The following is a 55,441-nucleotide window of genomic DNA, read 5'->3' as shown; positions in this document are numbered from 1 at the left end:
AGCACCTGCGGCCCCAAGTACACCGAAAGAAAAGACAGAAATAGCAACGCTAAAGGCAATGTTTTTTAAAAAAGGATTCATTCTTGTCATATCTCAATCCCCTTACCTTCGTCCTTGGTAATGGTCTTATCGCTGAACTTTGGCGCTGCGATTGCGGCCCGAGCTTGGAAAATAGGGTCTTTGAAATAAAGCGGCTGTTTGCCATAGATAGCAGGATAGCCAGACACATAGATAACCATGTCGCCGGGCTGCTCTATTTCGCCTTCTGCGTTTTTCCTCGGCCCCGGCATTCGCAAACATTCATCTGGCGTAAGCAAAGGTCTTTGGACTTCTTGGATCGTTCGTGACACCTGCCCCATCATGGCCGCCGTGCGTCTGCCGCTGGTTGTGATCTGTTCTTTGATCACAGTGGTTTGCCCTGTCAACCTTGAAAGATGTTCGGCCGTCTCAACGCGGTTGGGTGGATAGGCGTTTTGAACATGGCAGTTCGAGGTAATTGCCTCGTCATGCCCATACCCAGTTTCTCGGCTCTTGAGTTGGTTAATGTCCTGGCAGATCAGGTAGCACTTAATGCCGTAACCGGCAACGAAAGCCAGCGACTCTTGCAGGATCTCAAGACGGCCAAGGCTGGGGAACTCGTCCAGCATCATCAAAAGCCGATGCTTGTAGTGGGCAACCGGACGGCCTTTTTCGAAATCCATTTTATCGGCCAGTAGTCGCACGATCATGTTCACCATGATGCGCACCAATGGGCGCAAGCGCGCCTTGTCGTTCGGTTGGGTGACTATGTATAGGCTTACCGGATCGTCGTGGTTCATCAGATCTCTGATGCGGAACTCGGATTTGTTGACGTTCCTGGCAACAACAGGGTCGCGGTACAGAGATAAGTAAGACTTAGCCGTGGACAGGACGGATCCGGCCTCTTCTTCAGGCCGGTCCATCATGTCGCGAGCCGCTGATCCTATGGCCAGGTGATTCTGACCGTCTTGATGCCCGTAGGTCGCCATTTCCATCCAGAGCTCGGCAATGTCGCGATTCGGATCGGCCAACATGGCATCGACTGATGGTAAGGTGGCCGGTGTACCTTCATGTTTAGCCTTGAAGAGCGCATGCAGAATTACACCAACCAGCAGGGCGAAAGCAGTTTTCTGCCAATGAGAATCAAGGCCCTTGCCATCCGGATCAACAATCAACGTAACCAGGTTCTGAACATCGCCAACCTCATATTCAGTGCCCATCCGTATTTCATCCAGAGGATTCCAGCATAGGCCACCATTTATTGACGCCGGCTCGAAGCGCATCACCTTGTTCCGGGCGTGCTTCTTTCTCCAGCCGGCTGTCAACGCCCACAACTCGCCTTTCAGATCAGTGACAACCGCGCTGGCTGGCCATGATAACAAGGTCGGAACAACCAAGCCGACACCTTTGCCGGAACGGGTCGGCGCATAGGTCAAGACATGTTCTGGCCCGTTATGGCGCAGATAATAAAATTTACCATCTTTGTCCTCCCAGCCGCCGACATAAACGCCGGCCGAGGTTGGCGAGTCTTTACCCGTCACCATTTCAAGAAAAGTTCGTGGACGTGGCAGAAGGCCAGCCGCCTGAACATCTTCTTCCTCGGCCCATCGAGCCGAACCGTGCAAGAACGCATTAGCCGTAGACGAGTTCGAGGAAATAACTTTCGCTATCGCTACCCCCATGAGCCCTACAGTTGAAACCATCATACCGATACTTCCAGCCCGCATAACTTCATCTGGATACTTGCTGTACCACGCTGATCCCCACTGCAAAATCGACCAAGGCGCATAAATATGGTTTATGTGATGACCAAGCACTTCCTGATATTTAAATTGGTGTGCGAAAAATTGCGTGGCCGATTGCAGTCCCGCACTAAGAGAAAGCACACCCAACGCGGGTAGCAGTTTTTTACCTTTCTTTTTGCCCCGTACTTGAGGGCCGACAGCATTATTGTGTTTAGGACTCATTGACTCCTTCCTTTTGATGTTTTAATCGAACCTGCCGCGGTGATCGTAACAGGATCGCCTACCGCAACGCGCTTTAACCGTCTAGCCGTTGCCTGATCGATAGGTAGCACCACAACTTCATCACCATATTTAAGCAACGCCAAAACATGCCCATCGACATTCCGGGTGCCTCCATAATAAACATCTCCATTTTGTCCATTATATAGTGAATGTTTCTGTATATCGAATTTTTTAAGCCTCATTTTTTCTCTTTCGCCAATATATTTATTAGCGGCAGTGATTTGATCTGGCTTTACTCTTGATCCAAAAACACTCCGTCGCAGTGTGTTATCTGGTTGGGTTCCTTGCTGCTCCATGTGACCAGGAACATCACTCGGCAATAGCACTTCACTTCCACTGGCGATGCGAACCACACCGAGGCTGGACAGTGTTCGCAAGCGGTTCTGGCTTTGGGGCGGCGGCTTTCGTCCAGGGCGTCCAATGTCGGGCTTCTTGTTGAATTCGGCGGAACCGTTATATGCCCTGGCTGTTCGACTGTAGTCTGACTCAGGTCGGGCACCGCTAGATCGGGTAACGTGCTGGTCGGCAACGGCTCTTGATCCAGCGCCGCCAATGCCGCGTCTATCAGTTCGTCCTCGGTCGAACTGTAATTCTGTTCGTTCATACGCATTCTCCTTGGTCAAAAGTTCCTGCCGCCGACGCTCTAGACCCGGATCGGCAAATGTGATCGGTAAATTAATATCCACAGCGGCACGCACGATCTGCGCCTTGAACTCGGCGGTGCCGTTGACGGTGATCCTCTCGCCGTACTTCTCCATTGCAAACCGGAGGGCGGCTTGCAGGCCTTCGCGGGAAGCCTCGCGCGAGACTTGCAGCTTGTCGCCATCATCACGGACAGCCGATAGGCCAACCCGGAAGATGATCGTGCCTTTCTTGGTAATATTGTCCAGTACAGGCGCATGACCTGGCTTGGCCTGACCATCGGCCCGGAACGTGTTGCCCTTGAGGCCCTGTGAGGACTCGCGGGCTCGCAGGGCGGCCAGCGCCTCGCTGTCGCCCTTGACCGCCTCTATCCTGAGCCAGTCGGCCCACGTTTTGCGCTGGAAGCCCTTGTAAAGCTGTTCGCGTTCTTTTGAGTAGTCCTGATGGATCGAGTCCATAGTTGCCCGTAACGCGGTGCTGGCTTGAGAATACAGCACCCGCTTGTCGATGCCCTTGCCGTCAACGATCTTGATGGCCGCCCGGCGCAAGCGATTTGAACGCTTAGCGCCCTCAATGGCCCGATCCTTTCGGCGCTTCGCCCTCGCCAGAGCCTCGGCCCGTGCAGCGGTGAGGCTCTTCAGTTCTTCCGTGTACCTGGCGTAAAGCTCAACGGTGTTGATACGCATGCGTACCGGGTCTTTCTGATATGTGCGCCGAGTCATGGTTTGCGTTTGTCGTTCAGGCGAAGCCTCGAACGAGCCAAGCCGGGCTTCCAGCTTAGGCTTGGAAAGTTCTCTGGATATGGTGCTTGCCTTAACCACTGTGCCGTCGCCGGCCGCGATGACAAAGCCGTTAGCGCGCTCGCGCAGCTCAAGGCCATTCTCGCGGACGATCTGATGAAACTCCGTCCAGGTTTGCGCATCTTTGAGATCGTCCAGGCATTCCCGCTTGATCCAACTGACAAGGCTTTCAATGCCGGAGTGCTGTTCCATGTCGCCGGCACGACTCTCGGATAACCGACGCCTGGGTTCGTGGTTAACCTGCTGTAGTCCGTACTCCTGTTCCAACTTCATGCAAAGTTCTCCAAGCGTTCGATAGGCCTGAAAAGGCTCATGTATGGTGTGCCGCGTTGGATGAATTTTATTAATCGCAATATGGATGTGCAGATGGTCGGTGTCGTGATGCACTGCACTAACCCGCTGATGATCGGCGTACCCAAGGCCGGCGCAAACACGATCTTCGATAGACTCCAATACTTCGACCTTCGGGATCTCGCCCAACGGGAAACCAATCAGCAAGTGATAGGTCTTGTCGCTCTGGGCACGAGTATTGATGTGCTGCGTTGCCAGCACTTCATCTATCGCGGCTTGCACCGTTCCAGCCTCGCAGTTAGTAACCCTAACCTGCCCTAGACGTTCGGTTTTTTCCTGCTCATCGGTGATGTAATCCACCAAGCTCGCGAAGTCGCTCTTTCCAAGTGACCGCATAGGGACGTGCTTTGCAATCAAGCCGCCAACCTAGGCATTTTAGCCGCTAAAAAAATCATGGGTCAGCCCTTGGGCGAACAACGGACTTCATGATCTGACTCAGTTCATTTTGCGAAGACTCAATTCTGTGCAGCAATGCCCGAATAGTAGACTGGCCAAACTTAGCAGTGCGTACATCATTTGTCAGCCATAGTTTCAGAAGACCACCAAGACGGCCAAGGTCGCCATTAATGCGTGCCATTTCACGCACCTGTTCGAAGTCCACAATGCCTGTGATTCTGTAGCCTTGTCCAACCGCCAATAGAAAAGCTGACAAACTCATGCCAGCCGCCCTGGCGTTTGCTTCGATCAGATCGCGTTCATCAGGAAGACAGTACACCTTGATTGGTGGGCTGCCTTTCCGGGTTTTCTTCTTATCTCCCATCGTCTCCTCTCTTCTAAAGCCGGCGGAGCCGGTCAGCCTCGCAGAGCAAGATGCCCGTTGAGTGCCTTAGCGCGAATAAGGGACAGTGAAGTAGGACCATACAGCTTGCTGGTGGGCCTACTTCACCCATCTTGCCCGCCTGACGGCGGTGTTAACTCCAAGGAAATTATACACCACAATTTCTGTATATCGTAAATAAAACATCGTATATATCGAATTTGTGCTTATAATAGCCACAATACACGCAATCACAGGAATATCCTTTTATATTCCTTGCGGTTTACACAGACTTTCCAAGAGTGATGCAACAAAAAACGAAACCACAGGAAAGCAATGAAAAGTTACACCGATGAACTAGCTGAATGGGTCGATAAGCGAGCAAAAAAGAAACGCAGACAGGATACAGCCGCGGTCGCGTTCTTGGCTGTACGTCCAAACGTGAAGGAGGCGATCGATGCAGGATACGCCCTGTCAACGATCTGGGAGCACATGCACGAAACAGGGAAGCTCAAGTGCAGCTACGAGACGTTCCGTAAGCACGTTCGTCGACACATGAAACCAACAACGCAGGCCGATCCGAAAACAACGCCAAAAGCAGGCGCACAGACCTCTACAGGGAAAGAAAGCAAGGATGATCAAAAGACCAAAACTACAAAAGTGGGACAGAAAAAGGACTATCCATTAAACGGATTCACATTTAACGCAACACCCAAGAAAGAGGAGTTATTCTAATGTCAAAAATTCATATGGTTTTACAAGGCAAGGGCGGCGTTGGCAAGTCGATGATTGCGGCCGCCATTGCGCAACATAAAATGAGCAAAGGCCAATCGCCTTTGTGCATCGATACCGATCCGGTAAACGCGACATTTGAAGGGTATAAAGCACTGAAAGTGCGCCGCCTGAACATCATGGACGGCGACGAAATCAACACTCGGAACTTCGATGTTCTGGTCGAGTTGATTGCAACAGCAGAAAACGATGTCATTATCGACAACGGAGCAAGCTCATTCGTGCCGTTATCGCATTACCTGATCAGCAACCAAGTACCTGCATTACTCCAGGACATGGGTCATACTCTGGTCGTTCATACAGTCATCACTGGCGGGCAGGCCTTACTGGACACAGTGAGCGGTTTTGCGCAGCTCGCTAGCCAGTTTCCGACCGAATGCTTGTTTGTGGTTTGGCTGAATCCCTATTGGGGAGCCATCGAGCACGATGGCAAAGGGTTTGAGCAAATGAAAGCCTATACAGCAAACAAAGGGCGTGTCTCGGCTATCATCAAGATTCCCACACTCAAAGAAGAGACTTACGGCCGGGACTTTGCGGAAATGCTTCAAGAGCGCATGACATTCGACGAAGCTTTGGCAATGGAATCGCTCACGATCATGACTAGGCAGCGGCTCAAGATCGTTCGAACCCAATTGTACGGCCAAATGGAAAATACGGCGGTGCTGTAATGGCTAACGATAAGATCGAGGCAATTATCAAGGAAATAGCAGCAAAGCATGGCATCGCAGTGGGCCGCGACGATCCGATCTTGATCCTGCAAACAATTAATGAAAAATTGATGCGGGACAGTGCAGTTGCCCAGCAAGCAATTCTAAATACGTTCAAGGAAGAACTGGAAGACATCGCACACCGCTGGGGGGATGATGCCAAAAACAAGGCTGAAAGGACGCTCAATGCGGCTCTGTTGGCGAGTCGTGAAGAAATGATGAAGGTGATGCAGGAAGGAGCAAAAGTAGCGGCTGAAACCGTGCGGCGCGAAGTGGAAGCGGGAATATCAATGATCGCCGCACCGATCCGCGAGTCGAAGCGTGTAGCCTTTATGAACCTGGCGGCCTCCATCATGACCGTCTTCGCCGCAGGCCTGGCTCTGTGGGCCTCGTTATGAAAAGCGGCTGCATCTGATCAAAAAAGCCCGGCGCGACCGGGCTTTTTAATTTGAAACATTAGTTTAGATTGAGCCTGGCATTGATAGTCTCTGTTCGGCCAATTTCTGCCACAGAGCGCTTATTTACCAATGGCAGTAAACTGGCTCATTGCGGCCAATGATTTGATTTGGTTAAAAAATCCTGATAATACCGATGTCACTTTTTGAAAAATCGCGGCGCTGCTGAGCCGGAATATTGCGCTGAAAAAGCTGCGACTCGAACGCCTGACTCAGAGACGCGGGAACGGGCAAGATGGCAACCTCCAAAAGCGTTTTTTAGCGCAATGTTGATGATATACGGAAGAAAAAATTCTTTGCAGTTCACAAATTTATTGTAGCCACACAAGTTTCGTGGTAGATAGACGGTTAACAGCCTAATAACTTGTTGGGCAGTGGTAACGAGGATTAGTAAGAGGCAGACCGAGTTTTTGTACGAGCCCCTCCAAATTCTCAATAAAAACAAAACTTGGGATCGCTGTTCAAGTGCCAAGTCTTTTGGATCAAGAGGTATAACATGACTGTTCGACAGGCAGTGGTCGTTATTCACGGGATCGGTGAGCAACGGCCACTCGATACACTTCGGGGTTTCGTCAAGGCGCTGGCGGGGGAGAAGCAGTTCCGCAACAAGCCGGATGCTATGAGCCGACTGTTTGAGTTGCGCAGATTGCAGGTGCCTGGGGACCGCCACACTCCGCTGACCGATTTTTATGAATACTATTGGGCCTATCGCATGCGGGATACCCGCGTCAATATGGTGTGGCGCTGGCTTCGTTCCCTTTTGCTTCGAAAGCCTAGACGCATCCCAAGACCGTTGCTGCCTATTTATGTCCTGAGTTGGTTGTTGGTGATCATCGCTGGTCTTACCGTTGCAATGGGCGGACTCCAAGCGCCGACGCCGGGACCCTTGGCCGCCTTGGTCGGCTCACTGTTCGTCGGCTACGCAACCGCGTTTCTGTACACTTATGTAGGGGATGCAGCACGCTACCTGGACCCCCATCCCGATAATATCGAGCAGCGCAACAAGATAAGGGAAGAGGGCATTGCGCTGCTGCATTCCTTACACGAATCGAAAAAATACAGTCGCATCATTGTCGTCGGTCACAGTCTCGGTTCCGTCATTGGCTACGACCTGATACGCCTTTACTGGTCCTCGGTGAAGCCGCCGGCACCGGAAACGCCCAGTCAGATAGATACCCTACGGGGCTTTTCGGAGGCCTGCGACGGGATATTCCACGACGAGACCATCTCAGAAGGAGAAAAAGTCGAGCGTTACCATCAGCTCCAGTTCAGGCTGTGGCAAGAGCTGCGTGAAAAGGACATGTGGCCCTGGTTGATCACCGACTTTATAACTATGGGCTCACCGTTGACCCACGCGCGGCTGTTACTGGCACGCAGCGATGAGGATTTCGACGCCCGGAAGGCCGACGGCGAACTGGTCACTTGCCCGCCCGATCTCAGGCCGGCCAGCACCTGGTATAGCCGCCAATACAAGACGGCCCTGGGACTGCGGAACGCGGATACACCAACCCACATGGTACCGTTTGCCTGTACTCGCTGGACGAATCTGTTTTTCCCCTACCGCTGGGTAATACTCGGTGACATGATCGGTGGACCGTTGGGCGGCAATTTCGGCTCCGGAATTCGCGATATACCCGTGGCACTGAAAGGTCTTGCCGGCACACTGGCATCCCATGTTTGCTATTGGATCGATCCCAACCGCAAGGGTCCGCCATCTGGAGGCAAACACCCCACCCAGGCGTTAAAGACGGCGCTGAGGCTAGATTGTCTACACAGAGGAGTTAGGCTCCCACCGCCGTAAAGTTCAGTGATGTGAGGGTTCAGGTCTGCGTCTGACCCTTTCAAGAAAATCCCAACAACGAACATGCACCGGATTACACCGGTGATGTTCATCGTTGAACGGCAGTTCATTGAACCCCAGCCGACATTGACTGCGAAGTTTTGAATGTCGCTTGTGGGTCGAACTCGAACATTCGAGGTAAGATTCCGTCGATACTTCTTTTGGAAGCTGTCAGATCAAGTTCAGATTTTTACAATTTAATAAAAAAAAGCCCGATGCGACCGGGCTTTTTTTCAAAGATGACACAACATGTCGGAATCAACAAAATCAATTTTGTGACGCATCAATTTTAGCGGCTAAAAATTATCGAGAGCGCCCTCTACTCAGTTTTACCGCCTCAGCCGAAACGACTGCTTTACCTTGCTCGTTGTAACTAATGCTTTTCGCGCTTCCGATAATAGGCACTGTATCGAAATCTTGGCGCGAATGCATGACAAATTTTTTATCTATTTGTTGGTACACATTGTTGTTGTCCGTATGGACGACAACACCGTCATACCGCTTTGACTTATCCGCTTTATCAGCCGTATAAATGTTGTATATCCCAGGCTTCAGAGCACCGGCTTTGTCTACCTTTTGGTTCGCCCACGCTCCTTCTATCTCCTCCTGAACAATGCGCTGCCCGTTCATAACCAATAGGCGCTGTTTCATAAGCACTTCCAGTAGGTTAATTGTAAAATCATTGCTCCTCCAGCATAGCAATAAAAAAGCCAGCCCTGACTTAAAGACTGGCTTTGTGCACACTCTATTTTAGAGGAATACTTATAAAATATCAGGTATGTTTACGAGCGTCCTTTGACTTGCCTCATCATCTCCTCCAGAGCTTGAATCCGCCCTCGAAGAGTAGCCGCTTCCTCGCGAGCTTCCCTAGCCTCCTTGTTGGCTTCTTCCATATTGTTATTAGCCTTGGTCATACGCTCGGCCATCCGATGAGCCTCTGTTGCTGCTTGTTTGCGCTGCTCTTGATGCACCTGTTCGGCGGCATCCGCTTTGGCCTTCACGGCAGCAAGTTCGGTGCGTATTTGGTCGCGTTCGGTAGCGGCCTCTTGAGCGGCATTCTTTTGCTCTTTCAACTCTGCGCGCATGCCCTCGACCTGCCGAGCAGCCTCACTACTTGCCGCCTCGGCTTTGGCCTTCGCAGTCGCCAGCTCGGCCTTGATTTGGTCCCGCTCAGCAGCTACAGCCTGGCTGATTTTTTTTTGTTCAGCTAGCTCAGCGCGGATCTGATCGACTTCTTGCCGTTGCCGGGTGCGCTCGGCGTCTATCCCAGCATTCAGTCGATTTAACTCGGCAATGTGTTCGTCTGCGGCTGTCTTCGAGGATTGCACGATGACCGCTAGGCGCTCGCGTGCTTGAGCCAGCTCGATAGACAAATCTTGATTTGTATTTCGTTGCTTTGACAGCAGATTTTCTAACTCATCAACCCTACTCTTTGCTTCATCCAGCGAGTTTTCGAGATCGTCAACAGTTTGTGAGGCATCAGCCAACTCGCGTTCGGCCTGTTCGCGCTGCTCGCCGGCCGTTCGAATGACCTCGGCAACCCGGCGTTCCGCCGCCTTTACCGCCTTATCGTTCAGCTCCACTGCCAAGTTAGCCAGGCGATCCGTAAGCGCCTTTGTTACGGCAGCCATCTCATCAGCCACCTCAACTGGCAATTCTGCGACCGGCTCGGCCTTAGTCACAGCCTGGCTGCTAATATACTCGTCCCACACCTGCTTAAGCCGTGACGGATTACCCCCTCCCACTTTCTGCCGCAAGGCAAAGCCGGTGATATTGCGACCTGTCGCTTGTAGCTCTTGACCGGCCTGGATGATTGTTTCGGGAGTAAACTCGGCGGGACGCATAACATATCTCCTGATATATTTAATTGACGCCTTTATTATATCAAATAACAAACAAATTAACAAACAAACTAACAAATAAATGGCAAAAAAAACCCCGCTCAAGGCGGGGTCAGAATAAGCTAATTTGGTAGTTGTTAAATCGAGGCAATCATCCTTCCAGCAACGCGACAAGCTGCACGGTTGTTAGCTCGGCCTCGAACTCATGTCCGTCATCCTCATACTTCAACCAAGCCCATCCATCGGCTGGTGGGCGTCGAGTTAGGATCAGACGAGCCAGACGGCCATCATGATTGACGTGAATAATGGCTTTCTTGAGTTTTTCAGGATCATCTAACTTCACTATTTTCTTGGCGTCCGAACTTTTCTGGCCTTGCTCGCTCTCGCCTGTCTCGGCATCGGTCTTTCTAGGCAGTGTATCCACCGTATTAGAATCATTAACTTCGCCGGCATCATGCATGCGCTTGTCTTCTAAGAATTCGTGCAGCATCTTAACTGATCCCCGCGTCAGCTCTTGGCTATCGTCGGCTAACCATAAGCGCACTTCCTCCGGGTTTTTCTTGTAATCCTTCACCAGTTCATTGATGACTGTTACATCATTAGCCCGTCCGGTGTTGAATGCTATGGCAATTGGGTCCGGCAGGTCGAGTAACACCACATGCTGAGTCACAAATGCCGGGGATTTTCCGATCTCCCGGGCGATCTCGCTTTTCTTCTTTCCCTTAGCCAATTCTCGGCCAATAAAGTCTGCAATTTCGCGTGCAGTCAGCTCGTTGCGTTGCAGATTCTCGATGACCTGGTCGGCTTCGGAATAGTCGTTATCGATGAATGCAGGGATGCTGTCCTTCCCAGCGATCCGCGATGCACGATATCGCCGCGCTCCGTGATTGATGATGTAGCGGCCTTCTATCTTAGGGTGCTCGCGAACAGAAATTGGAGATTTGACCCCGCGATCCTCGATGGTTTCGGCTAGTTCCGCCAGGCTTTCCTTGGAAAACCCTGGATTATCAGCGTGACGCGGTTGATTTGGATCTTCGTCAATCAGGTCCAGGGACAATTGCAATGGACCGTTCGTTTTACCGTCCATTACCGGCTGGTTCAGAAGGTCTGATAAGTCGCCAAGGCTGTCTAGGCCAAGTCCTGACATTATTGGTCTAATCATTGGTAAATCTCCATTTTCATAATTATGTGGGCAGCCAGAGCGCGGACTTCCTGTGTGGCTTTCCTTGCGGCTGTTTTTTTAATCCTCCAAACTGGCATACCTGATGCCAGCGCATCAGCAATACTGCTGCGCAACCCAACTCCTGTCGGTATCATCAGTTGAGGGTAAGCACGTTCCAATTCCTCAAGGTGCCGGCCATGCCTAGGATTTCGGGAGTCCACCTTACTCGGGATCATGCCAAGGAATTGTAATTTGGGATTCACTTTTCGAATGTTCGCTATGGTTGTTACCATTTTCTTGATGCCTTGAATACTGTAGGCCTCCAGTTCAATGGGTGATATCACATAGTCAGCCGCCAATAGCGCTGCGGCCATGCTGACGCCAAGAGACGGTGCCGTATCAATTAAGCACACATCAAAACCTTGTGAACTGAGGTTAGCGATAGCGGCCCGAAAGTTAGTTCCCGCTTCGTTTAGTGCCATTTTTTCCATATTTGCCAATCCTGCATCGGATTCAATAAGAGCAATTACGGGCATGTTGTCTTTGGTTTTATTTTCCAGTTCGAGTGATTCGACGCCGAACATGGAGCTGGCCTGGAGACCTGATTGGAAGGCTTGTAGAGTGTATGAGGCATTAGCCTGTGTATCCAGATCAATCACGGCTACCTTCAGCCCTCGCTCGAAAAAATCGAATGCTAGATGTACCAGCGTCGAGGTTTTACCAACCCCACCTTTTTGGTTGGCCGTGACGAGCGTTTTCATGATGCTTGTTCCTTTGTCTTTTTGGCGGCGTCTGCTGCCCACTTCTTGACTATGAATGCTTGATGTTCCGGTAGAACTGCTGTCACTCGTTCGAAACCGACTGGCAAGTTTGCTTCGTGCGCTGCCCATACTCTGTTGACCGCCTGCGATACCGCTCCTCTGCTTAATCCCAGCGCTACTGCATATTCGGCTTGTGGCCTTCCCTCTACCAGCACGCCCCACGCTATGTCTACAGTCTGTTGCCCAATATCCAGATCTTTGATTGCCTTCTGGAACTGGGCCTCGTTCATTCTTTTTTTCATAGAAAACACCCATATTTTCTCCACTCACCCTGATGTTGAAAAAAGGCGGTTACAGCCGCCTATGGAAAAGTTTAGCTATACAATATATAATTGTCAATCTCTTTAGCCGCTAAAATTTTTAAATTTCCTTTGGTTTGTAAATCGATACATAATATGTGATAGCTGCTAGCGTAGAAAAATGCAGTAGAAAGTTCCAGCCTACATAAACACCTGGGGTGTTCCAATGGTAAATCATTCGCAACATTTGAAGTAAAATGTCGAGAGACAGCACCCATTTAAAGATGGGCCAGGTAAGCACAGTTGTTATCCATATGAAATGAATAACACCATTGAAAACGGATTTTGCTATGACATTAAAGCGGTTGGTCGATCTGTCTTGAACAGAGCCTACAGATTGGGTTTTCCTATTTGGAAACTTGATAATGTTTGTCATAACTTGACTCTTTTCGTGGTAACGTATTCAATATTAGATACTTCTCCCACCCTGGGAAAGTACGGCTTCGGTGTTACAGCGCCAAGCTAAAAGCGCCCCGGAGTGATCCGGGGCAATCTCAACTCAATTGCCGTGGCCTTCTCGCCGTAATGATTGTTTTTAGCCGCTAAAATCCTTTCTTTGGCGTTAATTCCTCTTTCTAGATGTAATCAAGCTATTTGGATTGCACGGTTGACTTCTTGGCTGTAAACTTAGCTGTTAAATTTTCGATATATACTATACATATTTTTTCTCTAGTGTGTCTCTGAGCTTTTTACGTACATCTTTTTACAAAGATAGTGATTGTTTTATTGGCAATTTTTGCGGCATTTCTGCAGAGTTATACACAGATGGAAAGGTTTTAGAGTTTTAAATAAGTTTTATTATGTTTTAGACAAAAAAAACACTATATTCATCTTATAAAACAGCTACATATCGGAGTTGTCGGTTCCTAAAGTACGGCTTTCGGTTCTTAATGTACGATTTTTAGTTCTTAATGTACGGCTTCCAGTTCTTAATGTACGTCCAACCCACAAGCCAACGGTCTGTCCTTGCCTAAATAGCGGTTTAGCAAAACTTTTTATTCATTAGATGATTTAGCTTCACTAATTTGCTTGGGTGTCCCGTACATTAGGAACCTATTATTTCTTCTTCGGCAGTACCGATGGATGCACTTCGGTATTGCATTACCAGGACAGGACCGATTTGCCCTTTTTCTTCTGAAAGGGTGTATTCTGGCATGTCATTGGCCTCGATCAGCTTGCGTAGAGTAAAACTGAATTTCTTAAGAGTGCCGGAGCTGCCACTGCGCTCGTAGATTGTCTGGAAAGCCCATTTGGCGTGCGTTTTTCCGGCTGCACGTCGAGCCAGTCGATAAACAAAGCGACCAATGCCTGGATCGATCAGGAAGTAGTCGGGGTGGACTGTTAGCACTTCCGGGTTTTTTCCTTCCACGATCTCGCGGAACATCCATTCTGCAAGTTCGATTTCGATGTATTCAGGCTTCCCATTTTCGTTCGTGATGATTTTGTATCGGCTAATAAGAGCTTCACCTTCTGATATTGTCACGGTACGCCCGTTTTTAGCTTTCTTGGTGCGCTGCATGGCAACGTGAGTTGTGTTCAAACGGATGCACGTCGCAACTAGGTCGTCTTTTTGCTTCCCTCCATCTGCGCGTCGGCAGAATTTGAGTACGTCCCCGACATGTGGTCTGAACACTCGACCGGGTTTTTCGCCCTTGCCGTCCCGGTAGCGGTTCATTGCTTCTGTGAGGTGAGACACTGCCATCAGTACTAGGTCATAATCCCATACCGATGCCATGCCGGCAGGTCCGGACGAGACCTCGACATGACCATCTGGTAGATCGTATCGAATAACTTCTCCAGCTCTTTTTTCTTTCTTTGACAGGCGGAAAACTGCTACGTCCATGATGCTGCGACTATCCTTGGTTCCCACGTCATAGAGAGCAGGCATGAAAAGGTCTATCTGCTGGTCACTCTTTGGCGGTCGACGAATAGTCGAAGGCGCGGCGCCGGCTTTTTCCTGACGAAGACGTGCTGACGCTTCGTTGTAGCTTTCCCCTGGTCTGGCTTCAGCTTCGATGCGACGGCGTTGGTCTCGCACCCGGTCCATTCGACCGATTAGGTCGTTGGTTGTAATGCTGTCATTCTGATCTCGGCCGCTGGTACGTTTTGTCATGTTTTGGTTCCCTGCCGCGTGATTATTATAGTTTTTTGGTGTTTAATGGTACTTGTTGGTTTGGCTATCCGGGAAAGCTCAGTTGCTGGATTGTACAAATCTCTTTTAATAAGTTTAGCTAAACTAACATTCAGAGTCAATAACATTTTAGCGGCTAAAAAGCTGTTTCATCAAACAAGGTAAGACGTCAGTGTACAACTATATATTCTTTACAAATATTCTGCGCATCTTGGATGAGCGTGGAATGACGAAAAAAGAATTGCATGAAATATCGGGAGTGTCGAACTCGTTTCTTTCCGATTTAACAACAGGGAACGGGAATCCCTCGTTAAAGGTGATGGAGTCTATTGCGGAGGCATTAGATGTACCTCTTCCATTATTACTTGAGTCAACAGACTTAAGTAAAGAAGACTTAGACGAACTTGCTGGAGGAAAAGCGAGGAGTAGTCTGCCGCCCGGATATGAAAGGGTATCGGTTATTCTTCCAGAACACAAAGCATTTATTGTCAGGAAGTGGGGGGAGGAAACAAGGGAAAAACTAAGACAATCTTAGTCAGAACTAAGGAACTCTTAACCATAAGAAGAGAAAATAGCAGGATCTTGGTCAATCTACAAAATATAACTGAAACTACTTTTTAGCCGCTAAAAGCCCTCCAGGTCGATCGGGGTTAGTTACCTCTGAGCCCTCCAGTATATTCCACGTTGCCATTCTGATTAGCACCAAAAGATGATGCAATATAAACTATTGCATTGTTTTTCGTTTCGTTATATCGTATTATTCCGGGAACAGGGACAATATAAGAATCCGAAATGACCAATAATAACGAAAAGTTCGATAGCGCAAGTGTCAAAGAACGGGCCAAACGCAAGCTAGAACGCGATATGGGAGCAGATCTATTGGCGGCTTTGCATGATCCGAAGACCGTCGAAGTCATGCTTAATGCCGATGGCAGGCTGTGGCAAGAGCGTCTTGGTGAGCCGATGAAGTGTATAGGCTCGATGCGCATAGCTCAGGCGCAAGCAATCATCGAAACCATTGCCGGTTATCACGGCAAAGAAGTTACCCGCCAAAAACCCATTCTGGAAGGGGAATTGCCACTAGACGGTTCGCGCTTCGCCGGACAGCTTCCGCCGATTGTACCGGCACCGACCTTTGCTATCCGCAAGAAGGCGGTAGCCATCTTCACCCTGGATCAATACGTCGAGCGCGGAATCATGACGGATCACCAGAGGCAGGTGTTAATTGAATCTGTTGCTGCGCATCGAAACATCCTTGTAATCGGCGGGACCGGATCGGGCAAGACAACACTGGTAAATGCAATCATCAATCAGATGGTTATTAATAACCCAACCGAGCGAGTTTTTATTATCGAAGACACCGGTGAAATCCAATGCGCCGCTGAAAACTACGTGCAGTACCACACGTCGCTCGAAGTCACGATGACCATGCTTCTGAAGACCACATTGCGCATGCGCCCAGACAGAATCTTGGTCGGGGAAGTACGCGGCCCGGAAGCTCTCGATTTATTAATGGCCTGGAACACCGGGCACGAAGGAGGTGCGGCAACCCTGCATGCAAATAACGCCAAAGCAGGGCTTGATCGTCTTGCCATGCTTATCAGCATGCACCCGGATTCCCCCAAACCCATTGAGCCGCTTATTGGCGAGGCGGTTCATGTTGTTGTTCATATCGCCAGATTCCAGGAGGGCCGGCGTATTCAGGAAATCCTTGAGGTTACCGGATTTCATGCTGGCCAATACATTACAAAAACCCTATAGGAGAAAAATCTATGCAAAAACCATCATTCGATAACAATCGTAGCACCTACCTTTACATGGGGATAATCGCTCTATTAGCGATCGCCATATTGGCTCCGACATCGGCCTTCGCTTCCGAAGGAACCGGCGGCTCGCTTCCCTATGAAAGTTGGTTGACCAACCTGCGCAACTCTGTCAGCGGTCCGGTGGCGTTTACGTTATCCATTATCGGCATCGTGGTTGCCGGCGGGGTTTTGATATTTGGCGGCGAACTCAACGGCTTTTTTAGAACATTGATATTTATCGTATTGGTCATGGCGTTGCTGGTCGGAGCACAAAACATGATGGGTACATTCTTTGGCCGTGGTGCAGAAATCGCCTATCTGACTGATCAGATCCAGGTGGCCAGCACTTCAGTCTCCAACGGAAAGGCTGCATAACATGGCTCTACGCACCATTTCCATACGAAGGGCTGGCAATAGAGACAACCTGTTCATGGGCGGTGATCGTGAAATGGTGATGTTCTCGGGTTTAGTTGCGGGAGCGCTCATATTTAGTGCTCAGGAGCTGAGGGCTACTATATTCGGCATTATTCTTTGGATCAGCGCGCTGTTCTTGTTTCGTCTAATGGCAAAGAGCGATCCAAAGATGCGTTACGTTTACCTGCGGAGCCGACGTTATAAAAAGTATTACGCCCCACGCAGCACGCCATTTCGCGACAACACTGAAAATCAATGGAGACAATACAAATGATCCAGGCATTAACAATTGTGATTGCTGGACTTGGCGCCGTCCTATTGCTCATTTTGTTTTCTCGTATCCGGGCTGTCGATGCAGAGCTGAAACTCAAAAAGCATCGTTCAAAAGATGCTGGACTGGCCGACTTGCTCATCTATGCCGCTGTTGTTGATAACGGCGTTATCGTGGGTAAAAACGGCTCTTTCATGGCTGCCTGGCTCTACAAAGGGGATGACAACGCAAGTAGCACCGATGAACAACGTGAAATGGTCTCATATCGCATCAACCAGGCCCTAGTTGGCCTGGGTAATGGCTGGATGGTGCATGTAGATGCTATACGCCGGCCAGCGCCTTCCTACTCGGAGCAGGGCTGGTCGCATTTCCATGATCCAGTCTCTGCCGCTATAGACGAAGAGCGCCGCCGACTTTTTCAGCGCATGGGGGCGATGTACGAAGGTTATTTCGTTTTAACTCTGACATGGTTTCCGCCTGTCTTGGCACAGCGTAAATTCGTTGAACTCATGTTTGATGACAATACAGAAACGCCGGATCATAAAGCTCGCACGATGAGCCTTATTGGCCAATTCAAGCGCGAAATATCAAATATTGAAAGTCGTCTTTCATCGGCGGTAAAGTTGACTCGCTTGCTTGGCCAGAAGGTTACAACAGAAGGCGGAGCGGAAATCACTCACGACGAATTTCTAAGTTGGCTTCAGTTTTGCATAACGGGGCAACACCATCCCGTACAACTGCCCAGCAATCCGATGTACCTGGATGCTGTAATCGGCGGACAAGAACTGCGCACAGGAGTCGTACCTAAGATCGGCCGCAACCTCATTCAAGTTGTCGCCATCGAGGGATTTCCCTTGGAGTCAACACCTGGAATCCTGACCGCTCTTGGTGAACTGCCGTGCGAATACCGTTGGTCGTCGCGCTTTATCTTCATGGATCAGCACGAGGCTGTGAAACACCTGGACAAGTTCCGCAAAAAATGGCGACAGAAGGTCCGCGGTTTCTTTGATCAAGTATTCAATACGAACACCGGACCGGTCGATCAGGACGCGGTTTCAATGGTGGCAGACGCAGAATCGGCCATCGCCGAAGTGAATAGCGGTATCGTAGCCCAAGGCTATTACACAAGCGTTGTAGTCCTTATGGACGAAGACAGATCTCGCATTGAGACGTCCGCACGCCAGGTAGAAAGAGCTATCAACCGGCTCGGTTTTGCGGCTCGTATCGAAACTATCAACACGATGGATGCCTATCTGGGTAGCCTTCCAGGTCACGGTGTCGAAAATGTCCGAAGGCCGCTTATCAATACGATGAACCTTGCCGATCTGCTACCGACCTCCACGATATGGACGGGCAGCGCAAGCGCTCCGTGCCCAATGTACCCGCCGCTGTCGCCTGCGCTCATGCACTGCGTAACCCACGGCGCAACACCGTTCAGACTGAATCTGCATGTGCGCGACCTCGGACATACATTCATGTTTGGGCCGACTGGGGCAGGCAAATCGACCCACTTGGGCATTATCGCGGCCCAACTCAGACGCTATGCTGGCATGTCGATCTATGTTTTTGACAAGGGTATGTCTATTTATCCACTTACCAAGGGCTTAGGTGGGTTGCATTTTTCGGTTGCATCGGATGATGACAGCTTGGCTTTCTGCCCGTTGCAGTTCCTCGAAACTAAAGGGGACCGCGCTTGGGCAATGGAATGGATCGACACTATCCTGGCGTTGAACGGTTTGATCACTACGCCGTCGCAGCGCAATGAAATTGGCAATGCGATTATGAGTATGCATGCCTCCGGTGCCAGTACGTTCTCTGAGTTCTCTGTGACAATCCAAGACTCGGCGATCCGAGAAACGCTCAGACAATATACGGTAGACGGCCCGATGGGCCATTTATTAGACGCGGAAAAAGACGGCTTATTACTCTCAGACTTCACAGCGTTCGAGATCGAGGAGCTGATGAACCTCGGCGAGAAGTACGCTCTCCCGGTTCTACTGTACCTGTTCCGTCGCATTGAGCGGTCACTGCATGGTCAGCCGGCTGTCATTATTCTCGATGAGGCCTGGTTGATGCTCGGACATCCCGCATTTCGCGCCAAAATAAGAGAATGGCTCAAAGTGATGCGGAAGGCGAACTGCCTAGTTCTCATGGCGACGCAGAGTCTATCGGATGCAGTCAATTCAGGCATCCTTGACGTTATCGTCGAATCGACCGCGACCAAGATATTTTTGCCGAATGTATATGCTCGTGACGAGGACACGGCGGTGCTCTATCGCCGAATGGGACTCAACGCACGGCAGATTGAAATCCTGGCAACAGCTATTCCAAAGCAACAGTATTACTACGTTTCCGAGAACGGGCGCCGACTCTATGATCTCGCCCTAGGCCCTCTTGCCTTGTCCTTTGTCGGCGCGTCAGACAAAGAATCCGTTGCGGCGATCAAGAACCTGGAGGCCAAACATGGAAATGAGTGGGTCCATGTTTGGCTTGCCGGGCGTGGCCTGAAACTTAATGACTACCTGGAGCCAAGATGAACATGTTCAAAAAACAATCAGTGGGCCATCAGAATATTGATAAGCCTGTGATTGCCAAGATCGGAATCGAAATCGAAAACCCGTACTTAACTGCCAGACGCACATGGAATGAGCATGTCGGTTCTGTCGTCTCGTCGCGGCAGACTTGGCAGGTGGTAGGCATCCTGTCGCTGTTGATCGCCCTCGCCAGCGTAGGCGGTGTAATCCATATCGGCAGTCAATCAAAGTACATTCCCTACGTGATCGAAGTGGATAAGCTAGGCCAAACCATCGCCGTCGGACCGGTACAAGCCGCCGGCCGAGCAGATCAGCGCGTCGTTCACGCTTCGGTATCGGAATTTGTCAGCGATGCCCGGTACGTAACGCCTGACGTAGCTTTGCAGCGCAAAGCCGTCTTCCGGGTGTATGCACATCTGTCTCCAAATGATCCGGCCACGGCCAAGATGAACGAGTGGTTAAACGGCGCCGCAGATTCTAGCCCATTCAAGCGGGCGACGAAGGAAATGGTAAGTGTCGAGATCAAATCTGTGCTCCCTCAGACACCGGATACTTGGCAAGTCGAATGGACTGAAACCACGCGTGACCGTCAAGGCGTCATGAAAGGCCAACCGGTTAACATGCGGGCATTAGTCAACGTATATACCATCGAAACAACATCTCAGACCACTGACGAGCAATTACGCAATAACCCGCTAGGGATCTATGTGCGTGATTTTTCCTGGTCAATCATCCCATGAATTAATGAGACTTTCCCATGCGCAACAAAACTATCATTCAAATCTTGGCTCTCGTTATGGCGGTATCGGAATCTATCCAAGCAGCTCCTGGCGATGACATAGCCGACAAGTACTTTTCGAAAAATAATCCGCGGTTAACCGCGCAAGAAAAAGCCGCAATTGCCATCGCTAAGCGATGGGAAGCGGGGACCGCTAATGCTATAAAGCCAGTGGCCGGCTCCAATGGAGCAATCAATTTCCTTTTTGGGGCACAGCAGCCCAGTATCGTTTGTGCAGTCCTGCAAGTTTGCGATGTAAGCCTTCAGGCAGGGGAGCAGGTCAACTCGATCAATCTGGGTGACACGGCCCGCTGGACAGTGGAGCCTGCCATCACGGGGAGTGGATCAACGGAAACTCAGCATCTCATCATCAAACCTATGGATGTTGGACTGGAAACCAGTCTAGTCGTAACTACAAACCGTCGTACCTATCATTTCAAGTTGCGTTCGCACCGTACCGAGTACATGCCCCAGGTGGCATTCACCTATCCCGAAGATGCCCTTGCGAAGTGGGATGATATTCGCACTCGCGAATCACAAGAGCACGAGCAAAAAACCATCCCTCAGACCGGCGAGTACCTCGGGGATCTGTTTTTTGATTACGACATTGAGGGCATTGCATCCTGGAAGCCGGTCAGAGTCTTTAATGATGGGCGTAAGACGATACTGCAAATGCCGAGGGAGATGGAGCAAACCGAAGCGCCGACATTGCTGGTGATTCGCAATGAGGGCGGCTTATTTTCAGATGATGAAACCGTTATGGTCAATTACCGCGTCCAGAACGATCGCTATATCGTCGATACCGTTTTTGACAAAGCCATTCTGATCGCGGGTGTCGGCGGCAATCAAGATCGTGTGGCCATTACTCGGAGGAAATAACATGATCAAGCTTACTCTCGCGGCAGTAGCCTCTCTTGCCTTGGTGGGGTGCGCCATGACCTCACAGTATGGAAACTATTTGCCATCCGCAACCATAGAGCAGCAAAGCTGGTTCGCTAGCGAAGCGGTGAAGCAGCTTGCCAGGCGATGGCCGCCGGCAAAAACTCGGCTCGAACTGAAGCAAGCCACGCCAGATGCCTTCGGTATTGCGCTGGTTAAGGGATTGCGCGAAAGCGGATATGCCATTGTAGAGTTCAGCCCTAACCAAATCGAAGGTCCCTCTACAACAGAGGCCAACACACTACCGTTGGGTTATGCGCTCGATCAAATAGGGAGCGACGACGCCAATATATACCGCCTCACTCTGTTAGTTGGAACTGAATCTCTAACCCGCCCGTACATTGAACAAAATGGTTCTGTAATTCCGGGCTACTGGACGCACAAGGAGTAAGGCCATGATAGAGATTGATCACATGGACCCTGATTCATCGCCAGGCGCGGGAGTACGGCGAGTCAACAATTTACCCATGTATATCATGGGTGGGGTGTTGATGTCATTTCTTGTCATTATGGGCTTGGTAGCGGCGGACCGCGCTGCCAAGCAAAATGAAAAGGAAGAACAACACCTGAACAATGGCAGCACATCGATGTTCGCTAAAGAAATTGCTGGCGACCAGACGAGCGGACTGATCGCGCCATTGATACCTCCAGCCGAACCCGAACCGTCTCCCATACTCATTGCACGACCGGAAAACTTGGACGCGCCGCCGAGGCCACCATCTGATCCCGTGCCACATGACGATGAAGCAGATCGCATACGCATGGCAAAACTGCAAATGTTTCAAGAAGCAGTGAAAGCAAAGACCGGCGTACAAATCACAGCCCCGCGTAGCGCCGGGTCGTCGCCAAGCACTACCGCACCCAAAAATCGTGAGGAAATGTTAGCCAGATTGGCGGCGGCACGGCAGGAAATCGAAGCAAATAGGCACCAGGACCCGACAGCCTCTTATCAAGCACGTCTGTCCCAAATTCGCTATATGGGTCTTGAAGGTGGGACGTCCGCGGACTCGTCTGCCCCGTCACTATTACAGCCATCGACAGCTGACGGTAGCGGTAAAGATTACACAAAATTCTCGGGAGGCGATGGGGATCGTTGGAAACTCGAATCAAAGCCCGAAGCGCCGCGCACGCCGTATGAGCTGCGGGCTGGTTTTGTTGTTCCTGCAACCCTAATCTCCGGTATTAATTCCGACCTTCCTGGCCAAATCATGGCGCAAGTTGCTCAGAGTGTGTATGACACCCCGACAGGAAAACATCTATTGATTCCTCAAGGGTCCCGCCTAGTAGGCGCATATTCTAGCGACGTCTCCTATGGCCAAGCTCGCGTCCTGGTAGCGTGGCAACGCATTGTTTTTCCGGACGGTAAGGCGATGGATATTGGTGCAATGCCGGGGGCTGATAGTGCAGGGTACGCTGGTTTCAATGACCAAGAAAACCATCATTATGTTCGGCTTTTTGGATCAGCATTGCTCATGTCTGCCGTCACCGCAGGCGCCGCGTACAGTCAACGGCAAGACCAAACAACGACCTTATACGGTGCGCCTAACGCCAACAGTGCATTAAGCCAGGCATTGGGGCAACAGCTCGGTCAAGTGACTGCGCAACTGATAGCAAAGAACTTGAATGTTGCCCCAACTCTGGAAATCCGGCCTGGGTACCGATTCAACGTGATTGTCACCAAAGACATGACATTTTCAAAACCGTATAGGTCATTCGATTATTAACGCCAAGGAGAAGAACCATGACACAGAAAATTTTAGCCGCTAAAAAATCGGGCATTGTTGTCCTCATTGCAGGTACGTTGTCGATGCCGGCATATTCCTCAGGATTTCCCGTCTATGACGGAGCCAACTGGACGAGTAATTTTATGACATCTTTTGAAAGCCATTTACAGACGCTGAAACAAATAGATGAATACAGAGTGCAAATAGATCAGTATATGGACCAGCTACAAAATTCGTTGGCTCCAGCGAGCTATGTGTGGGATCAGGCGCAGACCACCATCAATGGACTGATGAATGCGGTCGATACTCTGAACAATTACAAAGCCGAGCTAGGCAGCATTGACAACTATTTAAGCGAGTTCCAGGACGTTGCTTATTATCGACAATCACCGTGCTTCTCGTCGGCCGGCTGTTCTGATGCGGAACGGACCGCAATGGAGCAAAATCGTACCCTGGCGTCAGAGTCCCAGAAAAAAGCCAACGACGCCCTTTTTCGTGGTTTAGACAAGCAACAAGACGCCCTTCGATCGGATGCTAAAACGCTTGAAAGATTGCAATCGTCCGCACAAAGCGCGACAGGGCGCTTGGAAGCGCTGCAATATGCAAATCAATTTGCCAGCCAGCAAGCCAACCAACTCTTACAGATTCGTGGACTTATGATGGCTCAACAGAATGCAATGGCCACACGGATGCAGTCGGAAGCGGATCGCGAAGCTCAGGAAGCGGCCTCGGCCGAGAAACTGCGCAAGGGCAGCTATCGCTCCAGTCAAGCACGTTCTTGGTAAGGAGAGAATAAATGAAGCCAAATAATCTTTTTCTTTTAGTCGTTCTGTCAGCTTTGGCCAGCGCATGTTCTAAGGATATTTCGACACAGGACATGCCAGAGGTTAACGATGAAAACTGCAAGCCAGAGACCATAAAAAAAATCAACGATAAAGGCACCCAGCAAGAATTCGCATCGAAATGTCTACATCGCTCAGGCGGATTTCAGCCTAGCAAAAAACGCGAATGGTAGGACAACATGAGAATGCCGCCTAATTCAAAAACCGCTTACATGCCGATCATCCTATGCCTGGCACTCTTTTCTATGGACGTACAAGCGGCCATAGATAATGCCGGCATTATGGACAATGTCCTGGATCGTTATTCAGCAGCAGCGTCAAGTTGGGCCGGGGTCGTCACTTCCGCCGCAACGTGGCTTTTCTGGACGCTTGTGATCATTTCAATGGTATGGACATTCGGCATGATGGCACTCAGAAAGGCCGACATTGGGGAATTCTTCGCTGAGTTTTTTCGCTTCACGGTCTTTACGGGTTTTTTTTGGTGGCTTCTCATCAATGGGCCTAATTTTGCCTCTTCGATTTATACGTCGCTGCGACAAATAGCTGGAAATGCTACTGGTCTCGGTAACACACTGTCGCCATCCGGCATTGTCGATGTGGGATTCGCCATCTTCGACAAGGTGATGGATCAGTCAACTCTCTGGTCGCCAGTGGATAGCATGACTGGCATCTTGATGGCGGTGGCTATTCTGGTCATTCTGGCCTTGGTCGGCGTGAACATGCTCCTTCTCCTGACGTCCGGGTGGGTTCTTGCTTACGGTGGCGTGTTCTTTTTAGGATTCGGTGGATCCAGGTGGACAACGGATATGGCGATCAATTACTACAAGACCGTCCTCGGCATAGCTGCACAGCTTATGGCGATGGTGCTCTTGGTAGGCATCGGCAAAACTTTCCTCGATGATTATTACACGCGCATGAGCGAGGGGATCAGCCTCAAGGAAATGGGCGTGATGATGATCGTAACGATCGTATTATTAGCCTTGGTCAATAAGATTCCGCCACTTCTCGCTGGCATCATCACCGGCGCTAGCGTCGGCGGTGCCAGCATCGGCAACTACGGAGCGGGGGCTGCGTTAGGAGCTACCAGCATGGCCTGGTCAGCAACCCAAATGGCCGGCAGCGGAATCATGGCGGGCGGAGCCTCGGCCGCTGGAGGCGCACAGGCTCTTATGGCTGCCGTCTCGAAGGCCAACGATAATGTGGCAAATGGCACTGACATTCTTTCGAACTTCGGCCGACCATCAGATGGAGGTAGTTCGTCCGGCGGCAGCACAAATTACGCACAAGCTGCTGGTTTCACCAATGCAGGTTCATCCGAATCAAGCATGTTGACATCAGCCGCCAAGGTCGCCGGTATAGTCGGCCGGATCACGGCTGACGCAACGGCTAACTTGGCTCAAGGTGCCACTGAAGTCGCCAAGGAAAAGGCGACCAGCATCAAAGAAGCGGGAATGGATCGCATTGCCGATACCACAGGCGGAAAAATCGCTGCCGCCATTAAAGGGCAGGGCAGTGTCGCCCCAACATTTGACGGAAATACCCTAGCCTCAGCAAAATCTGGCGACGTCGACGAAGAGTCGGAAGTCGCGGCCTTCCGCGACCGTGATAATAATCGCGTTAACCTATAGGGAATTCTGATGTTCATTGACCTTCCTCCACAAATGCAAGAGCGCGTTGTCTGTTCGATCTCGGCCGCCGTAAAGTACGAAGTTCCTGCCAACATTATGTTGGCAGTGGCTGAGAAAGAAGCGGGCAAACCGGGGAAGTGGGTGCGCAATACTAACGGCACCCATGACGTAGGCCCGATGCAGTTCAACACATCGTACCTGCGCGATCTGACCCGGTACGGAATCACGGCAAACGATGTAGCGGCAGCCGGCTGCTACTCGTTCGATCTGGCCGCTTGGCGATTGCGTATGCATATTCGCAACGATAAGGGCGACCTGTGGACGAAATCCGCCAACTACCACTCGCGCACACCGCGATACAACTCCGTATACCGCGCCGATCTGATACGCAAGGCGTCGAAGTGGGCCGAGTGGCTGGAAGCCCGTTTTGTGACGTTGGACGTCACAAAAGAAGGCGCTACGGTCTCGATGCCAATCCAGCCGACCAAGGTTCAAGAAGTCGCGCACCAGGTATCGGCTACGCCGGCGACGATTCAATCTACCCCCGTCTCCAGTTATGTACCTCGGCAAATTATCTTCAACAACCCGACCAACACTGAGTAACGGAGGGGCAGGGAGCCCTGTTTTTCTAAATCGATTGACAGCCGGTCTAAGCCACGATTTTCAGTGGCTGGAGTTTGGGTGGTCAATTTTTGGTCAATTTGACTTAACTCCAGAGAGGGCAGAGAGTTAGGATAAATTGTGACGAATTAACGACAGGGTTATCCACAGATTTTGTGGATAGATTTGCCGAATGCTTTTCTTTATCCTGCTCATTTTCTAGTCACTCACCTGGCTCCATAAATCGGCCGTTTTTGAGGGGCTGCAACTGGAAAAAACGACCCAAACCGGCCAGCCACTCACTCCCAAAGTCATATTATTGATAGGCCGATCTCTATTCGAAAGAGGACGCAAGTTAATTATTCCTTCTATTCACCCCAAACCCAATTACGACTATAAACTTTCAATCAGGACAGACTAACACTACAATTTTATCCGAAATTGAAAATTCATAACGGAGATCGTACACGATGCCTTAGACACGGAGGAAACAGCCTGAAAGCCGATTTTTCTGACGAGAAAACTGTTTTTTTCTAACTCGCCCGGGTTGCAAAACATCAAAACTGTATCAAGGTCGGTTCGTATCTCAAGCATTTTCAGGAAAAGAGAGTAATACTTTAAAACCACAACGCCGAAAACCATTAAAGTTACAAGGAGAGTCCCCGCATGCACCCCGTTGCTTTCATCGCGTTGTTGATCCTGTTCATGCCAATCATTGCGATTGCTGAACACCTACAAGGTCGCGTGATCGCGGTGCATGATGGCGATACGTTCACGGTGCTGACGATAGACCACCAACAAAACAAAATCCGCATGGCCGAAATTGATGCCCCTGAATCTCGGCAACCTTATGGAAATAAGGCGAAACAGGAGTTATCCAATTTAATCTTCGGAAAAACGGTGACGGTTGAGATCGAGGACAAGGACCGCTATGGTCGCCTTGTCGGACGGGTCTTTGCTGACAATCAAGATGTAAACACACAAATGATCGAGCGCGGCGCAGCGTGGGTCTATCTGAAATACCTCAAAGATACATCTCTCATCCCTTTGCAAACCAAGGCGCAGCAAGCCAAACGCGGTCTCTGGAAACTGCCGGAGGATCAACGCATTCCGCCATGGGAGTGGCGACACCCCACGCCATCCACTTTAACGGAAACCGCCCAACCCCATAGACAAAGCTTAATCTGCGGCACCAAACAAATATGTCGGCAGATGACCAGTTGCGATGAAGCCCGCTTCTACCTCAACACCTGTGGCCTTTCCAGTCTAGATGGCAACCATGATGGCATTCCGTGCGCAAGTTTGTGCCGTTAAGTCGAAGGGATTACTTTGGCGAAGGACGGAAGACTAGCAACCAATCCGTTAGTCCCAAACCAAGAAATCGGCTATAATCAAATTTTTATGTTGTAAAAATTCCGAAGCATCTCGCAGTAAGTACCCATGCATATTTATCCACCAATATTGTGCATTGTAACACGTTGATTTTGTTTAATTATTTTTCAATACGCTCTGAAAAAATACCGAATTAATTTTGCATGGGTACTTATTAGCGGCAAATGAAACAAATAATTATGGTGAATACTATATGGTGAAAAATAAGGAAGTAAATATATTGGTATGAATATGCTCGAAAAACTTAAAGACCTAATAGTATCATCCGATCAGATTCAACTCGCTGGAATTAGCCAATTTCTTCCTCTAAATATCGATAAGATAAAAAAGGATCTTAGGCTTGATGAAAAAGCAAAAGAAAATGGCAGCAAACAACTTCCAAGCTCGGGTAGCGACGACTTTGATGAGGTCGAGAGTGCCATCATCAATTTTATCGAGGCTGAGAGAGCCAGATGCCTGAATGAGTTTAATGCCAATTTGGCAACCTACAATCAGAGACTGGCTAACCTGAACATTGAAGCCCGTTTAACGCAGGTTACTCTTGCTGCAAGGGAAGCCATCGGTGATTTTAATGAACAGATTCATCAGGGACAAGATGACCTGACAATTTCACGCGATGATGTGAAAGAGCATGCAGCCCAATTCAAAAACTTTAGGCTCGAAAATAGCCTTACCCGTCCTGCTCATTATCCACAATCAAAACTATTATACTCAGGCATCATAGCCCTTTTATTTTTAGCCGAATGTCTATTTAACGCATTTTTTCTGGCTGTTGGCAATGAGTTTGGCTTATTGGGAGGTGTGGGAGAGGCGTTTATTATTTCTCTTGTAAATATCGGATTGGCATTGTTTTTTGGCCAAAAAATTATGCCACTTATCTGGCACAATAAGATCGGACGCAAGCTCATTGGTAGTGCATTGATTTTGCTCTTCTTCGCTGGAAATTTTGTATTTAATCTCTTCGTCGCCCATTATCGCGATGCCCTTGCGAGTGCAATGTCAGATCAAGCGGCAGTATTGGCTGTTTCGTCTTTCGTGGCAGACTTTTTTAATATCGCTGACTTTAAGTCATGGATGATGGTTGGCGTTGGTTGTTTTTTTGCCCTTATTGCTTTGCTCGATGGTTTTGGAATGGATGACCCTTATCCCAAATATGGGCATTGGGATCGTCTGCGTCGGAGAGCCTATGAAACCTATGCGGATAAAAAAGCCACCTTATTAGAGGATTTAAGGCAAACCAGAGATAATGCCTCTACTAGTCTAGCGCAACTCAAAGATGACCTTGTTAAGAGAAGGCAAGAACACGACTCAATCATTGCCAACCGAACAAATTTACTTGTGAACTTTGAGACGCACCAAAACTACCTTGAGAGTTGTGGTCGCGAACTGATCACCTTTTATCGTGCAAGGAACCGAGAAACACGCAATACACCTTCACCCAAACATTTTGATCGAGCGTGGCATCTTGAAAGAAAACACTCACCTGTTCTCCCTCCGACATCTCTTTCTAATGAGCGTCTGAATGACGTAATGATTGAAGCCAACGCAACGATACAATCTGCTATCAAGGATGTTATGGACGCTTTTGATCAAGCCATAACTATGATTGAACAAATTAACGCAATTCTGAGCTCAAAAGCGACCGACGATGTCCCGACGTAACTATCATTCCCGTAACCGCAAAGACGTGAGAGATCGGAAAGCGGATTATTGGGGCATCCTCATGCTCATTATTGTAGCGCTGTTTTTTATCACGGCAGGCGCAGGATCTTATTTCTATTCAAAGGCAAACTCCCCTGAAATTGATAAAAATACGTTCTGCCCAAAATCTGGAGCAGAAAGTGTTACCGCGTTATTGATTGATGCAACTGATAGCCTTTCCGTTCAGCAAAAACAGGCTTTTATATTTGCGTTTCAGAGTTTAAGGGACGCTATCCCGTTACATGGACGCCTAGACCTTTATTTTATTCACAGCACTCAGTCTAGCCTTCTAAAACCTGTGGCTTCTCTCTGTAACCCGGGGCATGGAGATGCAATCAGTCCGCTTATTGGTAATCCTCGCCATGTTGAGCAGATGTGGCAGGATGGGTTCGGACAACCTCTTGAGCGTGAAATATCTCAGCTCCTTGATGCATCGCCAGAAAATGAGTCTCCGATTATGGAGAGCATTCAGTCGGTTGTGCTGACAAGCCTATCTGAACCATCTCTTCGAGATAAAACTAAAAAGCTCATTATTGTTTCCGACCTTATGCAACATACATCCGACCTCTCCCTCTATCGAGGGGCGCTACCAACGGAAAACTTCTTCCAAAACAAATCGTTTGAGCGAATGAAAAGCGATTTGCGGGATATAGATATTAGTGTTTGGATGCTTGTGCGGGACAACGCGCTAAATCGCTCAAAGCTTGCTGAACTTTGGCAACGGATATTTGCAGAACAAGGGGCTCAAAATGCCTATTTTTGTGTCTTAGTTGAAAGCAACGGGTGTCAAAATGACAGATAAGAGACGTGCGCCGAGGTTGAATCCTGTGCGGAGCTTTTTTGATAAATACATGTTTGGTCTTGTGTTTATCATTGGGACTATCGGCATTATAACCTTAAAAATTTATCAATTTCAGCAATTGTATGTAACAGCTTTTCCCATTGTTCTAATGCTGGCCTACGCAGCTATGTTGGCCAAAGTTCGAGAGCGTCGGCTAAGCGAAGACCAATCAGGCGATAATCTTTATTATCTAGGTTTTCTTTACACCTTGGTCAGCCTTTCCTATGCCCTTTACAATTTTTCTTCGGCTTCAGAGGAATTTCCTGCGACAGCAAACATTGATTCCATTATTAATAGTTTTGGGATAGCCCTTGCTACAACTATTTTTGGGCTAATGCTGCGTATTTTGTTTAATCAAATGCGCCATGACATTGTTGATATTGAAGCGGAAGCCAGGATGGAATTGGCGAATGCAGCTACGCGACTACGAACAGAACTCGATCAGATCACTTTGGATATGAATCATTTTGGCCGTGCGACAAAGCAATCTATCTCAGAAGGATTACAAGCAGTTTCCCAAGAAGCCTCCGAAGCCATGAGCCAAAGTGCTGAAAAGTTCGGGACGGTTGCTGAAATGCTTGGCACTCGAATTAACAAAACACTCGACAACTTTACGCTAAATATTGAGCAACTCAACACTACGTCCAGTGGAATGGTAACCGCTATAGAGCACCTCCTTAAACGTGTTGAGAGTATTGAGGCACCGGCAGATCTGATTACGACAAAAATTGCTCCAGCTATGGATGCGATCAAAGAAGCAGGAGAAGCAATTAATAAGAGGGCAAGTGGCGATGGAAAGGTACTTGCAAGACTTACAAAGACTATTGATAATGCGTTAGCAAGCTCCAGTGTTCTTGAACAGAATGTGTCTGCATTGAATGCTGTTGCTGTTCAAGCTCAAGAAAACATGATGACGCTTAACAAGTCTGCTGAACTTGGCAATGGTATTTTCATGTCTATAACTCAAACAGTTGCAGAAGCTCAGAAGCTCAATAAAGAGCAAGCCCAAGCTCTTAATGAGATCAAACAATCACTAAGCGGTACATCGACCGCTTTATCTTCCCTGATTGGTTCATGGCAATCGGAGGTTGATGCGGCCATGGCTGTCATCACTCAGAAGGGATCAGACGTCCAAAAAACCATCGGGCAATCCATTGATGAGATTAAAGGACAGGAGATACGCACTATTCAGGAACTGGCGGCTTCAGCGGAAACAATCCTTGAGACAGTTCGAAAGCATTCAGGAGAATTAGAAAAAGAACTCGAGAAATCACGTAAATCCACATTTCAAGTTCATGCTGGCTTGAACGAAATGATTGACGAAATTACAGCGCGCCTCCAATTGGAATCCGTGGCAGAACAATCTCAAAAAATTAAATCCTAATGCAGCACACCAATTCACGACAGGATCGCTCCTATCGTCGCGGGCTTATTCTTGGCTTCACGATGGCCGAGATCATGATTTTGATTTTGTTTGCGATCTTGATGGCTCTTGGTGCAACCATCTTTTCTAAAGAAGAGCGTATAAAAGCACTTGTTCAGGTTTCCGGGGCGCATTCTGTTGATACAGCCCGTTTAATTCAAGAAATCAGGCGGGCATTCCCTAATGCACAAACCATTGATGAACAATTTAAAGAGATCAGGATGGCTATCCAAAACTCAAAGGAATTGGATGTGGTCAAGCGTGAGCTTGAGAAACTTCGTGCCGAGCTTGAAAGTTATAAAGAACTAAAAAAACTTTTAGAAAATGCCAAGAATTCACCTCAAACCTCTGCTGCAGAACTAGCCCAAGATGCAATCCTTGGTAAAGAGATGAAGGAGTTTGCCAAAAATCAAACCCCTCCAATTGCACCTGGCGATGTCAAGTCTGCTCTAAAGGCATTAAATGAATCAACAGATTTGATTAGCCAGAAACGCACCCTTGAAAAGGAAAATGAGACCCTGAAAGGCCAGATCCTCAATCTTACTCAAAGGCTAGGAGGACGAGGAACCGAATATCCGCCGTGTTGGGTCGCTTCAAATGGCAAGCCAGATTACATATTTGATGTGGCATTAAAGTCAAATGGATACATTATACGTGATCGCAAACTCCCCCATCGTCAAGAAGAGCAATCTCTGCTGCCTATTCAGCAGATAACATTTGATAGTGAGATTTCGCCACGTGCTTTTTCTATACAGACCGAGGATTTATTAAACTGGAGCAAAGATCACAATTGTCGTTTTTTTGTTCGCATTTACGACCAGACAGGCCAACAGGAAAAAGACAACTATAAGCTCAAAGAGAGGATTCTCCAACAAAGCTTTTATAGTTATGAGGTTTTAAATGAGCGCTTCTGAGGAAGAAATTGCAAAAAAAATTAAAGTCATGAAGGACTTAGCCTCTAGGCGTATTGATGACATCCTAAAAGCCCGCAACGTCAAGCAGAATGACGGCGAAATTTCGCTTATTAATTCCATAATTCGCTGGTTCAAAAAATAGCAGATAAGCGGAAAAACATAAAATCGATTCACTTCCGAAAATGACAGCTGCTGTCATTTTCAGAAGTCGTTTGCACCATTTTATTGGCTTAGAACCGTGTTGTGCAGAGGACTATTGAGCAATCACAAATCAGTAGTCCTCTGCACAGTGCTGGTTTATGCTTAAAACTCCTCTGCACAAAAATGAGGTTTAGGCATGGAATTAGATACATTTTCTGTCGTTGAATAGGGGTTACTTCATCATAGCACTGCCGAATGAGGTCATTTTAAGTCGTGCACACGACTTTTGACATTTTGTGCAATCGACTTCTGAAAATGACAAAAATTGTCATTTTCAGAAGTCGTTTGCACCATTTTATTGGCTTAGAACCGTGTTGTGCAGAGGACTATTGAGCAATCACAAATCAGTAGTCCTCTGCACAGTGCTGGTTTATGCTTAAAACTCCTCTGCACAAAAATGAGGTTTAGGCATGGAATTAGATACATTTTCTGTCGTTGAATAGGGGTTACTTCATCATAGCACTGCCGAATGAGGTCATTTTAAGTCGTGCACACGACTTTTGACATTTTGTGCAATCGACTTCTGAAAATGACAAAAATCTGGTTTTCCGCTATCCCGTAATTTCCTAAAACTGTCTCTTGAAACCTATCTCCGAATAATTCATACTACAGATGAGTTTTCGGAGACTTTATGTTTGTCGGTTATGTCCGCGTTTCCACGCATGACCAGAATCCCAATCTGCAGTTGGATGCGCTCAGAACGGCCGGCTGTAAAAAGATATTTATGGAGAAATCCTCGGGGGCGCAACGCGATCGGCCAGAGCTGTGGGCAGCGCTGGACTCTCTCAGGGCAGGGGATAGTCTGGTGGTATGGAAACTGGACCGCTTGGCACGCTCGCTGAAACAACTGATTGAAACGGTGGAGTTACTGGAGAGCCGCGGTATTGGGCTATGCTCTTTGACTGAAGCGATCGACACCACGACCGCCGGCGGGAAATTGATCTTTCATGTGTTCGGTGCTTTGGCTGAATTTGAACGCTCTATCATCCGCGAACGCACGAAAGCCGGTCTGGATGCGGCCCGGGCTCATGGCAAAAAAGGAGGTCGTCCATCGGCCTTGGCCGCCAAAGACATTGCGGCAGCTAAGGCCATGCTGTCCGATCCTGATATGACGATGGAAGACGTCGCCAAACGTCTCCAGGTAGCACCTTCCACTCTATACCGGCATCTGCCGGGGGGCAGGGGAGCGATTCAGGAGACCGAGCCATGCTGACACCGGTCGCTTATCTTGAAGCGCGAGATCCCGCTCGCAATATTCACCGCGCCTATTCACTGGCCTATGGGCAGGACCTCTTCGGGAACTGGATCGTGGAAATCACTTACGGACGGATCGGCGGCAAAGGACGCACCCTGGTGACTATCGTCGACAATGAAGATGAAGCGCTCAAGTATGTGCAAAAATCCCTCAAACGCCGGCAATCCGCCCCGAAGCGCATCGGGGTAGGCTATGAAGTTCGCGCGACATTCGATCTTGGTCAGTAGCAGACTTTTGAAATAGTCACGCAAAGGCGAATTAGATTGACGGAAAGCCGGCGATTGTCCGAAAAATTAGGATTTTTCGGACAACTAGCCAGATAACCGTTGTTTTTTCCTATCCGGCGCAACAGGATTTATGTTGCTGGATCGGCGGACATTTGACCGACCCATAGGAGCAAAACACGCAGCAATCCCCTTGCTTGGGTTTCAGCAAAGCCCCGCACGCCTTGCAATCATAGAAAAACTGGCAGGCATCGGTCGGCATGATCTCTTTTTCGGCATGACCGCAGTGCGGACACGTAATGGTCGATTCGAGAATCACAGTACTCATTTTTTATCTGCCTTGACCGAAGACGGATACCCCGCGTTTTTTGTGGCTTCGGTTAATTGATCTGTTGTTGCTGTTGCATCGTCGAATTCGACCGTCGCGGTTTTACTCGCATAAGCGACAATCACTTGCTGGACGCCGGAAACGTGTTCGAGCGCTTTCTTGACCGTGATCGGACAGACGGCGCAGGTCATGTTCTGGACATCGAGCGTGACTGTGCGCGATGCGGCCAGAGCCGCACCGGATGTAACGGCAAACGCAAAAAATAATAGAAGGATTTTGGTTTTCATCGGATTTTCCTCAATAAAACAACGGGGCGAACCACGGAAATGCCAGCAGCCCTAATAAAGGGATCGTCACCCCCCAAAAGATGAAACGCTGCTTGCGAATGACTTCTTCATCGGCGCAGGGTTTTCCGACTTCGCACAAAGGCGCTGCAAGATAGAGCTTGTGAAATGATAAGCCGATAAAAAGCACGGCTAACCCTAGAAAAATTGGGCGCAACGGCTCGAAGGCGGTTAGCGTCGCCACCCAAGCGCCGCCAATGCCGAGGCTTAACAACACTAAAGGAGCGACGCAACACAGGCTTGCGCCGATTCCGGCGAGAACGCTCGCGATCAGGGTTTGTTTGGAATTCATGACGATACCTCTTGACTGTCAATGCGCTTAAAATAACATCCGTACTTAAGTACGGAGCAAGACCATGACACAGAAATTTTTTTCGATTGGCGAACTGGCAAAAGAGGCTGGGGTTAACGTCGAAACGATCCGATTTTATCAGCGCCGCCATTTGCTAAGACAACCCGTAAAGCCATTCAACGGCATCCGGCATTACACGGAGCGCGACGCCCAGCGGATACGGTTTATCAAGCAAGGGCAGAAACTCGGATTTACGCTCGATGAGGTTGCAGAATTGTTGAGTCTGGAAGATGGACGGCATTGCCGAGAAGCTAAAGAAATCGCCCAGAGAAAACTGGTTTCGATACACGAGCGCATCGAAGGACTCAGGGTAATGGAAGCAGCCCTATCCGATTTGGTCGAGGGCTGCGCGAGCAATTCTGATTCCGTTTCATGTCCGATTATCCTTGCCCTTCTGAAAACTGTATGAACACGAGATAAAACAACATTGTCCGAAAAATTTGGATTTTTCGGACAATTGTTTGCCTCCATAAAATCAAAGGTTTGCATGTCCGATAAATCTGTCCGAAAATAAGCGCATGAAAATAGGCTATGCGCGAGTCTCGACCGATGACCAGAATCCCGATTTGCAACTCGACGCTCTGAAAAAAGCAGGGTGCCAAAAAATCTATGTCGATAAAGCGAGCGGGGCAAAGCGGCAACGTCCTGAATTGAATAAATGCCTCGCCGCGCTCGATGCCGATGATGTCTTGATCGTGTGGAAGCTCGACCGGCTCGGGCGGTCGCTGCATGATCTCATCGGCTTCCTTGACGATCTGAAAGAGCGCAAGATTCAGTTTCAATCCCTGACCGAATCCATCGACACAAAAACCCCGACCGGTCGGGCGATGTGGCAGATGATCGGGATACTGGCGGAACTGGAACGCTCTTTAATTCAGGAACGCACTAAGGCGGGCAGGGCGGCAGCACAAGCGCGGGGGGTGAAGATGGGACGGAAACCCAAATTGACACCGCAACAAGTCAAACACGCGAAAAAACTGATAGAGGAGGGGGAAAGCCCCGCGCATGTGGCGAAGCTGCTCAACGTGGCACGATCGACGCTTTATCTAAGTTTGCGGGAGTGATGCGGATTGCATCAAGCATCAAACAAAGAAAAAGCCTTGGCAAATTGCGCCAGAGGCACAACCAGGGTGCGCTCTTGCGCATTCAAGTCCAAAAAGCCGTGATGACGATAGAAAGCGATAGCGGCGTCATCTTTGGCGTCCACAATGACGGCGTAGGCGGCAATATCGGCGCGTATAGAACGATAAATGGCATTGATAAGCAGGGTGCTTCCCAGCCCTTGCCCCTGAAACTTTATATCGATCGCAAGCCTTCCGATCCTAACCGCCGGTACAGAAGGATAGCGGGGTAAATTCTTTTTGAAACGATCCGGTAATTGCGTGACGGAAATTTGCGCGGCGGACAGCGTATAAAAACCGGCAACTTGATTGGAAGCATTGCAAACCGCGACATAGCAAGCGGTTATCCGGCGGCGAATATCCTGAGAAACTTGGCGTTCAAAATAATGGTCGAGCGGATCTCTCCCGCATGAAAAACCGGAGCGGTCATGCTGTCCGAGAGGCTCGATCGTAAATGGAAGTTCACTCAAAAGACCCTACCAGTTTCTTATGGGCTTCCATTGCTCGTTCCATTGCCGGCGCTAAAGGTGCGGGATTTATCAGCGCTTCGGCGAAACGGATTTGATCTTCCTGAGATAAATTAATTACCTCGGTTTGTTCAATGGTTTGTATCGCGGCATCGCGGGCTGCCGATACGACAAAATCGGATAATGTCCGCCCCTGAAGTTCAGCGGCTCGCTTTATCAGGGCATGAATATCGGGCGTAATTCGTGCCTCCAGTCGAGCATTTTTGTTTGCGGTATCGTTTCTCATAAGAATAACCTCTCCTTCTATATTGCGGCAATTTGCCGTACATTGTCAAGAGACTTAAAAGGGAGAGTTTTAAAGAAGGAGCTCTTGATATGCAGGTGATAGGATTTTCACTTGTAAAAAATCATTCATTCACTTACAATCATAATGAGTGAATGATGTTTTAGGGGGAGGCAAAATGACTGTGTTTAGTGATTTACTTGATAGCTTTTCGGGAAGCTTTGACGACAAAACATACCCATTAGAGGTTTACTTTCATCTTCTTGATAGAGTAAGAAATTCTAGATCACCCATTGAATTAGGTGAAGCTCTTTCAAGCCTGCTGGCATGGAAAGACGGTAAAGTTAGACTGAGCGAAGCAGGTACCGAGCTTATCAATGTGAGCGGTAAGCGTTACTCTGTTGAGCGACCAAAACCAAATACATTAGGGCCACGGCACGAAGGAATCTTGAAATCGCAGGAATTCTTTGCGTGGGCAAAAAACGTCATCACCATTAGTTATTTCGATCCTAGTTTGATTAATGTTTTAACAGCAGGACGATTTAACTTATGGTCATCAGTCGTTATCCCTGCGTTTTTATTGCATTGCTTACGGCCAGAATTATTTCCAATTATTGATCGATGGGTTTTCTTGAGCTATCTGTTTGTACACAACAAGCAAAACAAAAATTTAAAGCCAACAATTGAAGACTATCACAACTATCAAAAATGGTGGCAGAAAGTTGTTGTTGAGTATTATCCAACTGAAGCCAACATAACTCCACAGCAACTAAAAGCGGTAGATTCATCTCTTTGGGCATTAGGAAAATGCATTTATTCCTTAGGAAAAATGGATGAAATGCCTTCAGAAATAAGTGACTTAGAAGAATCTCTACCTATAGATAAATTCTCCACTCCCTCAGCAAAAGCAACTGTTGGTACCGAATCAGATGTTTTTAAAAGAAGAGCAGTGGAATTATCGAGATCAATGACACAGCTCAATGCTATTAAACAAGCAGCATTAGAACTAGGCATCGATTTGTCTTCTACTCCTTCATACGTAAAGTATCCTGGCTCGCACTTTGATCGTTGGCGCAAACAAGGATTTTTTTAACCTTATAAGGAGAAACACAAAATTAGGAAAAAATTGTACGTTAACGTTCAAAATATAGGGTGTTGCCGGTATTGTAGTCTCGCACTCCTGGAGTTTGTTAACCGAAAAAGATTGGCCGAAAAAAACCGATCCGTTGCTGACAATCACTCTATTCATTCGAATGACAGGCATTCGGTCTTTACCGTTCGCTAAGCTTCATAGTACGTGATGATATACGGAAAGCGCCCCCCTTGAAGACCGCTGATTTATTGAGTTTTTTACCAACCTGATAAAAACATCTACAATCAGTCACAGAACATTTTTTGAAAGTTATAAATGACCACAAAAGAAAACCAGATCGAGGAAAGCTTAATTGGCAAGCTCACCGATCTTAAATACAGCTATCGCCCAGACATCCGCGACCGCGAATCACTTGAGCAAAACTTCCGCCAGAAGTTTGAGGCATTAAACCGCGTTCACCTTACCGACGCCGAATTTGCCCGTCTGCGCGATGAGATCATCACCGCCGATGTTTTCACCGCCGCACAGGCTTTGCGCGAGAAGGGCAAATTTACCCGCGAGGACGGTACCCCGCTGGAATACATGCTGGTCAATCTCCGCGACTGGTGCAAAAACGAGTTTGAAGTCGTCAACCAGCTTCGCATCAATACCGACAACAGCCACCATCGCTACGACGTTATCCTCCTGATCAACGGCCTGCCGTTAGTGCAGATCGAGCTGAAATCGCTGCACATCAGTCCCCGCCGTGCTATGGAACAAATCGTCGACTACAAGAACGACCCCGGCAACGGCTTTACTAATACACTGCTCTGCTTTATGCAGTTGTTCATAGTCAGCAACGAAGGCAATACTCTCTATTTCTCAAACAACCGCAACCAGCACTTCAGCTTTAACGCTGACGAGCGCTTTTTGCCCATCTACCAGCACGCTGACGAGAACAACAACAAAATCGCCCACCTGCACGACTTTGCCGACGACTTCCTCGAAAAGTGCAGCCTGGGGCGCTTGATCAGCCGCTACATGGTCCTGGTGCAAAGTGAGCAAAAAGTCCTCATCATGCGCCCATACCAAATCTATGCGGTCAAGGCCATTGTCGAGTGCATCCACCAGAATCGCGGCAACGGCTATATCTGGCATACCACCGGCAGCGGCAAGACACTCACCTCTTTCAAGGCCTCCACCTTGTTGAAAGACAACCCCGACATCGAAAAATGCATGTTCGTGGTGGACCGCAAAGACCTCGACCGCCAGACCCGCGAGGAATTCAACAAATTCCAGGAAGGCTGCGTCGAGCACAACACCAACACCGAAGCCCTGGTGCGCCGCATGCTCTCTGAGGATTATGTCGACAAGGTGATCGTTACCACCATCCAGAAGCTGGGTCTGGCGTTGGATGAAAACAGCAAACGCAACAAAGCCAAACAAAAAGAAGGCAAACAGACCTATAAGGAACGCTTAGAACCCATGCGCGACAAGCGCGTCGTATTTATTTTCGACGAATGCCATCGTTCCCAGTTCGGCGAGAACCACAAGGCCATCAAAGAGTTCTTCCCCAAGGCCCAACTGTTCGGCTTTACCGGCACGCCGATCTTTGACGAGAACGCCACCTATCAGCAGATCGATGGCAATGTCGGCTCATACAAAACCACCAAAGACATCTTCGAAAAAGAGCTGCACGCCTACACCATCACCCACGCCATCGATGACAAAAACGTGTTGAGTTTCCACATCGACTATTTCGGCAAGGAGGGGGATAAAAAGCCAAAGAAGGGACAAACGCTGCCACCGGAAGCCGTCATCAACGCCATACTGAAAAAGCACGACAGCGCTACTGACCATCGCCGTTTCAACGCGATACTGGCTACAGCCTCCATCAACAACGCCATTGAATACTACGAGCTATTCAAAACCATGCAGGCAAAAAAACAGGCCGAAGATGAAACTTTCGAGCCGCTACACATCGCCTGCGTCTTCTCGCCACCGGCAGAAGGCAACAAAGACGTGCAGCAGCTACAGGAAGACCTGGCGCAGGAAAAGGAAGACAACAAGCAAGAGCCGGAGAAAAAGAAGGCCGCGCTTAAAACCATCATTGACGACTACAACCGCCAATACGGCAGCAATCACAGCATCAACGAATTCGACCTCTACTATCAGGATGTGCAGCAGCGCATTAAGGATCAAAAATACACTAATGCCGATTACCCGCGCAAGAACAAGATCGACATCACCATCGTGGTGGACATGTTGCTTACCGGCTTCGACTCCAAATACCTCAATACCCTGTATGTGGATAAAAACCTCAAACACCACGGCCTGATCCAGGCCTTGTCGCGCACCAATCGCGTGCTCAACGACAGCAAGCCCTGGGGCAACATCCTCGACTTCCGCTATCAGGAAGACGAAGTCGACGCTGCCATCAAACTCTTTTCCGGCGCGGCCATAGACCGGGCGCGGGAAATCTGGCTGGTTGACCCTGCCCCCAAGGTGGTGGAACAGTACAAAGCAGCCGTGGGCAAGCTGGAAACCTTTATGACCGCCAAGGGGCTGCCCTGCGAGCCCTCGCAAGTGGTCAACCTCAAGGGCGATACTGCCAAGGCGGAATTCATCAACCACTTCAAAGAGGTTCAAAAGCTCAAGACCCAACTGGAGCAATACACCGACCTCGACGAGCAGAGCAAACAGACCATCGAACAGAAACTACCCACCGATACCCTGCGCAGCTTCAAGGCCGCCTATCTCGACACCGCGCTGGAACTCAAGCGTAAGCAAGGCAAAGGCGATGAAATTGATCCAGCAGTGCAGCAACTGGAATTCGACCTGGTGCTGTTTGCCTCTAGCCTTATCGATTACGACTACATCATGGGGCTGATTGCCAAATCCACTCAGAAGACCGGCAAACAGAAGATGACTCGCGCCCAACTCATTGAGCTGATCAGCGCCAACGCCAACCTGATGGAAGAGCGCGAAGAGATCGTCGCCTATATCAACAGTCTCCCAACCGGCGAAGTGCTTAATGAAAAAGAGATTCGCACAGGCTATCAGGCCTTTAAGGCGCGAAAGGCCGCAGACGATTTAGCCAAAATCGCCGGCCAGCACAGCCTGCAACCGACGGCGCTGCAAGCCTTTGTCGATGCCATCATGAGCCGCATGATCTTCGACGGCGAACAGCTTACCGACCTGCTTGCGCCGCTAGGGCTCGGTTGGAAAGCGCGACGTGAAGCTGAACTAGCCTTGATGGCAGACCTGGTGCCCTATCTGCAAAAACTGGCAGGTGGGCGCGAGATATCGGGATTGAATGCGTATGAGTAAGCAAGAGAAAAAGGGGTTAGTGCCGGAGCGACGTTTTCCTGAGTTTCGGGATGCGGGGGAATGGCAGGTAACAAAGCTAAAACGCTTGGCAAAACGCACTACGCTCAGAAATGCAGATTGCTGTGTAACTCGTGTTCTGACAAATTCAGCAGAATTTGGCGTTGTTGATCAGCGCGATTTTTTTGATAAGGATATTGCCAACCAAGGCAATCTTGATGGGTACTATGTTGTTGAGCAGGGGGACTACGTTTATAACCCACGAGTATCCACACTCGCACCTGTTGGGCCTATCTCAAAAAATAAAATTGGCACTGGTGTAATGTCGCCGCTTTATACCGTATTTAGATGTGATAACAGCAACAACGAATTTTTTGAGCATTACTTTAAGACAGCGCAATGGCACACGTACATGCGTTTTGTCTCCAATAGTGGCGCGAGACATGATCGTATGGCAATCACTGCCGACGATTTCATGGATATGCCTCTCCCGGCACCGAAGCCAGAAGAGCAACAAAAAATCGCCGATTGCCTCACTTCCATCGATGAGCTGATCACTGCCCAAACCCAAAAACTCGACGCCCTCAAGACCCATAAAAAAGGCATGATGCAGCAACTCTTCCCCGCCGAAGGCGAAACCGTGCCTAGACTCCGCTTTCCTGAGTTTCGGGATAAGGGGGAGTGGAGAACTTCTATTATCAAAGATATAGCATCTGTGGTTACAGATTATGTTGCGAATGGTAGTTTTCAATCCTTGCGTGAAAACGTGGAGGTTTTTGATTCAATAAACTTCGCTTTCTATGTAAGGCTTACCGACCTTAGGCTTGGTCTTGGACATAAAGAACAAAAGTATGTAAATGAAGCTAGTTATCGGTTTTTAGAAAAGTCGGCGCTATTCGGCGGTGAACTTTTAATGGCTAATATAGGGGCAAATGTTGGTGAAGTTTGGCAAATGCCAATAATGGAAATGCCAGCCACATTGGCGCCTAATATGATAATGGCCAAATTCAAATCGAGTTTCTATACTAAATATGTTTATTATTTTTTGAATAGCGATATTGGCAAAGACAATATATCTAAAGCCATAGGTGGGGGGGCGCATCCAAAAATTAATAAAACCGACCTAAAGCAGGTTGTTGTAAATTTTCCTAACACACTGAAAGAACAACAAAAAATCTCTGACTGTCTCGCTTCTGTCGACGAGCTGATCACCGCCCAAGCCCAAAAACTCGACGCGCTAAAGACTCATAAAAAAGGCCTGATGCAGCAGCTTTTCCCGGATATGAACGAGGTGTACGCATGAGCCTAGAAACTATCGCGACTGAACTTAAAGAGTTGAAAGACTACGTTGTTCTGATATTTGCTTTTAATGCCACGGGGAAGACGCGATTATCTGTTGCCTATAAGGACGCAACAAAAGACCCAAAAACAGGAAAACATGCGGGCGTTTATTACAACGCTTTTAGTGAAGATTTGTTTGTTTGGGATAACGATGAAGAAAATCAAGGCGCAAATATACGGCTAAATATATTGCCCAGCAGCTTAAATCAATTTCATAGTTTTCTTTATGAAAATCCTGACATGGTTATGGAAAATCTGGCGTTGTACGCACCGAGTTATCGGTTCCGATTCACACCATATGATGATGCCGAGAAAGGAATCGAATCTGTTACGTTCTTTTTAGAGAGTGATGAAGCGGCTGCTATTAAAATATCACGCGGGGAAGAGCGGATTTTTGTCTGGTGCTTTTTCTTGGCCTTGTTAGAGGTAGATGGATGGGCAGATGAGCAGGATGCTCATATATTCATTGATGATCCGGTGTCTAGCCTTGACGAACATAATATTTTCATTACCGCCAATACTATTTTTCAGCAGATTGAGAAGCACTTTAAGAAAAAGCGCATCATTATCACAACTCATCATATTGGTTTGATGAATATCTTATATAACCTGCTAAAAAAGGGTGAAAAGAGTGATCGGTATAAAAATATAAGTAGCGTAAAAATCCTGAAACAGGCTGGTGATGATTTGGTACTCGAAGATTTTACGAAAAATGTATTTCTTTATCATTTGCATTTGTTACAGGTATTGGATGAGGCAAGAAAAGGGCAGCTATACACATACCATTTTGCTTTACTCAGACAGCTTCTAGAGAATGTTGCATCATTCTTGGGTACAGGGAGAATTGGCCATACCCTGTCACAAATAGGTGTGACAAAGCCTGATGACGCAGCAAACGTCGTCAATACGCATTCGCATAAGAATGTCTACTATGATCAAACTGAAATGATGAATGCCACTGAACAAGACTATTTCAACGACATATTCAGCAAGCTCGTTGAGAAGTATCAGTTTGTGGTTTAGGCAGGAAACTATGACCAAAGAAGAACTTAACCAACTCGGCAAAACCCTCTGGGAGATTGCCGACCAATTGCGCGGCGCGATGAATGCCGACGACTTTCGCGACTATATGTTGTCGTTCTTGTTTTTGCGCTACCTCTCCGATAACTACGAAGCGGCGGCGCAAAAGGAGCTGGGGCGGGACTATCCCACTCCTGCAAATGACGAGCGGCGTGCGCCATTGGCGATCTGGTATGAAGCGAATGCCAGGGATGTTGCCGACTTCGAAAAACAGATGCGTCTCAAGGTGCATTATGTAATCGAGCCGCAATATCTGTGGAGTACCATCGCCGAAATGGCACGTACCCAACATCACGATCTGCTGGATACCCTGTGGAAGGGCTTCAAGTACATCGAAGAAAAGTCGTTTGAGAGCACCTTCCAGGGGCTGTTCTCCGAAATTAATCTGCATTCGGAAAAGTTGGGTAAGAAACCATCGGATCGCAACGCCAAGCTCTGCACCATCATCCAGAAGATTGCGGAGGGAATTTCCCGTTTCAGTACTGACACCGATATCCTCGGCGATGCCTATGAGTACCTGATCGGCCAATTCGCAGCCGGCTCTGGTAAAAAGGCAGGCGAATTCTATACTCCGCAACAGATTTCCACCATTCTGTCCGAAATAGTCACCCTCGACAGCCAGGAGCCAAAAAACGGCAAAAAGAAAAAGCTGACTAAGGTACTGGACTTTGCCTGCGGTTCCGGCTCGCTGCTATTAAATGTGCGTAAGCAACTCGATAAGGGTGGTATCGGCAAAATCTACGGGCAGGAAAAAAACATCACCACCTACAACCTGGCGCGCATGAATATGCTGCTTCACGGGGTGAAGGATACCGAGTTCGAGATACACCACGGCGATTCATTGCTCAACGACTGGGATATTCTCAACGAGATGAACCCGGCCAAGAAACTGCAATTCGACGCCGTGGTCGCCAACCCGCCCTTCAGCTACCGCTGGGAACCCAATGAAGCATTGGGCGAGGATTTTCGCTTCAAGAACTACGGCCTTGCCCCGAAGTCTGCCGCCGACTTCGCCTTCTTGTTGCATGGTTTCCACTTCCTGAGCGACAGCGGGGTGATGGCAATCATTCTGCCCCACGGCGTGCTGTTCCGTGGTGGCGCGGAAGAACGCATCCGCACCAAGTTACTCAAGGATGGCCACATCGACACCGTGATTGGCTTGCCCGCCAACCTGTTTTTCTCGACCGGCATTCCGGTGTGTATTCTGGTATTGAAAAAATGCAAAAAGCCAGACGACGTGTTGTTCATTAACGCTAGTGAATACTTCGAAAAAGGCAAACGCCAGAACCTATTGCTCCCGAAGCATATCGATAAGATTGTCAATACTTACCAATACCGTAAGGAAGAAGATCGCTATTCCCGCTGCGTTTCAATGGATGAAATCGAGAAAAACGATTTCAACCTGAATATATCGCGTTATGTCAGTACCAACAAAGCAGAAACTCAAATCGACTTACAGGTGATCAATGCGGAGCTGGTGGTATTAGAGCAAAAAATCGTCGCCAGCACTGACCGACATAACGGGTTTCTTAAGGAATTGGGCTTGACGCCTTTACCATAGAAGTTTGCCTGCTGGAAGCACCGATGAAAAGGGCTTCCCTGGAGAAAAAGGCTTTGGCCACGAGGAGTGGAATTTCCAATTCGAAGACGCTATAAATGGTTGGGTGTACGGTTACATTTATACGTGCCCATCAATTAATTATCAGCAACCCTTTCGTTTGTATTTCTACTCGATCCACCCGACTACAAAAGAACGCCTACTAGTCGGTTGTTATAGGGAAGCGGAACTTGTCGATGAACGCGAGTACAAGGAGCTGTTACACCATTTTCATTCAAGAGGCATTCTGGAGCGACGTGTGCAAGAACTGCTGCGAGTCGCTCCATCCATATCTCAGCGGGCGGCTCGTAAAGAAATTGAAAGCTCTCTTAAAGAATCGTGGATAAAGGTCAAATGTCCGGTGGATTCAATCGAGATATTTGATCCACCATTTAAACTTTCTACTCAAATCGGGGATAAGACTCTATCCCACCGATTCAAAATGTTTACGTAGTTGACGAAGAACAATTACTTGCGGAGCTTTCGCGTATGCCCGAGCCCGGCCAAGCCAATGTTAGAGTTGACTTAGCGGAAGATAGATATTTCCGGGAAAGCCGAGAGAACCTTAAAGAGATTATTCCTCGACACAATGCCTTGTCCAATATCCTATGCCGCTGGCTCGAAGCGCGCAATATTGTTCCAAGGCAAGAGACGCAGGATGTCGACGTGGAATTCGAGCACGGCGGGTGTTCTTATCGAGTAGAGATAAAGATCACTTATGGTGCTGGTGTTCGTCATTCATTACGTGAAGCGATAGGCCAACTTCTCGAGTACAACATTTATCCAGGACGCGACCGATACGACAAATGGATAGTGCTTTTGGACTGCGAACCCGATCAGCAACATATTGAGTACGTAAACGCCCTCAGAACAGAGTTCAACCTACCGCTCCATTTGGCATGGCACAATAGCGAAGAGTTCGCATTCTGTGATCCATGTCCAGGGATCTTTTAATAGTTGATATTTCCTGCCGTTTCCCTGGACTCCTTTAGGATAACGGATGAAATGGTGCGTTCTGGTTCTAATGATGGACATTAAACATTTCGATACGATCTGTTGAATGTCGACATAGGCGGCCTCGCTGATCAATAATTCACCTTGAACGTCGGACTGTCCTCCGGCCGGGTCTTGCGGTGATCATAAATCCGTGTCGTCGCGATATTCGCGTGACCGAGCCATTCCTGCACCTTGGCGATATCCGCTTGATGGTCGAGCGCATTGGTGGCGGCGGTAGCTCGTAAGGAATGCGCTCCGATCGTAAAGCCCAATTCGGTCGAATACGCGCGCACGAGCTTATAAATGCCGTCGGGCGTAATGGCCTTAGCCGATCCGGTTTTCGTGTTGTTGCTGACCGGCCTAAACAGGGCGCCGGACTCGTCGCCGCCGTGCCCAGCCAACTCCAGATAGTCATGAATCAGCCCGCCGGCGGCCGGATGCAACGGTACATAGCGGGTCTTGCCACCTTTGCCGGCCACTTTCAAATGCGGCACGCCGCGCCGCTCGTGCTTGAAGTCTTTCACCTTCAGTTTGCACAGTTCCTCGCGCCGCAGCGCATGGTAGAGCAGGGTAGTCAGAATCGCCTTGTCGCGCAGGGTGCGCAGCGTCGCCCCGGAAGGCGCGTCAAGCAATTTCCGTGCCTGGTGGTCGCCGAGCGCCGGGGTCCGGCCTTCGGCGCTGTCGTTCTTCGGCCGCTTGACGCCCTTGACCGGGTTATGGGTCACCGCGTTTTTGTCGCACAGATAATCGAACAACGAGGATAAAGCCGACAAACGATGCCGGATCGTCGCGCCGTTCAGCAGCCGATTCCCCAGCTCATCCCGCCAGGCGATCACATGCGCTCGGGTGACCGTCCGGAACTCGTCCGGTTTCTGGATCCCGGTAAAGGCCATAAAATCTTTGATCGCGTTTTCGTAAGCACGGCGGGTGCAACGATTGGTCAGATTTGCAAACCATTCGACCTCCGGCGGCACGTCGGCCAGGCGTAAAAAATCTTCGGCGGTCAATAGCCGACCGGTGGACGGGACGATTTGAATGTCGGTCATATCTTCACCGCGCGCAAAGCAGAGATTGAATGTAGTTCATGGCAACAGCCGCGTCAGCGTGATAAAGTCGCGCACGGACACAATCTTAGTGCCTTCGTAACGAGCCAGCGCGAGCAGGTGCGGCTTATCGCCGGTGACCAGGTAATCTGCTCCACCGCCGAGTGCGAGGGCCAGCAAATAATTATCATCAGGATCCGGCGATACCTCCACCGGGGGCAGACTATCAATCAAAACGGCAAGCTCGCGCAAATTATTGATTAGACGCCCGGCCAATGACGGCTTCAGGCGCGCGCTGATTTTGGGATAGCGGGTCACGCGCATCAATTCTTCCAGCTGCAGGTCGGCCGTCAACAGGTCAAAACGACCGCGCCGCCACTGGGTGAGGAGTTGGGCAGGCAAGGACGTTTCGATCAGCAAGGCGCTCACCAGGACGTTCGTGTCCAGCACCACCCGCATGTCAGGATTCTGGCTTCGGTGGGCTGGCCAGCGTTTGGCGCCGCTCGTGCCGGACGGATTCGGTGGCTTCGTCAATCAGGTCTTGCAGTGCCTCGGGGTCGAGATCGCTGAAAGCGGCGCGCGTCTCGCTCAGCGTTTGCTCGAAGACCCGCCACCGCACGGCCTCCTCAATGAATTTGGACAGATCGCCTTTTTTGAGCCCGCGCTGCGCGAGCAAACTGCGCACCGCGATGTCGGTGTCTTTCGAAACCTTGACCGTCCAGCGCGTGGTGTTGTCGGGGGTTGCCATGGACTGCCTCTTTAATAAACGTTTATGCGCTTAGCTGTTTAGCTGTTTAGCTGTTTAGCTGTTTAGCTGTTTAGCTGTTTAGCTGTTTAGCTGTTTAGCTGTTTAGCTGTTTAGCTGTTTAGCTGTTTAGCTGTTTAGCTGTTTAGCTGTTTAGCTGTTTAGCTGTTTAGCTGTTTAGCTGTTTAGCTGTTTAGCTGTTTAGCTGTTTAGCTGTTTAGCTGTTTAGCAATATAACATGATATGAGGCTAAGTGCGAGGGTTTTTGGATGCCATTCAACTCTTGATAAAATACGTTATCAAGAGTTAAAGGCGGGGGAAGGGGGCTGTAATTTTTGTAATCTTCTACATTATTTGGCGTAGATTTTTTGGCATTATTTGGCGCATAGGGGCCAGACACAGAAAGCGAAAAATGGTACGTTGAGGGGTGTAAGCCGGAACCCCAGAAAATTTTGTTCCTTGGTGTTCATTCCGATCAAAACAGCCCGGCATTCCGACTACAAGCTCAGCCATATTTTGAACGCTGGAGATCGGCCAAAACCTGCCGATTAAAGAGAGAAAATAAACGCCTCGTCAATCTCCTAAAGCCGCCTGTCGTAACGACAAGCTCAGTCGATGCCAAAAGCGCGTTAGCGTTTTGGATGTCGAATGGCGCGACTGGTTATGGGTTGGGTCATTGTGCACGGTATTAAACTCCCAGGTTCACTTTTTCTCGAAGCACGAGGCCAGCTACGCGCTTTGCATTTTCAGCATTCCCAGCTAACCCCATGCGTTCTTTTTCAAACGATAGCAGGCACTGCGCGATAACGTCCTCTTCCTTTCCTTCAAGCACAAGGCGAAAGACGGTTGGAAGATACCCGTAGTATTCGTCTCTAGCCTCAGTGATTTCCGAGACTCCTATTGGGTCCCACTCGCGCCAGAGAATCTCGTCGATTCGGCGGTACAAGTCCATTTGAGCCGGAGGCAGTTTTTGTCCCATTTCTTACCTACAACGTTCCACTTGAGCTGCGGCTTGCCCTGGAGCGCAACGAAAGGGTAAGCCGTCGGACTCAAAGTGGCTGTTAGCTGCGTAGTTCATTCGAGCCCAAGTGCCCACTCTGGAGCACCCTGTAATGTCCCTTGTTCCACGGGATCGAACTCAGAGAGCAGTTTTCCCGTCTTAATGTCCCGAAGCTCATAGTGGTCAGGCGTAGAGCCATGCGTTGAGCTTTGCCTAAGAGCGATCTGGCTAGAGGCGCCTCTAAAGCCCCACTGCCAAATTGGCAGACCGTTGCCTCTGAACTTGGTGATCACCTTGCCGTTCTGTTGCAGTACGACCTCTAGCGGAATAGGGTATGACGTGCAACAGCTCGGATAAAGCGATAACCAACCGGCCATCGTCTTATCTTCTGAGATTTTCGGATTTGCGAACCCCACCTGATCTTTATCTGCCCCTTCGTGTCCCGTATCCAGTGGCGCCAAATGGACAGCTCCGTCTTCAGTTAAGACGAGGAGGCTGCTCTCTTCCGGCAGTTCAATCGAGACATACAGTGGCGATGCGGCTACGGTTTGGCACGTCAGGAACAGCGCAAAAAACAGAATCGAAAGGTTCATAAGCAGCTAACGTCTGAATTCACCGCTCTGGCGCGGCTTGCCGCGACAGGTCCGGTGGAACGATGGGCCGGCCCTCGTCACCAGAACTTCCACCACGGCGAGCGGGAACGTTTGTACCGAACCAACGGAATTGACTCAGGTTCAAGCAGAGAGGCATCGATATAGCCCTCAAGCTGATAACCTAACTGCTCCTTCAAGGCTGCCTCCCCAAGGTCCAGAGGGTGAAACGGAAACGGGTAAGCCTCCTCATCATCTTCACTATCGACCGCGGGATGTTCTCCGGACCAGTACGGTTCCTCAAAAGGCAGGCGCTGCCCGATGTCTTCCATGATGCCACTATCCGGAGACAGACTCAGGGAACGCACTAGCTTTCCATTTACCCATATTGCATAAGCAAACCAATCGACCACGCTGTGCATGGCGTGAAGGGTGACGGTTCCTTTGCCACCGGCAGCGATGAACCGCTGCGGTAGCTTGGACGGGTAATCGATGCCGAATTCTTTGGCTGCGACAATCGCTACCCTCGGAAAGCAACCAATATGCACTTCATTATCCGGCGGACATGTATAGGCAAGATCGCCATCCCCAATGGGTTGAAGCTTCTCATCTGGAAAGAGGATATTGGCAAGCTCCTGAGTTGCCTCGCGGTCTAACTGTGGCTTGGCAGCGAGTGCCTCGCGCGCATTAGAGTCCGCAAGTACGAGCATCCAAGTCTTCGCACCCATAGATCAGCTCCTGTAGCTTAAAGAGGCCCAACAAGTAATTATCTAGGGCTGTATATCTACGCCTAAACCTATTCTTTTGCAAACGCAATTTAAAAGAAGAAGCCTGAAGCCTTAATTTACTAGGCGGGATAATACATATATTCTGCATGATAAACAGATCTAGATAACTCCAAAAGAGACATTTAGAACGACCGAAAAGCCCCATCAACCGACCTTTAAGTATCAGAAATGATCGGCTGGTTCGGGTCGTTTGCGAACCCTTGACCCGTAACGTAAGCAACCGGGCTCATAGAATTGTCGTCACATGCGTTTATATGCTAATGCCCATTTTCGCACGAATCCTTACCGTCCCCCAGAAAGCCAAATCCTGATGCGCCAAATAATTCCAAAAAATCTACGCCAAATAATTTAGAAAATTACAGGAAGAAAGGAGCCGGATTCAGGCAAGGGGAGGCAGCATGAAAGTCATTCTCATTCTCGTGAATTATTTTTGGCAGTTCGGCCAAGGCCGATTACAATGCCCAGAAAGAGAACAAAAAGAGAACATATTTTCTGCTGATGATACCACCTTCGCCCCACCGTACCGTCTTAACCGATCCCCAGCGGGCCGTCCGTCTACAGCGGTGGCGGCTGCCGTTGTTTGCCAACAAGATCGCGGCGGGCTTTCCATCGCCGGCCGATGATTATGTCGAGAAAACCCTCGACCTCAACGAGCTCTTGATTACCCAGCCGGCGGCGACGTTTTTCGGCCGCGCCGAAGGCGTCTCGATGATCAACGCCGGCATTTTTCCAAACGATATTCTGGTGATTAATCGCGCGCTCGAACCCACCCCCGGCAAGATCGTCGTTTGCGCGGTGAACGGCGAGCTGACCGTCAAGCGTCTGGAACGCGACGGCGAGCGCTGGATTCTGAAAGCCGAAAATCCGGAGTATCCCGATATTCCGCTCCATGATGATCTGGAGATGGTGATCTGGGGAGTCGTCACCCATGCGATCCACGCCCTGTAAGACGCGCCTCGCCCTGGTCGATGCCAACAATTTCTACGTCAGCTGCGAGCGGGTTTTCCGGCCGGACCTGATCGGCAAGCCGGTCGCCGTGCTCAGCAATAATGACGGGATTTTCGTGGCTCGCAGCCAGGAAGTGAAGGATTTTGGAATCAAAATGGGCACGCCCGTGTTTAAGGTAAGGCACCTGATCAACCGACATAAAATTCATCTCTTCTCCTCTCACTATGGGCTCTACGCGGACATGTCCGCCCGCGTGATGTCAACGCTAGAACAGTTTGCGCCGAACGTGGAGGTCTATTCGATCGACGAGGCGTTCCTGGACCTGACCGGCGTTTGTGATCCGGACCCGATCGCCTACGGCCAGCAGATTAAAAAGACTGTGTTCCGCGCGACCGGCATTCCGGTCTGCGTCGGCATGGGGCCGACCAAAACCTTGGCGAAACTGGCGAATTTCGCGGCGAAAAAGTGGAAACAAACCGGCGGCGTCTTGGACCTAGCCGACGCGGAGCGCCGGGAGAGATTGATGCGGATCGTATCAGTTGACGAGGTGTGGGGCATCGGCTCGCGCACCGCCGCGAGACTGAACCGGCTGGGCATCCATACCGTCTTGGACCTGGCCAAGCAGGAGCCTGACAGAATCCAAGACCAGTTCAATGTCGTAGTCGCCCGCACCGTGATGGAATTGAATGGCATCGCTTGCCTGGAACTGGAAGAAATTGCGCCGGACAAGCAGCAGATTATTTACTCGCGCAGCTTTAGCCGCCGGCTGACGGAATACCAGGAACTGTCCGAGGCCTTGGCCGCCTTTTGCAGCCGCGCCGCCGAAAAACTAAGAGTCCATAATTCGGTGACGGGCTACATTACCATTTTCCTCCGAACCAACCTGTTCAACCCGAAAGAACCGCAATATCAGCGGTCGGCGAGCGCGAGGCTCCCTGCTGCCACACAGGATACCCGTGTGATCATCGGCGTGGCCAATCGTTTATTAAAGGAGGTATTCAGGGAAGGTTACAACTACCAGAAATGTGGCGTGCAGTTAAGCCATATTCAGCCAGCCACGCTTCCCGAACAGATGGATCTATTCGATAGGGAGGCGTTCGCTCATACAGAGAGCGAAAAGCTCATGCAGGCTATGGATCAGATTAACCGGCGCTTTCCCAAAGGCATTGCGATCGCAGCCGTCGGTTTTGATCATGACTGGCGGCCCAAGGCGGAGCGGATTTCAAAGCGCTATACCACGGATTGGCGAGAACTGGTTATCGTCAAAGCGAATTGACCGCTCGCTCCGCCGTCAGGCACCGATTTCTTTTTGGCTTGTTTGTTCTTCCTCGATTCGCTTTTGAATGCCATGGGCGTGTTCGCCGTTGAAAAGATCAATGGCAAAATCGAGATCGATAATTTTCTTGGCGAGCAGGTCGCATAGCCCAGCCCGCATCGCCACCAGCTTGATGAGGGTTTCGTCCTGCGGGTTTTTCCGGGCCAATTCCTCGTTGCTGTTGGCTGCCTTGGGATTGAGGCAAAAATTCGTGGATTGTTCAGGTGACGATTCTTCGGCCCATACAGGAAGACTCAAGACCATGAAAAACAGGGCTATTTTCAGCATAATGGCTCTCTAAATTCGGAAAACTTTAGGAAATGTCTTTTCCTAACAGCCTAGCTGAAATTATGAGTTTAATCTGCGAATCTCTGACACGTTCTTTTAGGAAAAGGAGAAAATATAGCTCTTTTTATCGACAGCAGTCGGCCAAAACAAGACAATCAAGAATTTAACGGTAATGGCAGCTAGAATTCTAAAAACAGCCGTTCAACTCAATTTACGCTAAACAGGATGTGCGTGAGATTGTCGTTCGAGAACAGCCCAAGTTAGCTTGTCTCAGGCACAGAGCTCTGGAAAATATCAAATCTTTCAACCATTTGTTCTAGGCGAGCCCGATGTTCTTTACGTTCCTTTTCGCTTTGTTGAAAGTTCGAAAATAGGAATAAGCCATATGGGGGCTTGACCCCATACCTCATTAATGGCTCGCGATCCTGCAGGTTGCGATGTATTTCATATATGTTGTCCAGTATCTCTTCGCTGCCATTTAATGCATCTTCAGGATTTGTTCGGCTCAGCAAATCCGAGGAACGTAGCAATGTGAGTAGGAACCACATAGTCCAATTCTCTGGCAGATGGCCGAATAATCTATTAAAAAATGAAAGAAGCCCTGCTATCATTGAGAAGATCCTATGGGTTGGGTCTGGATAGCTAGGATGTTTGTTAGGGAAAAATGTCTCTGAATATAGACTCCCAAGAGACGAACCAATATTTTCAGCCAGAACAAATTGGTTGATGTCTGGATTAATATTTTTTAAGTTAGCTTTTGTTCTCTTTCCGAATGTAATAATCGTCGCAAATATTTGCGCACCCATATTATCTGCTCGTGCCTCTATCGCCACTGTGTCATCTCTGTTCCTATCTCGATGACTATTGTGAAAGTTAAGGTAATGCGCCAATTCGTGGGATATAACGAAAAGGGAAAAAAAGTATTTGTCTAAAGAGTTGTTTGAATACGAACAAAAGTCTTTAGAAACTCTTATTCTTGAAGATGCGCCAGAGCCAATGTAACTTGCTAAGGAACAAATGTTTACCTCAAGCTCATGTTTGACCTCGAACTTGCTACTATAAAAGAAAAAAGATTCAAGGTCTTTAAAAGCAGCGACCGCTAAATCTCTTCCAGAAAAAGAGGCTTTGTTTGTTATGCTTGCCATTAAACCAGTTCCCCCTCAAATAAATTTGCGTTCCACATAAGATTTTTCGTTACTTAATGTCATTTAAATTGAATAGCAGCTTTGCTAAAATTGCTGTCGTCAGATTGAATAACACTAGCTGTAGTGGCCCGATAACATAAATTACAGGAACCGATTACATCCGGTTTTCGGGACCACATTAGCTGATAATATCGGAGCACTCTGGCCCACATTAAATGAGAATGAGCCCAGATTAATTGAGAACAGCCCGATAACATCGGGTAGGAACCACATTAATTGAGAATGGCTTATTCTACTCCGCACCGCCACCAATGCAGCGAGGTTTGAAAGGTTGTAAGAAGTGATTTGTCCTGTTTTTGAGAGGGTGGTTACAAAAAAAAGCAGGCATTGATGGTGGCAACCACTTCCTCAAATATGGCCTTTTTCTTTTTGACGATAGCGGATGTCTGGCTTTCCTGTCCTATGCATAGATCGGCTTGCATCAACATTTCTTGTTCACCGGCCTTTATCATTACAATCCTCCCCAGCTCTCCCAGTTTCTTATGATCGAAGACATAACAAAGCCCTCTATGGTCATATCCAATGAATGCGGTGACATCAGGTGGTAAATCATCAGGACGCAACTGCCTCAACCCTGGCCGTAGTGGTACTCCCTCTGCAAGCCATTGCAATTTTGCCTGTTGGAGTTTTGTTTTTCCCAGTTTCTCAAGCCCTTTTTTTATTTTTCTGGGGTTTGGCGTATGCGCTATTGGGGGTAGGTTCCGTTGTATTCCTTTTTCCTCTTCTTGGGTTCCCCTGTCCATAACCTCCGATAGAAGATCGGCAATATTTTTGGCATCCTGGAATAACCGCATCTTTTCGTCATGCACAAAATATTGTCCTAGCCCTTTACTCAGCATGACCTCAAATTCTCCCGTAACAAGAAAATTGCCATCCATAATGGTATTACTCACACTGAGGTGTTTGTACCGCAAAAGTGTTTCGCAACAGGCGTGGACGAGCGGTTTCATTTTGTCGTCAATATCTGGGTACATATCTTCGGCAATAGCCTCATTCAAAACAAAGTCGATGCTATTACCGCGTAATTCAAAGCGGTATAAAAAAATAGATACATTATTCCCGGCTATATTTTTCAAATTCAC

General features: G+C 49.0%; 62 protein-coding genes (1 of these 62 cut by a window edge). 37 read left to right on the top strand and 25 right to left on the bottom strand.

The genetic code is table 11. The annotated features are described in order from the left end of the window. The 4 genes in view from traF to traJ are tightly spaced (at most 34 nt apart) and all read right to left on the bottom strand, a layout consistent with a single transcriptional unit that may run on beyond the window. Positions 1 to 81 carry the beginning of a conjugative transfer signal peptidase TraF gene (gene traF, locus ACEPPP_RS19810; RefSeq protein ID WP_374091034.1) on the bottom strand. 444 nt of this gene lie to the left of the window's left edge, so the window shows 81 of its 525 coding nt (coding positions 1–81); it begins with the start codon at positions 79 to 81; the stop codon falls past the left edge of the window. A gap of 5 nt (positions 82 to 86) precedes the next feature. Then, positions 87 to 1,985, bottom strand: a complete 1,899-nt coding sequence (locus tag ACEPPP_RS19805; RefSeq protein WP_374090988.1) for a type IV secretory system conjugative DNA transfer family protein — start codon at positions 1,983 to 1,985, stop codon at positions 87 to 89. After that, positions 1,982 to 4,195 (bottom strand): TraI/MobA(P) family conjugative relaxase, encoded by a 2,214-nt coding sequence (traI, locus tag ACEPPP_RS19800; RefSeq protein ID WP_374090987.1) that lies wholly within the window; start codon positions 4,193 to 4,195, stop codon positions 1,982 to 1,984. The genes ACEPPP_RS19805 and traI overlap by 4 nt, the downstream gene beginning before the upstream one ends. A 34-nt stretch (positions 4,196 to 4,229) precedes the next feature. Continuing rightward, positions 4,230 to 4,598 carry a conjugal transfer transcriptional regulator TraJ gene (gene traJ, locus ACEPPP_RS19795; RefSeq protein ID WP_374090986.1) on the bottom strand — a complete coding sequence of 123 codons (369 nt, stop codon included), beginning with the start codon at positions 4,596 to 4,598 and terminating at the stop codon, positions 4,230 to 4,232. Between the two features lie 333 nt (positions 4,599 to 4,931). Between traJ and ACEPPP_RS19790 the strand changes: the two genes are divergently transcribed. The 4 genes from ACEPPP_RS19790 to ACEPPP_RS19775 all read left to right on the top strand — a co-directional run bounded on the left by ACEPPP_RS19790 (position 4,932) and on the right by ACEPPP_RS19775 (position 8,350). Then, the gene (locus ACEPPP_RS19790; protein ID WP_374090985.1) at positions 4,932 to 5,330 is read left to right on the top strand and encodes a TraK family protein; all 399 of its coding nucleotides are present in this window, start codon (positions 4,932 to 4,934) and stop codon (positions 5,328 to 5,330) included. Next, positions 5,330 to 6,055: an ArsA-related P-loop ATPase gene (locus ACEPPP_RS19785; protein WP_374090984.1), complete on the top strand. Its 726-nt coding sequence runs from the start codon at positions 5,330 to 5,332 to the stop codon at positions 6,053 to 6,055. Before ACEPPP_RS19790 ends, ACEPPP_RS19785 begins: the two co-directional genes overlap by 1 nt. Then, on the top strand, positions 6,055 to 6,492 hold the full coding sequence (locus tag ACEPPP_RS19780; RefSeq protein ID WP_374090983.1) for a conjugal transfer protein TraM: 438 nt from the start codon (positions 6,055 to 6,057) through the stop codon (positions 6,490 to 6,492). Before ACEPPP_RS19785 ends, ACEPPP_RS19780 begins: the two co-directional genes overlap by 1 nt. A 553-nt stretch (positions 6,493 to 7,045) precedes the next feature. Further along, on the top strand, positions 7,046 to 8,350 hold the full coding sequence (locus tag ACEPPP_RS19775; RefSeq protein ID WP_374090982.1) for a hypothetical protein: 1,305 nt from the start codon (positions 7,046 to 7,048) through the stop codon (positions 8,348 to 8,350). Between the two features lie 342 nt (positions 8,351 to 8,692). Here ACEPPP_RS19775 and kfrB read toward each other — a convergent pair whose 3' ends face one another. The 7 genes from kfrB to ACEPPP_RS19740 all read right to left on the bottom strand — a co-directional run bounded on the left by kfrB (position 8,693) and on the right by ACEPPP_RS19740 (position 14,559). Then, a complete protein-coding gene (kfrB, locus tag ACEPPP_RS19770; RefSeq protein ID WP_374090981.1) occupies positions 8,693 to 9,040 on the bottom strand; it encodes an IncP plasmid survival protein KfrB in 348 nt (115 codons plus the stop codon). A gap of 131 nt (positions 9,041 to 9,171) precedes the next feature. Then, entirely contained in the window at positions 9,172 to 10,404 is a 1,233-nt protein-coding gene (locus tag ACEPPP_RS19765; RefSeq protein ID WP_374090980.1) for a DNA-binding protein, read from the bottom strand. Then, a complete protein-coding gene (locus tag ACEPPP_RS19760; protein ID WP_374090979.1) occupies positions 10,382 to 11,392 on the bottom strand; it encodes a transcriptional repressor gene korB in 1,011 nt (336 codons plus the stop codon). Before ACEPPP_RS19760 ends, ACEPPP_RS19765 begins: the two co-directional genes overlap by 23 nt. Further along, on the bottom strand, positions 11,389 to 12,153 hold the full coding sequence (locus ACEPPP_RS19755; protein ID WP_374090978.1) for a ParA family protein: 765 nt from the start codon (positions 12,151 to 12,153) through the stop codon (positions 11,389 to 11,391). The genes ACEPPP_RS19760 and ACEPPP_RS19755 overlap by 4 nt, the downstream gene beginning before the upstream one ends. After that, complete coding sequence (locus ACEPPP_RS19750; protein WP_374090977.1) at positions 12,150 to 12,455, bottom strand: transcriptional regulator KorA; 306 nt, start codon at positions 12,453 to 12,455, stop codon at positions 12,150 to 12,152. Before ACEPPP_RS19750 ends, ACEPPP_RS19755 begins: the two co-directional genes overlap by 4 nt. Positions 12,456 to 12,573: 118 nt before the next feature. Continuing rightward, a complete protein-coding gene (gene kleE / locus ACEPPP_RS19745) occupies positions 12,574 to 12,888 on the bottom strand; it encodes a KleE stable inheritance protein (protein ID WP_374090976.1) in 315 nt (104 codons plus the stop codon). Between the two features lie 669 nt (positions 12,889 to 13,557). Continuing rightward, positions 13,558 to 14,559, bottom strand: a complete 1,002-nt coding sequence (locus ACEPPP_RS19740; RefSeq protein WP_374091033.1) for a replication initiator protein A — start codon at positions 14,557 to 14,559, stop codon at positions 13,558 to 13,560. A gap of 256 nt (positions 14,560 to 14,815) precedes the next feature. Here ACEPPP_RS19740 and ACEPPP_RS19735 point away from each other — a divergent pair, with 256 nt between their 5' ends. The 21 genes from ACEPPP_RS19735 to ACEPPP_RS19635 all read left to right on the top strand — a co-directional run bounded on the left by ACEPPP_RS19735 (position 14,816) and on the right by ACEPPP_RS19635 (position 34,132). Continuing rightward, positions 14,816 to 15,178 (top strand): transcriptional regulator, encoded by a 363-nt coding sequence (locus tag ACEPPP_RS19735; RefSeq protein WP_374090975.1) that lies wholly within the window; start codon positions 14,816 to 14,818, stop codon positions 15,176 to 15,178. Between the two features lie 257 nt (positions 15,179 to 15,435). Beyond that, a complete protein-coding gene (gene trbB / locus ACEPPP_RS19730; RefSeq protein WP_374090974.1) occupies positions 15,436 to 16,404 on the top strand; it encodes a P-type conjugative transfer ATPase TrbB in 969 nt (322 codons plus the stop codon). An 11-nt stretch (positions 16,405 to 16,415) separates the two neighbouring features. Then, complete coding sequence (gene trbC, locus ACEPPP_RS19725; protein ID WP_374090973.1) at positions 16,416 to 16,823, top strand: conjugal transfer system pilin TrbC; 408 nt, start codon at positions 16,416 to 16,418, stop codon at positions 16,821 to 16,823. Between the two features lies 1 nt (position 16,824). Beyond that, on the top strand, positions 16,825 to 17,136 hold the full coding sequence (locus ACEPPP_RS19720; protein ID WP_374090972.1) for a conjugal transfer protein TrbD: 312 nt from the start codon (positions 16,825 to 16,827) through the stop codon (positions 17,134 to 17,136). Further along, entirely contained in the window at positions 17,133 to 19,670 is a 2,538-nt protein-coding gene (locus ACEPPP_RS19715) for a VirB4 family type IV secretion/conjugal transfer ATPase (RefSeq protein ID WP_374090971.1), read from the top strand. The genes ACEPPP_RS19720 and ACEPPP_RS19715 overlap by 4 nt, the downstream gene beginning before the upstream one ends. Further along, positions 19,667 to 20,407 (top strand): conjugal transfer protein TrbF, encoded by a 741-nt coding sequence (locus ACEPPP_RS19710; RefSeq protein ID WP_374090970.1) that lies wholly within the window; start codon positions 19,667 to 19,669, stop codon positions 20,405 to 20,407. Before ACEPPP_RS19715 ends, ACEPPP_RS19710 begins: the two co-directional genes overlap by 4 nt. 17 nt (positions 20,408 to 20,424) lie before the next feature. After that, entirely contained in the window at positions 20,425 to 21,324 is a 900-nt protein-coding gene (gene trbG / locus ACEPPP_RS19705; RefSeq protein WP_374090969.1) for a P-type conjugative transfer protein TrbG, read from the top strand. A 1-nt stretch (position 21,325) separates the two neighbouring features. Then, on the top strand, positions 21,326 to 21,775 hold the full coding sequence (locus tag ACEPPP_RS19700) for a conjugal transfer protein TrbH (RefSeq protein ID WP_374091030.1): 450 nt from the start codon (positions 21,326 to 21,328) through the stop codon (positions 21,773 to 21,775). Positions 21,776 to 21,779: 4 nt separating this feature from the next. Next, positions 21,780 to 23,108 (top strand): TrbI/VirB10 family protein, encoded by a 1,329-nt coding sequence (locus tag ACEPPP_RS19695; protein WP_374091029.1) that lies wholly within the window; start codon positions 21,780 to 21,782, stop codon positions 23,106 to 23,108. Between the two features lie 17 nt (positions 23,109 to 23,125). Further along, entirely contained in the window at positions 23,126 to 23,893 is a 768-nt protein-coding gene (gene trbJ, locus ACEPPP_RS19690) for a P-type conjugative transfer protein TrbJ (protein WP_374091028.1), read from the top strand. Positions 23,894 to 23,904: 11 nt separating this feature from the next. Then, positions 23,905 to 24,123 carry an entry exclusion lipoprotein TrbK gene (gene trbK, locus ACEPPP_RS19685; protein WP_374091027.1) on the top strand — a complete coding sequence of 73 codons (219 nt, stop codon included), beginning with the start codon at positions 23,905 to 23,907 and terminating at the stop codon, positions 24,121 to 24,123. A gap of 6 nt (positions 24,124 to 24,129) precedes the next feature. Then, a complete protein-coding gene (trbL, locus tag ACEPPP_RS19680) occupies positions 24,130 to 25,578 on the top strand; it encodes a P-type conjugative transfer protein TrbL (RefSeq protein ID WP_374091026.1) in 1,449 nt (482 codons plus the stop codon). Positions 25,579 to 25,581: 3 nt separating this feature from the next. Beyond that, positions 25,582 to 26,181 (top strand): transglycosylase SLT domain-containing protein, encoded by a 600-nt coding sequence (locus ACEPPP_RS19675; protein ID WP_374091032.1) that lies wholly within the window; start codon positions 25,582 to 25,584, stop codon positions 26,179 to 26,181. Between the two features lie 663 nt (positions 26,182 to 26,844). Then, on the top strand, positions 26,845 to 27,492 hold the full coding sequence (locus tag ACEPPP_RS19670) for a thermonuclease family protein (RefSeq protein ID WP_374091025.1): 648 nt from the start codon (positions 26,845 to 26,847) through the stop codon (positions 27,490 to 27,492). 303 nt (positions 27,493 to 27,795) lie between these two features. Next, on the top strand, positions 27,796 to 29,232 hold the full coding sequence (locus ACEPPP_RS19665) for a hypothetical protein (RefSeq protein ID WP_374091024.1): 1,437 nt from the start codon (positions 27,796 to 27,798) through the stop codon (positions 29,230 to 29,232). Between the two features lie 61 nt (positions 29,233 to 29,293). Next, positions 29,294 to 30,073, top strand: a complete 780-nt coding sequence (locus tag ACEPPP_RS19660) for a hypothetical protein (protein ID WP_374091023.1) — start codon at positions 29,294 to 29,296, stop codon at positions 30,071 to 30,073. Then, a complete protein-coding gene (locus ACEPPP_RS19655) occupies positions 30,063 to 31,496 on the top strand; it encodes a hypothetical protein (protein WP_374091022.1) in 1,434 nt (477 codons plus the stop codon). Before ACEPPP_RS19660 ends, ACEPPP_RS19655 begins: the two co-directional genes overlap by 11 nt. Beyond that, complete coding sequence (locus ACEPPP_RS19650) at positions 31,496 to 32,449, top strand: hypothetical protein (protein WP_374091021.1); 954 nt, start codon at positions 31,496 to 31,498, stop codon at positions 32,447 to 32,449. Before ACEPPP_RS19655 ends, ACEPPP_RS19650 begins: the two co-directional genes overlap by 1 nt. Beyond that, on the top strand, positions 32,436 to 32,591 hold the full coding sequence (locus tag ACEPPP_RS19645; RefSeq protein WP_374091020.1) for a hypothetical protein: 156 nt from the start codon (positions 32,436 to 32,438) through the stop codon (positions 32,589 to 32,591). The genes ACEPPP_RS19650 and ACEPPP_RS19645 overlap by 14 nt, the downstream gene beginning before the upstream one ends. A 690-nt stretch (positions 32,592 to 33,281) precedes the next feature. Then, a complete protein-coding gene (locus ACEPPP_RS19640; RefSeq protein WP_374091019.1) occupies positions 33,282 to 33,863 on the top strand; it encodes a recombinase family protein in 582 nt (193 codons plus the stop codon). Continuing rightward, complete coding sequence (locus ACEPPP_RS19635) at positions 33,857 to 34,132, top strand: WGR domain-containing protein (RefSeq protein ID WP_374091018.1); 276 nt, start codon at positions 33,857 to 33,859, stop codon at positions 34,130 to 34,132. Before ACEPPP_RS19640 ends, ACEPPP_RS19635 begins: the two co-directional genes overlap by 7 nt. Positions 34,133 to 34,241: 109 nt before the next feature. Here ACEPPP_RS19635 and ACEPPP_RS19630 read toward each other — a convergent pair whose 3' ends face one another. From ACEPPP_RS19630 to ACEPPP_RS19620, 3 genes are read right to left on the bottom strand one after another with little or no spacing between them, the layout of a single operon-like run. After that, positions 34,242 to 34,457 (bottom strand): GDCCVxC domain-containing (seleno)protein, encoded by a 216-nt coding sequence (locus tag ACEPPP_RS19630; protein ID WP_374091017.1) that lies wholly within the window; start codon positions 34,455 to 34,457, stop codon positions 34,242 to 34,244. Continuing rightward, positions 34,454 to 34,744: a mercury resistance system periplasmic binding protein MerP gene (gene merP, locus ACEPPP_RS19625; RefSeq protein ID WP_374091016.1), complete on the bottom strand. Its 291-nt coding sequence runs from the start codon at positions 34,742 to 34,744 to the stop codon at positions 34,454 to 34,456. Before merP ends, ACEPPP_RS19630 begins: the two co-directional genes overlap by 4 nt. 10 nt (positions 34,745 to 34,754) lie before the next feature. Next, positions 34,755 to 35,093, bottom strand: coding sequence for a mercuric transporter MerT family protein (locus ACEPPP_RS19620; protein ID WP_374091015.1), 339 nt, complete (start codon positions 35,091 to 35,093; stop codon positions 34,755 to 34,757). Positions 35,094 to 35,157: 64 nt separating this feature from the next. Here ACEPPP_RS19620 and merR point away from each other — a divergent pair, with 64 nt between their 5' ends. Together merR and ACEPPP_RS19610 are read left to right on the top strand one after the other, a co-directional pair. Beyond that, positions 35,158 to 35,562 carry an Hg(II)-responsive transcriptional regulator gene (gene merR / locus ACEPPP_RS19615; protein WP_374091014.1) on the top strand — a complete coding sequence of 135 codons (405 nt, stop codon included), beginning with the start codon at positions 35,158 to 35,160 and terminating at the stop codon, positions 35,560 to 35,562. Between the two features lie 109 nt (positions 35,563 to 35,671). Further along, positions 35,672 to 36,217: a recombinase family protein gene (locus ACEPPP_RS19610; RefSeq protein ID WP_374091013.1), complete on the top strand. Its 546-nt coding sequence runs from the start codon at positions 35,672 to 35,674 to the stop codon at positions 36,215 to 36,217. Positions 36,218 to 36,228: 11 nt separating this feature from the next. Here ACEPPP_RS19610 and ACEPPP_RS19605 read toward each other — a convergent pair whose 3' ends face one another. Both ACEPPP_RS19605 and ACEPPP_RS19600 read right to left on the bottom strand, forming a co-directional pair. Beyond that, positions 36,229 to 36,744, bottom strand: coding sequence for a GNAT family N-acetyltransferase (locus tag ACEPPP_RS19605; RefSeq protein ID WP_374091012.1), 516 nt, complete (start codon positions 36,742 to 36,744; stop codon positions 36,229 to 36,231). Then, complete coding sequence (locus ACEPPP_RS19600; RefSeq protein ID WP_374091031.1) at positions 36,737 to 37,048, bottom strand: DUF1778 domain-containing protein; 312 nt, start codon at positions 37,046 to 37,048, stop codon at positions 36,737 to 36,739. Before ACEPPP_RS19600 ends, ACEPPP_RS19605 begins: the two co-directional genes overlap by 8 nt. A 154-nt stretch (positions 37,049 to 37,202) precedes the next feature. Between ACEPPP_RS19600 and ACEPPP_RS19595 the strand changes: the two genes are divergently transcribed. The 7 genes from ACEPPP_RS19595 to ACEPPP_RS19565 all read left to right on the top strand — a co-directional run bounded on the left by ACEPPP_RS19595 (position 37,203) and on the right by ACEPPP_RS19565 (position 46,395). Then, complete coding sequence (locus ACEPPP_RS19595) at positions 37,203 to 38,117, top strand: hypothetical protein (RefSeq protein ID WP_374091011.1); 915 nt, start codon at positions 37,203 to 37,205, stop codon at positions 38,115 to 38,117. A gap of 315 nt (positions 38,118 to 38,432) precedes the next feature. Beyond that, entirely contained in the window at positions 38,433 to 41,426 is a 2,994-nt protein-coding gene (locus ACEPPP_RS19590; protein ID WP_374091010.1) for a type I restriction endonuclease subunit R, read from the top strand. Continuing rightward, the gene (locus tag ACEPPP_RS19585; RefSeq protein WP_374091009.1) at positions 41,419 to 42,726 is read left to right on the top strand and encodes a restriction endonuclease subunit S; all 1,308 of its coding nucleotides are present in this window, start codon (positions 41,419 to 41,421) and stop codon (positions 42,724 to 42,726) included. The genes ACEPPP_RS19590 and ACEPPP_RS19585 overlap by 8 nt, the downstream gene beginning before the upstream one ends. After that, positions 42,723 to 43,787 carry an AAA family ATPase gene (locus tag ACEPPP_RS19580; protein ID WP_374091008.1) on the top strand — a complete coding sequence of 355 codons (1,065 nt, stop codon included), beginning with the start codon at positions 42,723 to 42,725 and terminating at the stop codon, positions 43,785 to 43,787. The genes ACEPPP_RS19585 and ACEPPP_RS19580 overlap by 4 nt, the downstream gene beginning before the upstream one ends. A 10-nt stretch (positions 43,788 to 43,797) precedes the next feature. Further along, the gene (locus ACEPPP_RS19575; RefSeq protein WP_374091007.1) at positions 43,798 to 45,405 is read left to right on the top strand and encodes a type I restriction-modification system subunit M; all 1,608 of its coding nucleotides are present in this window, start codon (positions 43,798 to 43,800) and stop codon (positions 45,403 to 45,405) included. Positions 45,406 to 45,409: 4 nt separating this feature from the next. Next, a complete protein-coding gene (locus tag ACEPPP_RS19570; protein ID WP_374091006.1) occupies positions 45,410 to 45,895 on the top strand; it encodes a hypothetical protein in 486 nt (161 codons plus the stop codon). A gap of 35 nt (positions 45,896 to 45,930) precedes the next feature. Then, positions 45,931 to 46,395 (top strand): hypothetical protein, encoded by a 465-nt coding sequence (locus ACEPPP_RS19565; RefSeq protein WP_374091005.1) that lies wholly within the window; start codon positions 45,931 to 45,933, stop codon positions 46,393 to 46,395. Between the two features lie 131 nt (positions 46,396 to 46,526). Here ACEPPP_RS19565 and ACEPPP_RS19560 read toward each other — a convergent pair whose 3' ends face one another. From ACEPPP_RS19560 to ACEPPP_RS19535, 6 genes are all read right to left on the bottom strand, one after another. Then, positions 46,527 to 47,483, bottom strand: a complete 957-nt coding sequence (locus ACEPPP_RS19560; protein ID WP_374091004.1) for a tyrosine-type recombinase/integrase — start codon at positions 47,481 to 47,483, stop codon at positions 46,527 to 46,529. Positions 47,484 to 47,519: 36 nt separating this feature from the next. Further along, a complete protein-coding gene (locus ACEPPP_RS19555; protein ID WP_374091003.1) occupies positions 47,520 to 47,939 on the bottom strand; it encodes a putative toxin-antitoxin system toxin component, PIN family in 420 nt (139 codons plus the stop codon). A gap of 1 nt (position 47,940) precedes the next feature. Next, the gene (locus tag ACEPPP_RS19550; RefSeq protein ID WP_374091002.1) at positions 47,941 to 48,228 is read right to left on the bottom strand and encodes a ribbon-helix-helix domain-containing protein; all 288 of its coding nucleotides are present in this window, start codon (positions 48,226 to 48,228) and stop codon (positions 47,941 to 47,943) included. Between the two features lie 685 nt (positions 48,229 to 48,913). Beyond that, positions 48,914 to 49,204, bottom strand: a complete 291-nt coding sequence (locus tag ACEPPP_RS19545) for a hypothetical protein (RefSeq protein WP_374091001.1) — start codon at positions 49,202 to 49,204, stop codon at positions 48,914 to 48,916. Positions 49,205 to 49,299: 95 nt separating this feature from the next. Continuing rightward, positions 49,300 to 49,818: a hypothetical protein gene (locus tag ACEPPP_RS19540; RefSeq protein ID WP_374091000.1), complete on the bottom strand. Its 519-nt coding sequence runs from the start codon at positions 49,816 to 49,818 to the stop codon at positions 49,300 to 49,302. Between the two features lie 77 nt (positions 49,819 to 49,895). Further along, complete coding sequence (locus ACEPPP_RS19535) at positions 49,896 to 50,543, bottom strand: hypothetical protein (protein WP_374090999.1); 648 nt, start codon at positions 50,541 to 50,543, stop codon at positions 49,896 to 49,898. A 458-nt stretch (positions 50,544 to 51,001) separates the two neighbouring features. On the opposite strand from ACEPPP_RS19535, the gene ACEPPP_RS19530 reads away from it, so the two are divergent. The 3 genes from ACEPPP_RS19530 to ACEPPP_RS19520 are packed head-to-tail and all read left to right on the top strand — an operon-like array spanning position 51,002 to position 52,827. Next, complete coding sequence (locus ACEPPP_RS19530) at positions 51,002 to 51,226, top strand: hypothetical protein (protein WP_374090998.1); 225 nt, start codon at positions 51,002 to 51,004, stop codon at positions 51,224 to 51,226. Then, the gene (locus ACEPPP_RS19525) at positions 51,180 to 51,551 is read left to right on the top strand and encodes a LexA family protein (protein WP_374090997.1); all 372 of its coding nucleotides are present in this window, start codon (positions 51,180 to 51,182) and stop codon (positions 51,549 to 51,551) included. Before ACEPPP_RS19530 ends, ACEPPP_RS19525 begins: the two co-directional genes overlap by 47 nt. After that, complete coding sequence (locus tag ACEPPP_RS19520) at positions 51,532 to 52,827, top strand: Y-family DNA polymerase (RefSeq protein ID WP_374090996.1); 1,296 nt, start codon at positions 51,532 to 51,534, stop codon at positions 52,825 to 52,827. The genes ACEPPP_RS19525 and ACEPPP_RS19520 overlap by 20 nt, the downstream gene beginning before the upstream one ends. Before the next feature lie 15 nt (positions 52,828 to 52,842). Here ACEPPP_RS19520 and ACEPPP_RS19515 read toward each other — a convergent pair whose 3' ends face one another. From ACEPPP_RS19515 to ACEPPP_RS19505, 3 genes are all read right to left on the bottom strand, one after another. Then, a complete protein-coding gene (locus ACEPPP_RS19515; protein ID WP_374090995.1) occupies positions 52,843 to 53,154 on the bottom strand; it encodes a hypothetical protein in 312 nt (103 codons plus the stop codon). A 260-nt stretch (positions 53,155 to 53,414) separates the two neighbouring features. Further along, on the bottom strand, positions 53,415 to 54,299 hold the full coding sequence (locus tag ACEPPP_RS19510; protein ID WP_374090994.1) for a hypothetical protein: 885 nt from the start codon (positions 54,297 to 54,299) through the stop codon (positions 53,415 to 53,417). Positions 54,300 to 54,667: 368 nt separating this feature from the next. Continuing rightward, a complete protein-coding gene (locus ACEPPP_RS19505; RefSeq protein WP_374090993.1) occupies positions 54,668 to 55,435 on the bottom strand; it encodes a hypothetical protein in 768 nt (255 codons plus the stop codon). Positions 55,436 to 55,441: the final 6 nt, after the last annotated feature.

It is taken from the genome of Methylomicrobium lacus (genome assembly GCF_041897535.1).
Taxonomy (GTDB): Bacteria; Pseudomonadota; Gammaproteobacteria; order Methylococcales; family Methylomonadaceae; genus Methylomicrobium; species Methylomicrobium lacus_A.
Note: the sequence above shows the minus strand (reverse complement) of the source record. Positions and strands in the feature narration are given on the sequence as shown.

What these genes read in the sequence shown, in the direction of transcription:
- ACEPPP_RS19720 (WP_374090972.1), top strand. Translation starts at nt 16,825, where the DNA reads ATGGCTCTACGCACCATTTCCATACGAAGGGCTGGCAATAGAGACAAC.
- ACEPPP_RS19610 (WP_374091013.1), top strand. Translation starts at nt 35,672, where the DNA reads ATGAAAATAGGCTATGCGCGAGTCTCGACCGATGACCAGAATCCCGAT.
- ACEPPP_RS19510 (WP_374090994.1), bottom strand. Translation starts at nt 54,299, where the DNA reads ATGGCAAGCATAACAAACAAAGCCTCTTTTTCTGGAAGAGATTTAGCG.
- ACEPPP_RS19645 (WP_374091020.1), top strand. Translation starts at nt 32,436, where the DNA reads ATGAGCGCTTCTGAGGAAGAAATTGCAAAAAAAATTAAAGTCATGAAG.
- ACEPPP_RS19565 (WP_374091005.1), top strand. Translation starts at nt 45,931, where the DNA reads ATGCCCGAGCCCGGCCAAGCCAATGTTAGAGTTGACTTAGCGGAAGAT.
- ACEPPP_RS19755 (WP_374090978.1), bottom strand. Translation starts at nt 12,153, where the DNA reads ATGAAAACGCTCGTCACGGCCAACCAAAAAGGTGGGGTTGGTAAAACC.
- ACEPPP_RS19790 (WP_374090985.1), top strand. Translation starts at nt 4,932, where the DNA reads ATGAAAAGTTACACCGATGAACTAGCTGAATGGGTCGATAAGCGAGCA.
- ACEPPP_RS19655 (WP_374091022.1), top strand. Translation starts at nt 30,063, where the DNA reads ATGACAGATAAGAGACGTGCGCCGAGGTTGAATCCTGTGCGGAGCTTT.
- trbC (WP_374090973.1), top strand. Translation starts at nt 16,416, where the DNA reads ATGCAAAAACCATCATTCGATAACAATCGTAGCACCTACCTTTACATG.
- ACEPPP_RS19740 (WP_374091033.1), bottom strand. Translation starts at nt 14,559, where the DNA reads ATGGACCGGGTGCGAGACCAACGCCGTCGCATCGAAGCTGAAGCCAGA.
- kfrB (WP_374090981.1), bottom strand. Translation starts at nt 9,040, where the DNA reads ATGAAACAGCGCCTATTGGTTATGAACGGGCAGCGCATTGTTCAGGAG.
- ACEPPP_RS19760 (WP_374090979.1), bottom strand. Translation starts at nt 11,392, where the DNA reads ATGATTAGACCAATAATGTCAGGACTTGGCCTAGACAGCCTTGGCGAC.
- ACEPPP_RS19540 (WP_374091000.1), bottom strand. Translation starts at nt 49,818, where the DNA reads ATGAACCTTTCGATTCTGTTTTTTGCGCTGTTCCTGACGTGCCAAACC.
- ACEPPP_RS19665 (WP_374091024.1), top strand. Translation starts at nt 27,796, where the DNA reads ATGAATATGCTCGAAAAACTTAAAGACCTAATAGTATCATCCGATCAG.
- ACEPPP_RS19580 (WP_374091008.1), top strand. Translation starts at nt 42,723, where the DNA reads ATGAGCCTAGAAACTATCGCGACTGAACTTAAAGAGTTGAAAGACTAC.
- ACEPPP_RS19710 (WP_374090970.1), top strand. Translation starts at nt 19,667, where the DNA reads ATGAACATGTTCAAAAAACAATCAGTGGGCCATCAGAATATTGATAAG.
- trbG (WP_374090969.1), top strand. Translation starts at nt 20,425, where the DNA reads ATGCGCAACAAAACTATCATTCAAATCTTGGCTCTCGTTATGGCGGTA.
- ACEPPP_RS19695 (WP_374091029.1), top strand. Translation starts at nt 21,780, where the DNA reads ATGATAGAGATTGATCACATGGACCCTGATTCATCGCCAGGCGCGGGA.
- ACEPPP_RS19560 (WP_374091004.1), bottom strand. Translation starts at nt 47,483, where the DNA reads ATGACCGACATTCAAATCGTCCCGTCCACCGGTCGGCTATTGACCGCC.
- ACEPPP_RS19520 (WP_374090996.1), top strand. Translation starts at nt 51,532, where the DNA reads ATGCGATCCACGCCCTGTAAGACGCGCCTCGCCCTGGTCGATGCCAAC.
- ACEPPP_RS19515 (WP_374090995.1), bottom strand. Translation starts at nt 53,154, where the DNA reads ATGCTGAAAATAGCCCTGTTTTTCATGGTCTTGAGTCTTCCTGTATGG.
- ACEPPP_RS19750 (WP_374090977.1), bottom strand. Translation starts at nt 12,455, where the DNA reads ATGAAAAAAAGAATGAACGAGGCCCAGTTCCAGAAGGCAATCAAAGAT.
- traJ (WP_374090986.1), bottom strand. Translation starts at nt 4,598, where the DNA reads ATGGGAGATAAGAAGAAAACCCGGAAAGGCAGCCCACCAATCAAGGTG.
- ACEPPP_RS19635 (WP_374091018.1), top strand. Translation starts at nt 33,857, where the DNA reads ATGCTGACACCGGTCGCTTATCTTGAAGCGCGAGATCCCGCTCGCAAT.
- ACEPPP_RS19595 (WP_374091011.1), top strand. Translation starts at nt 37,203, where the DNA reads ATGACTGTGTTTAGTGATTTACTTGATAGCTTTTCGGGAAGCTTTGAC.
- ACEPPP_RS19700 (WP_374091030.1), top strand. Translation starts at nt 21,326, where the DNA reads ATGATCAAGCTTACTCTCGCGGCAGTAGCCTCTCTTGCCTTGGTGGGG.
- ACEPPP_RS19805 (WP_374090988.1), bottom strand. Translation starts at nt 1,985, where the DNA reads ATGAGTCCTAAACACAATAATGCTGTCGGCCCTCAAGTACGGGGCAAA.
- ACEPPP_RS19670 (WP_374091025.1), top strand. Translation starts at nt 26,845, where the DNA reads ATGCACCCCGTTGCTTTCATCGCGTTGTTGATCCTGTTCATGCCAATC.
- ACEPPP_RS19590 (WP_374091010.1), top strand. Translation starts at nt 38,433, where the DNA reads ATGACCACAAAAGAAAACCAGATCGAGGAAAGCTTAATTGGCAAGCTC.
- ACEPPP_RS19715 (WP_374090971.1), top strand. Translation starts at nt 17,133, where the DNA reads ATGATCCAGGCATTAACAATTGTGATTGCTGGACTTGGCGCCGTCCTA.
- ACEPPP_RS19780 (WP_374090983.1), top strand. Translation starts at nt 6,055, where the DNA reads ATGGCTAACGATAAGATCGAGGCAATTATCAAGGAAATAGCAGCAAAG.
- ACEPPP_RS19530 (WP_374090998.1), top strand. Translation starts at nt 51,002, where the DNA reads ATGAAAGTCATTCTCATTCTCGTGAATTATTTTTGGCAGTTCGGCCAA.
- ACEPPP_RS19575 (WP_374091007.1), top strand. Translation starts at nt 43,798, where the DNA reads ATGACCAAAGAAGAACTTAACCAACTCGGCAAAACCCTCTGGGAGATT.
- ACEPPP_RS19630 (WP_374091017.1), bottom strand. Translation starts at nt 34,457, where the DNA reads ATGAGTACTGTGATTCTCGAATCGACCATTACGTGTCCGCACTGCGGT.
- trbJ (WP_374091028.1), top strand. Translation starts at nt 23,126, where the DNA reads ATGACACAGAAAATTTTAGCCGCTAAAAAATCGGGCATTGTTGTCCTC.
- ACEPPP_RS19640 (WP_374091019.1), top strand. Translation starts at nt 33,282, where the DNA reads ATGTTTGTCGGTTATGTCCGCGTTTCCACGCATGACCAGAATCCCAAT.
- ACEPPP_RS19620 (WP_374091015.1), bottom strand. Translation starts at nt 35,093, where the DNA reads ATGAATTCCAAACAAACCCTGATCGCGAGCGTTCTCGCCGGAATCGGC.
- trbB (WP_374090974.1), top strand. Translation starts at nt 15,436, where the DNA reads ATGACCAATAATAACGAAAAGTTCGATAGCGCAAGTGTCAAAGAACGG.
- ACEPPP_RS19550 (WP_374091002.1), bottom strand. Translation starts at nt 48,228, where the DNA reads ATGGCAACCCCCGACAACACCACGCGCTGGACGGTCAAGGTTTCGAAA.
- ACEPPP_RS19660 (WP_374091023.1), top strand. Translation starts at nt 29,294, where the DNA reads ATGCTCATTATTGTAGCGCTGTTTTTTATCACGGCAGGCGCAGGATCT.
- ACEPPP_RS19650 (WP_374091021.1), top strand. Translation starts at nt 31,496, where the DNA reads ATGCAGCACACCAATTCACGACAGGATCGCTCCTATCGTCGCGGGCTT.
- merR (WP_374091014.1), top strand. Translation starts at nt 35,158, where the DNA reads ATGACACAGAAATTTTTTTCGATTGGCGAACTGGCAAAAGAGGCTGGG.
- ACEPPP_RS19785 (WP_374090984.1), top strand. Translation starts at nt 5,330, where the DNA reads ATGTCAAAAATTCATATGGTTTTACAAGGCAAGGGCGGCGTTGGCAAG.
- ACEPPP_RS19775 (WP_374090982.1), top strand. Translation starts at nt 7,046, where the DNA reads ATGACTGTTCGACAGGCAGTGGTCGTTATTCACGGGATCGGTGAGCAA.
- trbL (WP_374091026.1), top strand. Translation starts at nt 24,130, where the DNA reads ATGAGAATGCCGCCTAATTCAAAAACCGCTTACATGCCGATCATCCTA.
- ACEPPP_RS19585 (WP_374091009.1), top strand. Translation starts at nt 41,419, where the DNA reads ATGAGTAAGCAAGAGAAAAAGGGGTTAGTGCCGGAGCGACGTTTTCCT.
- merP (WP_374091016.1), bottom strand. Translation starts at nt 34,744, where the DNA reads ATGAAAACCAAAATCCTTCTATTATTTTTTGCGTTTGCCGTTACATCC.
- kleE (WP_374090976.1), bottom strand. Translation starts at nt 12,888, where the DNA reads ATGACAAACATTATCAAGTTTCCAAATAGGAAAACCCAATCTGTAGGC.
- ACEPPP_RS19535 (WP_374090999.1), bottom strand. Translation starts at nt 50,543, where the DNA reads ATGGGTGCGAAGACTTGGATGCTCGTACTTGCGGACTCTAATGCGCGC.
- ACEPPP_RS19555 (WP_374091003.1), bottom strand. Translation starts at nt 47,939, where the DNA reads ATGCGGGTGGTGCTGGACACGAACGTCCTGGTGAGCGCCTTGCTGATC.
- ACEPPP_RS19545 (WP_374091001.1), bottom strand. Translation starts at nt 49,204, where the DNA reads ATGGGACAAAAACTGCCTCCGGCTCAAATGGACTTGTACCGCCGAATC.
- trbK (WP_374091027.1), top strand. Translation starts at nt 23,905, where the DNA reads ATGAAGCCAAATAATCTTTTTCTTTTAGTCGTTCTGTCAGCTTTGGCC.